This window comes from Brevundimonas sp. AVps7 (assembly GCF_058681545.1).
The window spans coordinates 111675-165324 of sequence record NZ_CM178742.1 but is presented as its reverse complement, the minus strand read 5'-3'; the positions used below and the strand labels follow the sequence as shown (position 1 = coordinate 165324).

The 53650-nt window shown below is 68.6% G+C and carries 59 protein-coding genes (2 of these 59 only partly in view); 28 read left to right on the top strand and 31 right to left on the bottom strand.

Going from position 1 to position 53650, the window contains the following annotated elements; translation table 11 throughout:
- The 7 genes from arfB to ACW17Y_RS00840 all read right to left on the bottom strand — a co-directional run.
- A protein-coding gene (arfB, locus tag ACW17Y_RS00870; protein WP_492036901.1) for an alternative ribosome rescue aminoacyl-tRNA hydrolase ArfB crosses the window boundary here: on the bottom strand, positions 1-287 show its 5' portion. 115 nt of this gene lie to the left of the window's left edge; 287 of the gene's 402 nt are visible here — the first part of the coding sequence; its start codon is at positions 285-287; its stop codon lies off the left edge, out of view.
- Positions 284-775, bottom strand: a complete 492-nt coding sequence (locus ACW17Y_RS00865) for a YaiI/YqxD family protein (protein WP_492036900.1) — start codon at positions 773-775, stop codon at positions 284-286. The genes arfB and ACW17Y_RS00865 overlap by 4 nt, the downstream gene beginning before the upstream one ends.
- Positions 776-788: 13 nt before the next feature.
- Positions 789-2144 carry an amidohydrolase family protein gene (locus tag ACW17Y_RS00860; protein ID WP_492036899.1) on the bottom strand — a complete coding sequence of 452 codons (1356 nt, stop codon included), beginning with the start codon at positions 2142-2144 and terminating at the stop codon, positions 789-791.
- Positions 2144-3631 (bottom strand): amidohydrolase, encoded by a 1488-nt coding sequence (locus tag ACW17Y_RS00855; protein WP_492036898.1) that lies wholly within the window; start codon positions 3629-3631, stop codon positions 2144-2146. Before ACW17Y_RS00855 ends, ACW17Y_RS00860 begins: the two co-directional genes overlap by 1 nt.
- A gap of 85 nt (positions 3632-3716) precedes the next feature.
- Complete coding sequence (locus ACW17Y_RS00850) at positions 3717-3986, bottom strand: DUF167 family protein (protein WP_492036897.1); 270 nt, start codon at positions 3984-3986, stop codon at positions 3717-3719.
- A 16-nt stretch (positions 3987-4002) separates the two neighbouring features.
- Positions 4003-4932 carry an electron transfer flavoprotein subunit alpha/FixB family protein gene (locus ACW17Y_RS00845; RefSeq protein WP_492036896.1) on the bottom strand — a complete coding sequence of 310 codons (930 nt, stop codon included), beginning with the start codon at positions 4930-4932 and terminating at the stop codon, positions 4003-4005.
- A complete protein-coding gene (locus ACW17Y_RS00840; RefSeq protein WP_492036895.1) occupies positions 4933-5697 on the bottom strand; it encodes an electron transfer flavoprotein subunit beta/FixA family protein in 765 nt (254 codons plus the stop codon).
- A 110-nt stretch (positions 5698-5807) separates the two neighbouring features.
- On the opposite strand from ACW17Y_RS00840, the gene ACW17Y_RS00835 reads away from it, so the two are divergent.
- A complete protein-coding gene (locus tag ACW17Y_RS00835) occupies positions 5808-6149 on the top strand; it encodes a hypothetical protein (RefSeq protein WP_492036894.1) in 342 nt (113 codons plus the stop codon).
- A 1-nt stretch (position 6150) separates the two neighbouring features.
- On the opposite strand, the gene ACW17Y_RS00830 is transcribed toward ACW17Y_RS00835, so the two are convergent.
- Both ACW17Y_RS00830 and ACW17Y_RS00825 read right to left on the bottom strand, forming a co-directional pair.
- Positions 6151-7038 carry an alpha/beta fold hydrolase gene (locus ACW17Y_RS00830; protein WP_492036893.1) on the bottom strand — a complete coding sequence of 296 codons (888 nt, stop codon included), beginning with the start codon at positions 7036-7038 and terminating at the stop codon, positions 6151-6153.
- Between the two features lie 71 nt (positions 7039-7109).
- On the bottom strand, positions 7110-7595 hold the full coding sequence (locus tag ACW17Y_RS00825) for a transcriptional repressor (protein ID WP_492036892.1): 486 nt from the start codon (positions 7593-7595) through the stop codon (positions 7110-7112).
- Between the two features lie 103 nt (positions 7596-7698).
- Between ACW17Y_RS00825 and ACW17Y_RS00820 the strand changes: the two genes are divergently transcribed.
- Entirely contained in the window at positions 7699-9723 is a 2025-nt protein-coding gene (locus tag ACW17Y_RS00820; RefSeq protein ID WP_492036891.1) for a TonB-dependent receptor, read from the top strand.
- Positions 9724-9807: 84 nt separating this feature from the next.
- Positions 9808-10623, top strand: coding sequence for a SapC family protein (locus ACW17Y_RS00815; protein WP_492036890.1), 816 nt, complete (start codon positions 9808-9810; stop codon positions 10621-10623).
- 75 nt (positions 10624-10698) lie between these two features.
- On the opposite strand, the gene ACW17Y_RS00810 is transcribed toward ACW17Y_RS00815, so the two are convergent.
- Together ACW17Y_RS00810 and ACW17Y_RS00805 are read right to left on the bottom strand one after the other, a co-directional pair.
- On the bottom strand, positions 10699-11106 hold the full coding sequence (locus ACW17Y_RS00810; protein ID WP_492036889.1) for a MaoC family dehydratase: 408 nt from the start codon (positions 11104-11106) through the stop codon (positions 10699-10701).
- Positions 11106-12125 carry an NADP-dependent oxidoreductase gene (locus tag ACW17Y_RS00805; RefSeq protein WP_492036888.1) on the bottom strand — a complete coding sequence of 340 codons (1020 nt, stop codon included), beginning with the start codon at positions 12123-12125 and terminating at the stop codon, positions 11106-11108. The genes ACW17Y_RS00810 and ACW17Y_RS00805 overlap by 1 nt, the downstream gene beginning before the upstream one ends.
- 321 nt (positions 12126-12446) lie before the next feature.
- Between ACW17Y_RS00805 and ACW17Y_RS00800 the strand changes: the two genes are divergently transcribed.
- Complete coding sequence (locus tag ACW17Y_RS00800; protein ID WP_492036887.1) at positions 12447-12752, top strand: hypothetical protein; 306 nt, start codon at positions 12447-12449, stop codon at positions 12750-12752.
- A 74-nt stretch (positions 12753-12826) separates the two neighbouring features.
- On the opposite strand, the gene phyR is transcribed toward ACW17Y_RS00800, so the two are convergent.
- Positions 12827-13621, bottom strand: a complete 795-nt coding sequence (gene phyR / locus ACW17Y_RS00795; RefSeq protein WP_492036886.1) for an anti-anti sigma factor/receiver protein PhyR — start codon at positions 13619-13621, stop codon at positions 12827-12829.
- 236 nt (positions 13622-13857) lie between these two features.
- On the opposite strand from phyR, the gene nepR reads away from it, so the two are divergent.
- From nepR to ACW17Y_RS00755, 8 genes are all read left to right on the top strand, one after another.
- Positions 13858-14067, top strand: a complete 210-nt coding sequence (gene nepR / locus ACW17Y_RS00790) for an anti-sigma T factor NepR (RefSeq protein WP_492036885.1) — start codon at positions 13858-13860, stop codon at positions 14065-14067.
- Positions 14064-14681, top strand: coding sequence for a sigma-70 family RNA polymerase sigma factor (locus tag ACW17Y_RS00785; protein WP_428151458.1), 618 nt, complete (start codon positions 14064-14066; stop codon positions 14679-14681). The genes nepR and ACW17Y_RS00785 overlap by 4 nt, the downstream gene beginning before the upstream one ends.
- 2 nt (positions 14682-14683) lie before the next feature.
- Complete coding sequence (gene phyK / locus ACW17Y_RS00780) at positions 14684-16525, top strand: sensor histidine kinase PhyK (RefSeq protein ID WP_492036884.1); 1842 nt, start codon at positions 14684-14686, stop codon at positions 16523-16525.
- Positions 16526-16575: 50 nt separating this feature from the next.
- Positions 16576-16713, top strand: coding sequence for an entericidin A/B family lipoprotein (locus tag ACW17Y_RS00775; RefSeq protein ID WP_303696671.1), 138 nt, complete (start codon positions 16576-16578; stop codon positions 16711-16713).
- A 221-nt stretch (positions 16714-16934) separates the two neighbouring features.
- On the top strand, positions 16935-18599 hold the full coding sequence (locus tag ACW17Y_RS00770) for an MFS transporter (RefSeq protein ID WP_492036883.1): 1665 nt from the start codon (positions 16935-16937) through the stop codon (positions 18597-18599).
- 108 nt (positions 18600-18707) lie between these two features.
- Entirely contained in the window at positions 18708-20162 is a 1455-nt protein-coding gene (locus ACW17Y_RS00765; protein WP_492036882.1) for an NAD-dependent succinate-semialdehyde dehydrogenase, read from the top strand.
- An 11-nt stretch (positions 20163-20173) separates the two neighbouring features.
- The gene (locus ACW17Y_RS00760) at positions 20174-20386 is read left to right on the top strand and encodes a hypothetical protein (RefSeq protein ID WP_492036881.1); all 213 of its coding nucleotides are present in this window, start codon (positions 20174-20176) and stop codon (positions 20384-20386) included.
- 85 nt (positions 20387-20471) lie between these two features.
- Entirely contained in the window at positions 20472-21701 is a 1230-nt protein-coding gene (locus ACW17Y_RS00755) for a DUF418 domain-containing protein (RefSeq protein ID WP_492036880.1), read from the top strand.
- Between the two features lie 22 nt (positions 21702-21723).
- Here ACW17Y_RS00755 and ACW17Y_RS00750 read toward each other — a convergent pair whose 3' ends face one another.
- Complete coding sequence (locus ACW17Y_RS00750; protein ID WP_492036879.1) at positions 21724-22200, bottom strand: Lrp/AsnC family transcriptional regulator; 477 nt, start codon at positions 22198-22200, stop codon at positions 21724-21726.
- A gap of 151 nt (positions 22201-22351) precedes the next feature.
- Here ACW17Y_RS00750 and ald point away from each other — a divergent pair, with 151 nt between their 5' ends.
- A complete protein-coding gene (gene ald, locus ACW17Y_RS00745) occupies positions 22352-23470 on the top strand; it encodes an alanine dehydrogenase (RefSeq protein ID WP_492036878.1) in 1119 nt (372 codons plus the stop codon).
- A 213-nt stretch (positions 23471-23683) separates the two neighbouring features.
- On the opposite strand, the gene ACW17Y_RS00740 is transcribed toward ald, so the two are convergent.
- The gene (locus ACW17Y_RS00740) at positions 23684-24466 is read right to left on the bottom strand and encodes a hypothetical protein (protein ID WP_492036877.1); all 783 of its coding nucleotides are present in this window, start codon (positions 24464-24466) and stop codon (positions 23684-23686) included.
- Positions 24467-24638: 172 nt separating this feature from the next.
- Between ACW17Y_RS00740 and obgE the strand changes: the two genes are divergently transcribed.
- Positions 24639-25691, top strand: a complete 1053-nt coding sequence (gene obgE / locus ACW17Y_RS00735) for a GTPase ObgE (RefSeq protein ID WP_492036876.1) — start codon at positions 24639-24641, stop codon at positions 25689-25691.
- Positions 25692-25695: 4 nt separating this feature from the next.
- On the opposite strand, the gene ACW17Y_RS00730 is transcribed toward obgE, so the two are convergent.
- Positions 25696-26247, bottom strand: coding sequence for a hypothetical protein (locus tag ACW17Y_RS00730; RefSeq protein ID WP_492036875.1), 552 nt, complete (start codon positions 26245-26247; stop codon positions 25696-25698).
- 261 nt (positions 26248-26508) lie between these two features.
- On the opposite strand from ACW17Y_RS00730, the gene ACW17Y_RS00725 reads away from it, so the two are divergent.
- The 8 genes from ACW17Y_RS00725 to ACW17Y_RS00690 all read left to right on the top strand — a co-directional run bounded on the left by ACW17Y_RS00725 (position 26509) and on the right by ACW17Y_RS00690 (position 33273).
- Positions 26509-27075, top strand: a complete 567-nt coding sequence (locus ACW17Y_RS00725) for a nicotinate-nucleotide adenylyltransferase (protein ID WP_492038322.1) — start codon at positions 26509-26511, stop codon at positions 27073-27075.
- Between the two features lie 130 nt (positions 27076-27205).
- On the top strand, positions 27206-27694 hold the full coding sequence (gene rsfS, locus ACW17Y_RS00720; RefSeq protein ID WP_492036874.1) for a ribosome silencing factor: 489 nt from the start codon (positions 27206-27208) through the stop codon (positions 27692-27694).
- Between the two features lie 169 nt (positions 27695-27863).
- Positions 27864-28328, top strand: a complete 465-nt coding sequence (gene rlmH, locus ACW17Y_RS00715) for a 23S rRNA (pseudouridine(1915)-N(3))-methyltransferase RlmH (RefSeq protein WP_492036873.1) — start codon at positions 27864-27866, stop codon at positions 28326-28328.
- Positions 28328-29389 (top strand): murein hydrolase activator EnvC family protein, encoded by a 1062-nt coding sequence (locus ACW17Y_RS00710; protein WP_492036872.1) that lies wholly within the window; start codon positions 28328-28330, stop codon positions 29387-29389. Before rlmH ends, ACW17Y_RS00710 begins: the two co-directional genes overlap by 1 nt.
- A gap of 147 nt (positions 29390-29536) precedes the next feature.
- On the top strand, positions 29537-30904 hold the full coding sequence (locus ACW17Y_RS00705; RefSeq protein WP_492036871.1) for a S41 family peptidase: 1368 nt from the start codon (positions 29537-29539) through the stop codon (positions 30902-30904).
- Positions 30905-30980: 76 nt separating this feature from the next.
- Complete coding sequence (locus tag ACW17Y_RS00700; protein WP_492036870.1) at positions 30981-31373, top strand: hypothetical protein; 393 nt, start codon at positions 30981-30983, stop codon at positions 31371-31373.
- Positions 31374-31494: 121 nt separating this feature from the next.
- The gene (locus ACW17Y_RS00695) at positions 31495-32694 is read left to right on the top strand and encodes a divergent polysaccharide deacetylase family protein (RefSeq protein WP_492036869.1); all 1200 of its coding nucleotides are present in this window, start codon (positions 31495-31497) and stop codon (positions 32692-32694) included.
- Between the two features lie 84 nt (positions 32695-32778).
- Positions 32779-33273 (top strand): RNA pyrophosphohydrolase, encoded by a 495-nt coding sequence (locus ACW17Y_RS00690; RefSeq protein ID WP_492036868.1) that lies wholly within the window; start codon positions 32779-32781, stop codon positions 33271-33273.
- 31 nt (positions 33274-33304) lie between these two features.
- Here ACW17Y_RS00690 and ACW17Y_RS00685 read toward each other — a convergent pair whose 3' ends face one another.
- From ACW17Y_RS00685 to ACW17Y_RS00645, 9 genes are all read right to left on the bottom strand, one after another.
- A complete protein-coding gene (locus ACW17Y_RS00685) occupies positions 33305-33865 on the bottom strand; it encodes a hypothetical protein (RefSeq protein ID WP_492036867.1) in 561 nt (186 codons plus the stop codon).
- 93 nt (positions 33866-33958) lie between these two features.
- Positions 33959-34522, bottom strand: a complete 564-nt coding sequence (locus tag ACW17Y_RS00680; RefSeq protein ID WP_492036866.1) for a hypothetical protein — start codon at positions 34520-34522, stop codon at positions 33959-33961.
- 94 nt (positions 34523-34616) lie between these two features.
- Positions 34617-34853 (bottom strand): DUF1272 domain-containing protein, encoded by a 237-nt coding sequence (locus ACW17Y_RS00675; RefSeq protein ID WP_492036865.1) that lies wholly within the window; start codon positions 34851-34853, stop codon positions 34617-34619.
- A gap of 19 nt (positions 34854-34872) precedes the next feature.
- The gene (locus ACW17Y_RS00670) at positions 34873-35202 is read right to left on the bottom strand and encodes a DMT family transporter (RefSeq protein ID WP_492036864.1); all 330 of its coding nucleotides are present in this window, start codon (positions 35200-35202) and stop codon (positions 34873-34875) included.
- A 297-nt stretch (positions 35203-35499) separates the two neighbouring features.
- The gene (locus ACW17Y_RS00665; protein ID WP_492036863.1) at positions 35500-35769 is read right to left on the bottom strand and encodes an ATP synthase F1 subunit epsilon; all 270 of its coding nucleotides are present in this window, start codon (positions 35767-35769) and stop codon (positions 35500-35502) included.
- A 2-nt stretch (positions 35770-35771) separates the two neighbouring features.
- Complete coding sequence (gene atpD, locus ACW17Y_RS00660; RefSeq protein ID WP_492036862.1) at positions 35772-37307, bottom strand: F0F1 ATP synthase subunit beta; 1536 nt, start codon at positions 37305-37307, stop codon at positions 35772-35774.
- 43 nt (positions 37308-37350) lie between these two features.
- Positions 37351-38229, bottom strand: a complete 879-nt coding sequence (locus ACW17Y_RS00655; RefSeq protein ID WP_492036861.1) for a F0F1 ATP synthase subunit gamma — start codon at positions 38227-38229, stop codon at positions 37351-37353.
- 34 nt (positions 38230-38263) lie between these two features.
- Positions 38264-39799, bottom strand: a complete 1536-nt coding sequence (gene atpA, locus ACW17Y_RS00650) for a F0F1 ATP synthase subunit alpha (RefSeq protein WP_492036860.1) — start codon at positions 39797-39799, stop codon at positions 38264-38266.
- 67 nt (positions 39800-39866) lie between these two features.
- Positions 39867-40421, bottom strand: coding sequence for a F0F1 ATP synthase subunit delta (locus tag ACW17Y_RS00645; RefSeq protein ID WP_492036859.1), 555 nt, complete (start codon positions 40419-40421; stop codon positions 39867-39869).
- Between the two features lie 301 nt (positions 40422-40722).
- On the opposite strand from ACW17Y_RS00645, the gene ACW17Y_RS00640 reads away from it, so the two are divergent.
- Positions 40723-41553: a TerC family protein gene (locus ACW17Y_RS00640; protein ID WP_492036858.1), complete on the top strand. Its 831-nt coding sequence runs from the start codon at positions 40723-40725 to the stop codon at positions 41551-41553.
- The gene (locus ACW17Y_RS00635; protein ID WP_492036857.1) at positions 41553-42389 is read left to right on the top strand and encodes a glutaminyl-peptide cyclotransferase; all 837 of its coding nucleotides are present in this window, start codon (positions 41553-41555) and stop codon (positions 42387-42389) included. Before ACW17Y_RS00640 ends, ACW17Y_RS00635 begins: the two co-directional genes overlap by 1 nt.
- A 54-nt stretch (positions 42390-42443) precedes the next feature.
- On the opposite strand, the gene ACW17Y_RS00630 is transcribed toward ACW17Y_RS00635, so the two are convergent.
- Positions 42444-44606, bottom strand: a complete 2163-nt coding sequence (locus ACW17Y_RS00630; RefSeq protein ID WP_492036856.1) for a primosomal protein N' — start codon at positions 44604-44606, stop codon at positions 42444-42446.
- Positions 44607-44636: 30 nt separating this feature from the next.
- Here ACW17Y_RS00630 and fsa point away from each other — a divergent pair, with 30 nt between their 5' ends.
- Genes fsa through ACW17Y_RS00615 form a run of 3 tightly spaced genes read left to right on the top strand, consistent with a single transcriptional unit; the run spans position 44637 to position 46944 of the window.
- Positions 44637-45290, top strand: a complete 654-nt coding sequence (fsa, locus tag ACW17Y_RS00625; RefSeq protein ID WP_492036855.1) for a fructose-6-phosphate aldolase — start codon at positions 44637-44639, stop codon at positions 45288-45290.
- Between the two features lie 32 nt (positions 45291-45322).
- On the top strand, positions 45323-46033 hold the full coding sequence (locus ACW17Y_RS00620; RefSeq protein WP_492036854.1) for a DUF484 family protein: 711 nt from the start codon (positions 45323-45325) through the stop codon (positions 46031-46033).
- Positions 46015-46944 (top strand): tyrosine recombinase XerC, encoded by a 930-nt coding sequence (locus tag ACW17Y_RS00615; protein WP_492036853.1) that lies wholly within the window; start codon positions 46015-46017, stop codon positions 46942-46944. Before ACW17Y_RS00620 ends, ACW17Y_RS00615 begins: the two co-directional genes overlap by 19 nt.
- On the opposite strand, the gene ACW17Y_RS00610 is transcribed toward ACW17Y_RS00615, so the two are convergent.
- Positions 46941-47279, bottom strand: a complete 339-nt coding sequence (locus ACW17Y_RS00610; protein ID WP_492036852.1) for a hypothetical protein — start codon at positions 47277-47279, stop codon at positions 46941-46943. The two genes, ACW17Y_RS00615 and ACW17Y_RS00610, sit on opposite strands and share 4 nt — an antisense overlap.
- 133 nt (positions 47280-47412) lie before the next feature.
- Between ACW17Y_RS00610 and ACW17Y_RS00605 the strand changes: the two genes are divergently transcribed.
- Positions 47413-48435, top strand: coding sequence for a retropepsin-like aspartic protease (locus tag ACW17Y_RS00605; protein WP_492036851.1), 1023 nt, complete (start codon positions 47413-47415; stop codon positions 48433-48435).
- Between the two features lies 1 nt (position 48436).
- Here ACW17Y_RS00605 and ACW17Y_RS00600 read toward each other — a convergent pair whose 3' ends face one another.
- The 5 genes from ACW17Y_RS00600 to ACW17Y_RS00580 form a co-directional block, all read right to left on the bottom strand.
- Positions 48437-49228, bottom strand: coding sequence for an SDR family oxidoreductase (locus ACW17Y_RS00600; protein WP_492036850.1), 792 nt, complete (start codon positions 49226-49228; stop codon positions 48437-48439).
- A gap of 2 nt (positions 49229-49230) precedes the next feature.
- Positions 49231-50661 carry a dihydrolipoyl dehydrogenase gene (lpdA, locus tag ACW17Y_RS00595; RefSeq protein ID WP_492036849.1) on the bottom strand — a complete coding sequence of 477 codons (1431 nt, stop codon included), beginning with the start codon at positions 50659-50661 and terminating at the stop codon, positions 49231-49233.
- 118 nt (positions 50662-50779) lie between these two features.
- The gene (locus ACW17Y_RS00590; RefSeq protein WP_492036848.1) at positions 50780-51289 is read right to left on the bottom strand and encodes a hypothetical protein; all 510 of its coding nucleotides are present in this window, start codon (positions 51287-51289) and stop codon (positions 50780-50782) included.
- 77 nt (positions 51290-51366) lie between these two features.
- Positions 51367-53238 (bottom strand): PAS domain-containing sensor histidine kinase, encoded by a 1872-nt coding sequence (locus ACW17Y_RS00585; RefSeq protein WP_492036847.1) that lies wholly within the window; start codon positions 53236-53238, stop codon positions 51367-51369.
- Between the two features lie 204 nt (positions 53239-53442).
- Positions 53443-53650: the 3' end of a TonB-dependent receptor plug domain-containing protein gene (locus ACW17Y_RS00580; protein WP_492036846.1), read on the bottom strand. 2054 nt of this gene lie beyond the right edge of the window; the window shows 208 of its 2262 coding nt (coding positions 2055-2262); the start codon falls outside the window, past its right edge; it ends in the stop codon at positions 53443-53445.

Genomic DNA, 53650 nt, shown 5'->3' with positions numbered 1-53650 from the left:
GCGACCGAGGCCTTGTCGACCAGCTCCTGAAGTCGCTCGATGGCGTCGGCGCGGTTGCGCTCCTGGGTCCGATAGCGGACGGCGGTGATCAGGATGACGCCGTCGAGCGTCAGCCGGCTGCCCGCCAGCTTCATCAGCCGCTCGCGAACGGGCTCGCGCAGCGAGGGCGAGTTCTTCGCGTCGAACCGCATCTGCACGGCGGTCGAGACCTTGTTGACGTTCTGGCCGCCCGGCCCGCCGGCGCGGTAGAAATGGAACTCCAGCTCGCTCTCGGGGATGGTGGTCATCGCTCCCCCTGTACTGGAAAGGCCCGCTTGGCCCGGACCACGGCCTGATCCAGCGCCTGCAGGAAGGCCGAGCGGTCCCTGGGCCCGAACGGCGGCGGTCCGGAGGTGGCGACGCCCATGGACCGCAGGTGTTCGCCCACCATGCGCCCCGCCAGCGCCGAGCCGATCGAGTCCGCCGTGAAAGGCTGGCCGTTCGACTTCAACGCCTGGGCGCCGGACTTCAGGCAGCGGTCGGCCAGAGGGATGTCCGCGGTGACCACGATGTCGCCCGGTCCCGCGCGTTCGGCGATCCAGTCGTCGGCGATGTCGGGGCCCGCATCGACGACGATCTGTTCAATCCATTTTTCGCGCGGCGTGTTGATCCAGCTGTTGGACACCACGAACACATGCAGGCCGTAGCGGGCCGCCACGCGATAGACCTCGTCCTTCACCGGACAGGCGTCGGCGTCGATGAAGATGCGGGGGGCGGAGGGTGGGGGCGGGATCATGCCCGGCCCCATATCACTGTCCGTAGGCGACCGGCATCCCCCCGGCCTGACGTCCGCCGTTGCGATAGCGATCGCGCAGCAGGATCTGGCGGCTGGTCAGGGACTGTTCCTGGCCGTTGATGAACTCCGCCGTCACCGAGGACATCGGCTCCAGCGGATCGCCGGACCAGACGACCACATCGGCCGCCGCGCCCGCGCGCAGTTCGCCGAACTGGCCTTCCATGCCGAAGATGCGCGCCGGGTTGACGGTCAGGGCCGCGATCGCCGCCTCGAACGGCAGGCCGTGGGAGACGGCGTTGCCGGCGTTGTAGCGGGCCTCACGAGCCCGATGGACCGAACCCTCGTTACCCTTGATAGCGATGACCACACCGGCCGCGTTCAGGGCCGCCGCATTCTCCATCCGCGCCGCCCGGGTCTCGAGATTGCCCGGCAGGTTGGAGATGGGGTTCAGCAGGACCGGCACGTCAGCGGCTGCGATGTCGGCGGCGACCAGCCAGCCCTCCTCGGCGCCGTCGAGGATCAGCCTGACCCCCTCCTCGCGGCCGAGACGCAGGACCTGCTGAATGTCAGCCGCGCGGTGGACGGTGACGATCAGCGGCATGGTCCCGTTGGCGACCGGGATCAGGGCCTCCAGATCGGCGCGCGACAGGGAGAGGTCGCGCAGCCCCGCCCGGTCATAGGCGGCCTTGTTGCGGGCATAGAGGCGGACCTCGGCGAGCGTCTCCCGGAACTGGGTGAACTCGGCGCCGCGCGCGCCCCCGGCGACGCCCGCTCCGGCCTCGCCGAACGGCGCGACCATGGCCACGCGCGGCTGGACCAGAATGTCGGTCCCGGCGGCCAGATGGATGACCGAGGCCGTGCCTGCGAACAGGCCGGGCGACTGGAAGCCGCTGTCGCCGGCGCCGGCGAAGTCCGAGTCGTCCTGATGCTGGTGACCGCCCGAGCCGCCCGGATGGTTGGGTACGACGATGGCGCGGGTGATGCCGCCCAGACGCGCGACCGGAATGGCGATCGACCAGGGGTCGAGGCCGTAGCTGACGTCGAACGAGGCCGAGATGGTGTTGGCCGAGTTGGACTGATCATCGGACCCGTCGACGGACGAGATCTCGGTCAGGCCGAGGCCCGAATCGACCGCCACAAAGCCGGGCGTGACGATCTTGCCGCGCGCGTCGATGACGCGGGCGCCGGCCGGGGCCGCGCCGGTCCCGACCGAGACGATCCGGCCGCCGGAGATGACGACGGTGCCGTTCTCGATCACCGAGGTTCCGGTCAGGACCCGCCCGCCGGTGATCGCGGTCACCTGCTGGGCCAGAGCGGGCATGGCCGACAGGGCGAGTGCGGTCAGGGAGATGAGTGCAAGACGGCGCATCAGCGGGCTCCCGGAGCGATGTTGGCGGCGGCGATGCCGAAGCCGGGCTGGCCCAGCTCGTAGTCGGAGACCGGCTGATAGCGCGGATCCATGCGGTCGAAGGTCAGGGCGCCATCGATGAAGACCTGATCGGCGCGGGCGTAGACCGAGAACGGGTTGGCGCTCCAGATCACCACGTCGCCGCGCTTGCCGGCCTCCAGAGACCCGGTCTCGTCGCCGATGCCGATCGAACGGGCGGCGTTGGAGGTGATCCAGCTGATCGCATGTTCCTCCGAGATATTCAGACCGGCGCGGCGGCCGGCGGCAAGGGCGGCGGCGACCTCCTGGTTCAGGCGCTGGGTCAGCTGGGCGTCGTCGGAGTGGATGACGGCGCAACCGCCCTCGGCGGCGTCGACCAGGGCGGCGTTCTCCTCGACCGCGTCGAGAGCCTCCATCTTGAAGCCCCACCAGCCGGTCCACATGTCGGCGCAGACACCGGCGGCGGCCAGTTGCGGCGCGATCTTGTAGGCCTCGATGGCGTGGTGGAAGGCGGTGACGCGGTAGCCGAACTCATTGGCGATATCGAGCATCACCATCATTTCGTCGGCGCGGTAGCAGTGGTTCTGGACCAGGATCGATCCGTCCAGAACGCCCGCCAGGGTCTCGTTCTGGAGGTTGCGTGTCGGAGGCGAGCCCTCGCCCGTCTCGCGCCACTTGTCCCATTTGTCGCGATAGTCCTGGGCGGCGATGAAGGCGGCGCGATAGCCGGCGACATTGCCCATGCCGGTGGCGGGGCTCTGGTTGCGGCCGCCGTAGACGCGCGAAGGGTTCTCGCCGCAGGCCATCTTCACGCCGTAGGGGGCGCCCGGGAACTTCATCCCCTGCATGGTGATCGACGGGATGTTGCGCACCGTCACCGAACGGCCGCCGAACAGATTGGCCGAGCCGGGCAGGATCTGGAGTGTGGTCACGCCGCCGGCGCGCGCGGTGTTGAAGCCGGGATCCTGTGGCCAGATCGAATGTTCGGCCCAGACCTGGGCGGTGTTCGGGCTGGTCGCCTCGTTGCCGTCGCTCATGCCGCTGACGCCGGGCGAGGGATAGACGCCGAGGTGGGAGTGCACATCGATGACGCCCGGGGTCACGTAGCGGCCGCGCGCGTCAACAACGCGATAGCCGGCGGGCACGGGCGTCGAGGCCGGGCCCACGGCCTCGACCTTGCCGTCCGACATCAGGACGACGCCGTTCTCGATCTTCTGGTCGGTCCCGGTCAGAACCGTGCCGCCGACGATGGCGACATTGTCGCGCGGCAGGGGCTGATAGGTCGAGGGATAGGGGTCGAGGTTGGCCGCATAGTCGAGGCCTCGCGCCATCGTGCGATCGGTGGAGGCGCCGCTGTTCGACCCGTCGGCCGCGGGCGGACTGGCCGTATCCGTGGTGGCGCAGCTGGCCAGCGCGAGCGCGCAGGCGACGACGGCGAGGCTGGGCCCCCGCAAGGCGTAACGGATCATGGATGGACGCTCCCCTGTCGCGCCGACGGCGCGGAACGGGGCGGATTACAAAAGCGTCGCAAGCCGTCCGTCAAAGGCGGAAACATTACATTCCTGTAAGGCGCGCGCGGAGCGCCTCGTCATCGACGCCTTCGATCTCGATCATCTTCAGCCGCGACTGTCCGCCACGCGCCAGGGACACGGACGAGCGCGACACGCCGAGCGATTTCGAGAGCAGCAGGATCAGGGCGGCGTTGGCCTCGCCCTCGACCGGGCGGGCGCGAACGCGGACCTTCAGGACCGGACGCCCCTCGGCGTCCACGTCCCAGCCGTCGATGCGGTCGGCGGCCGAGCCGGGCGTGAGGCGAACGGCCACACGCCCGGACTTTTCCCTAGCCAAGCGCGGCCATGAGTTCCGGCACGACGGTCTTGTAGTCGCCGACGATGCCGTAGTCCGCGACCTGGAAGATCGGGGCGTCGGCGTCCTTGTTGATGGCGACGATGATCTTGGAGTCCTTCATCCCGGCCAGGTGCTGGATGGCGCCCGAGATGCCGATGGCGATGTAGAGTCCCGGAGCCACGACCTTGCCGGTCTGTCCGACCTGGTAGTCGTTGGGGGCGTAGCCGGCGTCCACGGCGGCGCGCGAGGCGCCGACAGCGGCGCCCAGCTTGTCGGCAAGGGGCTCGATCACGGCGTGGAACTCCTCGGCCGACCCCAGGGCGCGACCGCCGGAGACGACGATCTTGGCGGCGCCGAGTTCGGGGCGGTCCGACTTGACCATCTCCTCGCCGACGAACGAGGCCTTGCCGGCATCGGTCCCGGTCACGGTCTCGACCGGGGCCGAGCCGCCTTCAGCGGCGGGGGCGAAGGCCGTCGGGCGAACCGTGATGACCTTCTTGGCGTCCGACGACTGGACGGTCTCCAGCGCGTTGCCGGCGTAGATCGGACGCACGAAGGTGTCGGCCGAGACGACCTCCACGATGTCGGAGATCGGGGCGACGTCCAGCTTGGCGGCGATGCGCGGCATGAAGTTCTTGCCGTCCATCGAGGCCGGCGACAGGACGGCGTCGTAGCCGCCCGCCAGACCCACGACGGTCGCGGTGACGGCCTCGGCCAGCTGGTGACCCAGCTCGCCGCTCTCGGCCAGCAGGACCTTGCGCACGCCGGCGATCTTCGCGGCCGCATCGGCGGCGGCCTTGGCGCCGGAGCCCACGACCAGGACGTCGACGTCGGAGGACAGGGCGAGGGCCGCGGTCACGGTCTTGTTCGTTGAGTCGCGGACGGCCGAACCGTCGTGGTCGGCGATGACGAGGACGGCCATCTACAGGGCTCCCGCAGTCTTGAGTTTGGACACCAGTTCGGCCGCGTCGGCGACCTTGATTCCGGCCGAGCGGGTCGGCGGAGCCGTCACCTTGACCACCGTCAGGCGGTTGGCCGTATCGACGCCGTAGTCGGCGACCGCCTTCATGGCGATCTCCTTCTTCTTGGCCTTCATGATGTTGGGCAGGGAGGCGTAGCGCGGCGTGTTGAGGCGCAGGTCCACGGTGACCACGGCCGGCAGCGTCGCCGACAGGGTCTGGTTGCCGCCATCCACTTCGCGCGTGACCTTGGCGGCGCCGCCGGCGATCTCGATCTTCGCGGCGAAGGTGGCCTGGGGCCAGTCGAGAAGGGCGGCCAGCATCTGGCCCACCGCATTGTTGTCGCCGTCGATGGACTGTTTGCCCATCAGGACCAGGTCCGGCTTCTCTTCGGCGACGACAGCCGCCAGCAGCTTGGCGACGGCCAGGGGCTCAAGGTCGGCGTCGGACTGGATCAGGATGCCGCGGTCGGCGCCCATGGCCAGGGCCGTGCGAATGGTTTCCTGGGCCTGGGTCACGCCGATGGAGACGACCACGATCTCGGTCGCGGTGCCGGCGGCGTGATGCTCCTTGCCCTCTTTCAGACGAACGGCCTCTTCGACGGCGATTTCGTCGAACGGATTCATGCTCATCTTGACGTTGGCCAGATCGACGCCGGTCTGGTCCGCCTTGACGCGGGCCTTGACGTTATAGTCGATCACCCGTTTGACGGGGACGAGAACCTTCATTTTATGCAGTCCTGGGATCGCCGGAATGTTGCGGCAGGGAATGGAACGGGCGAAGGAGCCTGTCAACGTAACGCGACGTGAACTTCGGGCGTCGCCGGGATGAGATTTCGATGAACCGCTTCCTGACCATGCGCCGCCTGTCGATCCTGTTCTTCGGCCTGTTCGCCGTCCTGGTCGCCGGAGCCTTCGCGTTCCAGCGCTTCTATGTCGCGCCGGCCGAGGCCTGCGAACGGACGGGGCGCTGGTGGTACGAGGAGGGACGGGAGTGCGTTCAGCCGATCTATCTTCCGAACATCACCGGCCGCCCGGCGGGCGTGACGCGGGCCGAGGCCTCGGACGAGCAGAACCGCGAACTTCTGGCCATCGAGGACCGTCTGGCCGCCGAGAAGGCGGCCCGGACCGCCGCCACCGAGCGCGACCGCGCCGACTACGCGGCCAAAACCGGCAAATGATCTAGACGGCGGCGTCGAACAGGGCGTCGCGGGCGATATCGGGACGCAGCATCGGGAAGAAATGCGTCCCGCCGGCCACGGTCTCGACCGAGACCCGCGGCAGGCCGCGTGGCGAGGCCTCGACCGCGCAGGTCGAGTGGGTCTCCGCCTTCAGGATACGGACCGGCCGGCCGCAATCTCGCATCGCCTTCCACGGGTCGTGCCCCTGGGCTGAATAGTTGGAGGCCTCCCACTCAGGGGGACAGGTCAGTCCGAACCCGTCGCCGTGCTCGGTCAGGCCCGCCCCGAGATAGTCGATCAGCATGATGTCGGACCAACCCTTGAAGGCGCCTCGCCCGCGATAGGCCGCCAGCGCCTGTTCCCGGCTGTCGAACCGCGCCCGACGCCTGAGCGCGCCTTTCACCAGCGGGATATGGCCGGGAAGCCGGTTCAGAAGCGGCAGATGCAGCGCCGCCACCATCCAGCGCTTCCAGACGACCGGATCGAGGGCGACCACTTGCGAGACCTTCTGCGGTCGTTCGGCCGTCGCGAGGATGGCGCTGGTGGCACCCATCGAATGGCCGGCCATGACCACCGGCGGTCCGTCCAGGCTGTCGAGCAGTGAGACGAGGTCGTCGCGATGATCCTGCCAGCCCTTTCGGCCGGTCGTGATCGGCAGGGTGGTCGCCCCGTGCCCCCGCAGGTCCGGGGCGAGGATGCGCAACGAGGAGGCCAGAGGCGCCAGGATCGACCGATAGGTGGCCGCGTTGAACCCGTTCGCGTGGCAGAAGATCAGATCGACAGGCCGCTTCGGGTCGCCGAAGTCCAGCACCGACATGTCTCCGCCGCCCCATCGGTTGTCGATGGGCACGGTCATGCGGCGGGGCGGGGAGAGCCGGGCAGCGTCCATATCCGGAACCTAGGGAGCCGAAGGCCCCGACGCCAGCGCGGATGAGCCTGTGCGGCGATGCGACTTGCGGCCTATGCCGCGACTCGACATGCCGGGCATCGGCCGTGACCTTCGATCGTGGTGCGTTCCAGTGCATAGCCGGCGGCGATGGCGGCCTGTTGCAGGGCCTCGCCCTCGGGCGGGGTGACCTCCTCGGTCGCGCCGCAGCAGTCGCAGATCAGGAAGGCGGCGGCGTGAGCGCGGTCCCCGACCGAACAGGCGACATAGGCGCTGATCGAGGCGATGCGGTGGGCCATCCCGGTCTTCTCGAGAAATTCCAGGGCGCGATAGACGGTCGGCGGCTTGGCGGCGACGCCGTCCACGCCGTAGCGGGCGATCAGGTCATAGGCCTTTACCGCCTCGCCCGCCTGCAGCAGCAGTTCCAGCACCCGTCGGCGCGGCGCGGTCATCCGCTCGCCCTGTTGCACGCAACGCGCCTCCGCCGAAGCCAGGGCGCGTCCGATCTGTCCGGCGTCGAGGCCGGTCTCGCTGTGCGCGTGGTCGCAGTGGGAGGCCATGTCCTTCAGCTAAGCCGCCTCGACGCCCATCGCAACCGTGGCCGCTTGACTATGCGTGATGTTATCTCATAACACTTCGCCTCCTCCTCCCTGAGAGTTCGCCATGCGTCCTGTTTGCCTGTCCCGTTCCGCCGTCCTCGTCGCCGTCGCCTGGGGCGCCCTCGCCGGCGTCGCCTCGGCCCAAAGCGCACCGGGACAGGACGCCGACGCGGTTGAGGACGTCATCGTCACCGGCCGCCCCTTCGGCGTGACCGGCAACGCCAGCCTGATCGCTGTGGATGTGATGGACGAGGAAGCCCTGGCCGTCGCTCCGGTCCAGACCCTGGGCGACCTGGTCGCCGGCCTGCCGGGCGTACGCTCGTCCAGCTTTGCGCCGGGCGCCAGCCGTCCGGTGATCCGGGGCCTGTCCGGTCCGCGCGTCCAGGTCCTGACCAACGGCCTCGGCATGATCGACGCCTCGGCCGTCTCGCCGGACCACCAGGTCGCAGTGGACCCCGCCGAGGCCAACCGCATTGAGGTCGTGCGCGGCCCATCCACCCTGACCTTCGGCGGCTCGGCCATCGGCGGGGTGGTCAACATCCTGGACGAACGCATCCCGACCCATGCGGTCGAGGGCGGCGTCGACGGCCATGTCTCGACCCAGTACTCCAGCGTCGACGACGGCTATGGCCTCGGCGCGCGTCTGGCGGCCAATGCGGGTCCCTTCGTCTTTACCGTCGACGGCTTCCGGCGCGACAGCGGCGACTACGACATCCCCGGCTCGGCCATCTCGCAGCGTCTGGCGACCGCCGAGAGCGTGGCCCGCGACAACGCCGGGACCGTGGTCAACTCCTTCGCCGAGATCGAACAGGTCGGGGCCGGCGTGTCCTATGTGGACGATCGCGGCTTCGTCGGGGTCTCGATCAAGAACACCCGATCCAACTACGGCACCGTGGCCGAGCCCGAGGTCTCCATCGATCTGGAACAGACCCGCTACGACTTCCGCGCCAGACGCGACCTCGACACCGCCTGGTTCCAGTCGTTCAGCCTCTCGGCAGGTTACGCCGACTATGAGCACACCGAATTCGAAGGCCCCGAGGTCGGCACCATCTTCCAGTCCTCGGGCTATGAAGGCCGGGCCGAACTGATCCAGCGCCAGCGTGACGGCTGGCAGGGCGTGGTCGGGATCCAGGTGCTGGATCGCGACTTCGACGCCATCGGCGAGGAGGCCTTCGTCCCCGCCACCTCCATCAAGGAAACGGGCCTCTACACCGTCCAGCGGCTGGACCTCGGCAGCTACGGCTTCGAGGGCGGCCTGCGGTACGACCGCCGAGAACTGTCGGCCACCCCCATCGACGGGGCGTCGCAGATCACCCGCGAGTTCGACAACTGGTCCGCCTCGGGCTCCGTCTTCGTCAAGCCGGCGCAGGGCCTGTTCCTGGGCTTGAGCCTGTCGTCGAGCGAGCGCGCGCCCAGCGAGGTCGAGTTGTTCGCCGACGGCGTCCACGTGGCCACCGCCGCCTATGAGCTGGGCGACCCGACGCTGGATTCCGAGAAGGTCCTGACGCTGGAAGGCACGGTCCACCTGTCGCGCGGCGCCCTCGACGGCGACCTGCACGTCTATCGGGCGAAGTACGACGGCTTCATCGACCAGCGCCCGACCGGCGCCGATTTCGACTTCGACGGCGAGCCGTTCCCGATCTTCGCCTATGTCCAGACCGACGCGACCTTCACCGGCTTCGAACTGGAGGGCGACTACGCGCTGTGGGAATCCGGGGAGCGCAGCCTCAAGCTCGGCGCCGCCGCCGACTATGTGAAAGCCGACACCGACCTGGGCCCGGCCGCGCGTATCCCGCCGTATTCGATCACTGGCCGCCTGACCTGGACCGACGCCAACTGGGACACGCAGCTGGAGGTCCGCCACGTCGGCGAACAGGACGAGACCGCCGCCTTCGAACTGCCGACCGACGGCTACACGATGATCAATCTGTCGGGCTCGGTCCGGCCGTTCTCGGACCGGAACGTCACCGTCTTCGCCGAGGCCCACAACCTGACGGACGAGGAGGCGCGGGAACACGCCTCCTTCCTGAAGGACATCGCGCCCCAGGCCGGACGGAACCTGCGGGTCGGCGTCACCTACCGGTTTTAAGCCAGACAGGTGCGCCGGTTTGCGGCGGCGGGCCGGTTCCGCTAGAAGGCCCGCCTTTCCGTCATTCCCAGAGCTCTCGCGTTCATGACCGACACCACTGCACCCCAAGACGCCGGCCTCGACGGCAATGTCCTGTTCTACGGCAAGCCCGAGCCGCTCTCGAGCGACCTGCACGGCAAGCTGGGCGTCAACCCGGTCGACAAGCCCTACGCCTTCGTCGCCCAGTCGCACGTCGTGCCGCTGACCGTGACCGAGTTCGCTCCGGCCGCTCTCAGCTACCCGGTCGTCTTCCTCGGCGACTCGAAGCAGCCGGTCGCCGTCATGGGCCTGCGCCAGTCCGAGAACCTGTATGTGACCGCTACGGGCGACTTCCGCCCCGAGGCCTACATTCCGGCCTATGTCCGTCGCTATCCGTTCGTCTTCGCCAACGACCCGCAGAACCAGCGCCTGATCCTGTGCATCGACCGCGACGCGCCCTTCATCGTCGAAGGCGGCCAGGCTCCCCTGTTCAACGACGGCAAGCCCTCGGACTACGTCAACCAGGCCATGGAGTTCTGCAACAACTTCGAGCAGGAGCGTCAGCGCACCGACAGCTTCGTCAAACTGCTGACGGACCTGGACCTGTTCGACGTCCGTGAAGCCGTCTTCACCCCCCGCAACGAGCGCGGCGAGCCGGGTCAGCCCCAGAAGCTGGCCGACTATTTCGCCGTCTCGGAAGAGAAGCTGAAGGCCCTGCCGGCCGAGAAGCTGGTCGAACTGCGTGACAACGGCGCCCTGGGCCAGATCTACGCCCACCTGGTGTCGCTGCTCGGCTGGGACCGCCTGATCGCCCTGGCCTTCCAGCGCGCGAACGAAAACGGCGAGATCGTCAACGGCGAAGTCGTCGCCGGCAACGCCTGATCCAGGGCTTGGTGAGTAGGGCTTAGGTCTTGGAAGCGCTTCGCTTGCCAAGCCCTAAGCCCCAGGCCCTAATTCCTACCTGCGAACGAACACGCCCCGCGTCAGGCAGGAAAACACCAGCCGACCGCCCTCGTCGAGCAGGTCGTGCTGGGCGATGACGATGCCCTTCTCGTCGCCCACGGGGTCCTTGCCCATCACCGTCATCCGCCCACGCAGCAACTCGCCCGAAGGCGGATTGCGCATGAACCGCAGGCCGTCGACGGCCAGCAGTTTCGACTGGGCCCAGCCGGCGGCCTTGTCGGACGCCAACCGGCTCCACAACGCATAGACCAGGGCGTCAGGCGCGCCGTAGGCCGGGTCCCAGCCGGGCGCGAAATGCGCCACGAACAGCTCGATCGCCGCCTCGTCCACGGCGCAGGCGCCGAGCTGAAGCACCTGACCGACCTCGAGATCCTCGAAATGGGTGTGGAGCGGATCGCTCATCAGGCCGGTTCTTCCGAGACGCGGACGAGCAGCTTGCCATCGTGGTCGCCCGTGAACAGCCGGTTCAGCGACGTGACGGCGCCTTCCAGGCCATTGTCGACGTGGACCTTCCACTGAACCTTGCCTGACGCCAGCCAAGGGCCGACCTCGGCGATGAACTCTTTGGCGCGCGGCGAGTAATCCATGACCAGGAAGCCCTGCATGGTCATCCGGTGGGTGATCAGGCGGCTGAGGTCCGGAGACGGCGGGCGTTTGGTGGCGTTGTAGGCCGAGACCATGCCGCAGACGGCCATCCGCGCGTGGATGTTCAGCCGGTTCCACACCGCGACCATGATGTCGCCGCCGACGTTCTCGAAATTCAGGTCGACGCCATTCGGAGCCAGCCGGTCCAGCGCCTGGCCGACGTCCTCGTTCTTGTAGTCGATGGCCGCATCGAACCCGAGGTCCTCGGTCAACCAGCGGCATTTCTCGGGCCCTCCGGCGATGCCGATGACATGGGCGCCCTTCTGCTTGGCGATCTGGCCCGCGATCGAGCCGACCGCGCCGGCCGCTGCCGAGATGACCATGACCTGGCCAGGCTCGGGCTTGAGCACCTGGGTCACGCCCGCCCAGGCCGTCAGTCCGGTCATGCCGAGCACCGACATGTTCGCCGTCAGCGGTATGCCCGGCGCGCGATGCACGCGGCTGACGCCCGTATCCGGCACCACGCCATAGTCGCTCCAGCCGCCCATGGCCGTGGTGACGAGGTCGCCTTCCCTGAACTTTTCGGACTTCGACTGCTCGATGACGCCCAGCGTCAGGCCCCGCATGACGTCGCCGAGGCCGACGGGCGGCAGATAACCGACCGCGTCGTTCATCCAGGTTCGGTTGGTCGGATCCAGCGACAGATAGACGGTGCGGACCAGAACCTCGCCGTCCTTGAGGTCCGGCACGACGTTGGAGACCAACTCGAGATCGTCGTCCTTGATCAGGCCTTGGGGCCGCTGGCGCAGCACCCACTGGCGGTTCGTCAGGGTCATGGCGTCGTCTCCGGTTGGTTTCTTTTGCAGACCCGCATCATGGCCCAGCCTGCGGACAAGGCAAAGAAAAAGCCGATCCCATCGGGACCGGCTTGAAGTGGCATCATCGAGAATGAGGCGTGGAGACGGCAGGACCAGCTGTGGCCGGTCCAAGTCGGGGGGGCGTCGCCGTCTCCACGAATTGAGAACGGCGGCATCCGGGAACCGTTCCCCGGTTCGGCGACTTTTTTCGCCCTTCGCGTGACGGGCGGCCCGCACGGAACGGCCACGCTGGCCGAAGCGTTGTCCAAACCTGAGTTTTCATCGTCGAAAGGCAGCGCCATGACCCACCACGATCCCCATTCCGAAGCGGCCGACGCGGTTCATGAGGGCCGCCCGGTGGATGCCCAGTATGTTCGAGGCGCCCGGCCGGGCAAACGCATCCTGGTGCTGCTGGTCGTCTCGGCGGGCGCTGCGGCGATCCTGCTGCTGGGCATGTGGTTCGTCTCCAACGGCGGCTTCGCGACCACCAACGCCAACACGGGAGATCAGGCCGTCGATACGGCCGCGTTCGATAACTCCGGTCCCCCGACGCCCACCCCGCCCACCAACTCCACCGGCCAGCCACCCGCTCAACCGGCCAACTGATCACCAGACAGGAAGAAGCCCCGCCGGATCGCTCCGGCGGGGCTTTTCACTGGCTGTCAGATAGACGCCTGAACTCAGGCGGCTTCCTTCTGGCGCGTCGGGTGGAAGAACAGGGCCTGGCTGATCGCCGCCTTCACCGTTTCCGGCTGGAAGGGCTTGGTGATGAGGAAGGTCGGTTCCGGACGCTCGCCGGTCAGCAGGCGCTCCGGGAAGGCGGTGATGAAGATCACCGGCACGTCGAACTTCTTGAGGATGTCCTTGACCGCATCGATGCCCGACGAGCCGTCGGCCAGCTGGATATCGGCCAGGACCAGACCCGGACGGTGACGGGCGACGGCGTCGACGGCCTCGTCATGGGTCGTGGCGGTGGCGGTGACATTGTGCCCCAGCTCGCGGACCAGGCTCTCGATGTCGGCGGAGATGATGGCCTCGTCCTCGATAATCAGAACGTCGGTGGCCAGTTCGGCGTCGATCTCGGCCTGGGCGTCGCCGATCAGTCGTTCGACGGAATGGGCGTCCGCCGACAGGATCTGGGCGGCCTCGGACGGGGTGAACCCTTCCAGGGCGGTCAGAAGGAAGGCCTGGCGCGAGCGCGGGGCGATCCGCATCAGGCGGCTTGAGGCGTCGTTCTGCCCCTCGAGGCCGCTGGCGTCTTCCAGCTGGGCGCCGGTCGTGGACCAGATGGTGTGAAACACATGGTACAGCGCCACGCGCGGCGTCATGTCCGGTGACAACTGGCGTTCGCCGGCGGCCAGGGCCTCGAGCGCGACGCGCACATAATTGTCGCCCGTCGCCTGATCCCCGGTGAGGGCCCGCGCGTAGCGGCGGACGTAGGGCAGGTGCGGCGCGAGTCTGGCCAGTAGGCTCATCTAGGTATTCCCCGACAAATTTCGACATTGCGCGCCGTTCATGGCGGCTCGCTTGGCGGATCGAACGTATCACTACCGCCACGGTTCCCGACGCATCTGATTTAGCTTCACCATAAAATCAGCTAGCCACGGAACTGGCGTTCGTCAGCGACGTTGACCGGCTGAACAATGAGCCCGGTTGCATAGAGCCGGCCCAGACGCGTGAATGAGATCAACGATTGGCGGCGCAGACATACATGATCGACTCTTCGGACTCCGGGCGTAAGTCCAACCCCGCCCGGCCGGGCGCCGAGCCGCCGCTTGAAGAAGCGCGCCTGCGTCAGCAGGCCATCGGCGTGAAGCTGCGTCACATGTTCGACGAGGTCGTCAACGAGCCGGTCCCGGACGAGTTTCTGGAAATCCTGCGCCGCGCCGACCAGCGCAAGACCGATGAGAACAAGGCGTGAGCGTCTCAGGTCGTTCGACTGCGCCCAAGCCTCCCTCCGCCGACGACGAAGGGTTCAAGCGCGAACTCGTCCAGCTGATTCCGCACCTGCGCGCCTTCGCCCGCACACTGACCGGAGATCCGACCGCCGCCGACGACCTGGCGCAGGACGCCATGATGAAGGCCTGGGATGCCCGCGCCTCCTATCAGATGGGCACCAACATGAAGGCCTGGACCTTCATGATCCTGCGCAACCAGTTCTACTCGGAGAAGCGCCGGTCGTGGCGGTCGTCCCAGCTGGACCAGGAGGCCGCCGAACGGACCCTGGTCGCCGTCGACGACCCGGAGGCGCCCGTCGCCCTGGACGAACTGCGTCAGGCCCTGAACACCCTGCCCGAAGAACAGCGCGAAGCCCTGATCCTCGTCGGCGCGGGCGGCTTCGCCTACGAAGAGGCGGCCGAGATCTGCCAGTGCGCCGTCGGCACGGTGAAAAGCCGCGTCAGCCGCGCGCGCAAGGCGCTTCAGGCCACGCTGGAGCGCGGCGGCTACGGCCGTGACGGCCGTGCGGCCGGCGACGCCATGCGCTCCATCCTCGCCGACGCCGACCGGTTGAGCGGCGCGCGACAACAAGGCTGATCATGGTTCCGAACGGGCCCGCGCGGGGCCGCATCGCCCGGCGCGCCGCCTCATCCTTCGGACGGCTCTGGGCCCGCGGGGTCGGCAAACCACGAGTGCAGGGCATCCGCTTCCGACTGGGCCTGGCGATGGCCATTGCCCTCTTGCCGATCCTGCTGCTCGGCGCCGTCCAGGCCCAGGTCGAGTTCCGCCGTCAGGCCGAGGATCGCCGCGCCGACCTGCAGTTCGCGGCCGAGCGCACCACCGAGGCGGCCCAGTTCCGACTCGACGCCGCCGCCGCCTTGCTGTCGGCAATGGCGCCCGAAGCCTCCGCGCCTGTCTGCGGCCCTCGCCTGGCCGGCCTCGTGCAGCGTCTCGACGACTACGGGGCCCTCTACCGGGTCGGTACGGGCGGTCAGATCGTCTGCGATTCCCGGCCTACGCCGCTGGTCGCCGCCGGCCCGGTCTTCGCCAATGAGACCTGGTTCCAGCGGTTGAGGGGGGGCGAGGAGGTCGCCCTGGCGCGCGCGTCGTCAAACCTCAGCGACACTCCGGCCCTGGTGATCGGCGTCCGTTGGGAACGCCCCCGCGGCGTGTTCGCCGGAGCCATGGCGGCGATCCTGCCCCTGGCCGAACTGCAGCCCGACATCACCGACCCCGCCCTGCCCGAGGACGCCGAGGCAGCCCTGACGGACGCCAGGGGACGCGTCCTGGTCTCCACCGACATCCGCGCCTTCACCTTCGATGAAGGCCCCGGCCTGCTGGGCTGGGTCGAGCGGGCCCGGGAAGGCCGGTACTCGGTGTTCGAAGCGGACACCTCCGATGGAGAGCACCGTGATTACGCCGGCGCAGCCCTGGCCGGGCGCGACGTCTATGTCGTGATCTCCGCGCCCTCGCCTGGCCTTCTCTCATGGGCGCGGCTGAATCCGATCGGCGTCCTCCTCCTGCCGTTGGCCGCCTGGCTCACCGCGTTTGCGGCGGTCATGCTGGTGTCCGAGCGGATCGTGGTGCGCTGGCTCGACTATCTGGAACGGATCGCCGCCCTCTACGCCCGCGGCCGCTATTCCGTCCGTCCGGTCCAGGCCGCCCAGGCGCCCGCCGAGATCCGTCGCCTCGCCCAGACGCTCGACGAACTGGCCGAGGCCATCGCCGCCCGCGACCGGTCGTTGAACGAGAGCCTGTCGGAGAAGGACGCGCTGATGCGCGAAATCCATCACCGGGTGAAGAACAACCTGCAGATCATCTCGTCGCTGCTGTCGATGCAACAGCGCGCCCTGAAGGACGAACCGGCCAAGGCGGCGCTGGGCGACACGCGCCAGCGCATCTCGGCCCTCGCCCTGATCTACCGCACCCTCTACCAGTCCGACGACATCCGCCACGCCGATGCGCGCGAGTTCATGACCGAGCTCGTAGGCCAGATGGTGGCCTCGGAATCCGGGCGCGGTTTCACCGTCACCTCCTCGATCGACGCCGACAGTCTGGTTGTCGATCCCGACAAGCTGGCCCCTCTGGCCCTTTGGCTCGTCGAGGCCATCAGCAATGCCCAGAAACATGCATTCGCCGGTCGCGGCGGGGCGCTTCAGGTTCGCTTCCGTGTCCACGGCGACACCTCGACCCTGGAGGTCCAGGACGATGGCCCGGGCTCGTCCGACGAGGCGGTCCGCAGCGGGGTAGGCCGCACCCTGATGGGCGCCTTCGCCAAACAGCTGCGCGGCGAGGCTGAACTTCTGCCCGCCCCCGGCGGCGGCACGATCGCGCGCATGGTCTTCACCACGCCCGAAGCCGTCGTGCCGACCAACCCCGACGATCTGAAACCCAGCGACGCCAGGGTGACCCCCGGAACTCTCAGCCGCACATCGCGTTGATCTCCCACAGGGCGGGCCTCCTCTCCGCCCGCGAGTTTCAGGAGTTTCCCATGCGCAAGATTTTCGTACTGATCGCCGCCGCCGCCGCCCTGACCACCGCCGCCTGCAACACCATCTCGGGTGTTGGTCGTGACACCTCGGCCGCAGGTCAGGCCGTCACCGGCGCCGCGGAAGAAGCCAAGAACTAACCCCGTTCCGGACCGCAGCTCTTCGGAGATGCGGAAGGGTGAAGAAGGCCCGCTGGTCCCCCCGTCCAGCGGGCCTTCGCTTGTCCGGGTGTGATGAGCGGGAGGCGGTCAAGCTTCGCAGGCCGGCGCGCTCTTGTCCGCTTGCCCTCGCGCGAACCGCCGCTAGGCTGGTGTGAAAGGCGTCCGGCAGACGACGCCCGGGCTCAGAGGCGGGGAAGACGATGACCGAAACGACCACCGAACACGAGGTCGAAGGCCCCGGCCTGAACACCGTCGTCGCGGCCTCCGCCGCCGGCACGGCGTTCGAGTGGTACGACTTCTTCATCTTCGGCTCGCTGACGACCATCATCGCGCGGCATTTCTACGCCGATGTCGGCGAGGCCACCGCCTACATCCTGGCCCTGCTGACCTTCGGCGTCGGCTTCGTCGTGCGGCCGCTGGGCGCCCTGGTGTTCGGCTGGTTCGGGGACAAGACCGGCCGCAAGACGACCTTCCTCGTCACCATCTCCCTGATGGGGGTCGCCACCGTCGCGATCGGCCTGCTGCCTGACTATGGCCAGATCGGCATCCTCGCACCGATCCTGCTGTTGACCATGCGGGTCCTGCAGGGTTTCGCCCTCGGCGGTGAATACGGCGGGGCCGCGATCTATGTCGCCGAGCACGCCCCGGCCCGCAAGCGCGGCTTCCTCACGGGCTGGATCCAGACCACGGCCGCTATCGGTCTGATCATGGCGCTGTCCGTCATCCTGATCACCCGCTGGATCCTGGGGACCGAGGCCTTCGACGCCTGGGGCTGGCGCATCCCCTTCCTGCTGTCCTCCTTCCTGCTCGGGATCAGCCTGTGGATCCGGCTGAAGCTGCACGAGAGCCCGGCCTTCAAGCGGATGGTGGAGGAGAGCACCGAACGTCAGGCGCCCTTCCGCGAAAGCTTCGGGACCTGGAAGGTCGGCAAGTTCGTGCTGATCGCCCTCGTCGGCATCATGTTCGCCCAGGGCGCCGTCTGGTACGCGGGCTATTTCTACACCCGCTTCTTCATGGAACGGGTGCTGAAGGTCGAGGTGGCGACGGTCGATCAGTTGATCCTGGCCATCACCGTGGCCTCGGCCTTCCTCTATGTCTTCTTCGGCTGGCTGTCGGACCGGGTGGGGCGAAAGCCGGTCATGATCGGCGGCATGGTCCTGTTCCTGCTGGCCATTTTCCCCGGCTTCCACGCCCTGACCAATGCCGCCAACCCGGCGCTGGCCCAGGCCCAGGCCTCATCGCCTGTCACTGTCATCGCCGATCCCGCCACCTGCGCGGTTCAGTTCGATCCCGTCGGCAAGACCGCCTTCGCCTCCTCCTGCGACCTGGCCAAGAACGTCCTGTCCAACGCGGGCGTCAGCTACGACAACCTCGCCGCCGAGCCCGGATCGGTCGCCGCCGTCCGTATCGGCACGGTCGAGGTCGCCTCGCTCGAGGGGACCGGTCTCGACGCCGTCGCCCTGAAGGCCGCCCGCACCGACGTCGACACCCGCATCAAGGCGGCTCTGACCGAGGCCGGCTATCCGGCGAAGGCCGATCCTGATCAGATCAACCTGCTGGCCGTCTTCGCCATCCTGATGGTCTTCATGGTCGCGGCCACCGCCGTCTACGGCCCCCAGGCTGCCGCCCTGGTCGAGCTGTTCCCGACGCGGGTGCGCTACACGGCGATGAGCCTGCCCTACAATGTCGGCACCGGCTGGGTCGGGGGCCTGCTCCCCGCCGCCAGCTTCGCCCTCGTGGCCTGGTCGGGGAACATCTATTTCGGCCTCTGGTATTCGGTCGGCTTCACCGCCGTCGCGGCGGTGGTCGCCTTGCTGTTCCTGCCGGAGACGAAGGGCCGCGACCTGCATACGATCGGCGACTGACGCGCAGACTGGACTGCCGTCACGGAACGCAGCCAAATCCGGCGACGGGGCTTTCATCACGGGTCCCGCCTCGCCATCTGATGGCGGTCGAAATCCGGAGCGTTTCCCATGAACACCGCCGCCCGTACCGCCGGCCTCAAGCTCCTGCGCGAGCAGGCCTTCATCGCCGGAGAGGCGATCCCGGCGGGCGCTGACGGCATCGCCGTCGATGACCCGGCGACCGGCGAGATCATCGGCCATATCCCGGACCTCGGCGCCCGTGAGACCGAGCGCGCCATCCAGGCCGCGCATGACGCCTTCCCCGACTGGTCGCGCTCCGACCCGCACAGGCGCGCGAAGTTCCTGCGCGACTGGGCCGCCCTGATCGACGAGAACACCGAGGGCCTCGGCGCCCTGATGGCCATCGAAAACGGCAAGCCGTTCGAGGAGGCCAAGGGCGAGGTGACCTACGCCAACGGCTTCATCAAATGGTTCGCGGGAGAGGCCGAACGCATCCTCGGCGAGACCCAGGACAGCCCGCTGGGCCACGTCATCCTGACCTTCCGCGAGGCCGTCGGCCCCTGCGCCCTGATCACCCCGTGGAACTTCCCGGCGGCCATGCTGACCCGGAAGCTCGGTCCCGCCTTCGCCGCCGGCTGCACCGCCGTGGTCAAGCCGGCCTCCCAGACACCCTTCACCGCCATTGCGCTCGCCGAGCTCGCCTACAAGGCAGGTCTGCCTAGGGGCGCGCTCAGCGTCATCACCGGCGACGCGGCGACCATCGGCGGCGTCCTGACCGCCTCCCCCCTGATCCGCAAACTGTCCTTCACCGGCTCGACGCCCGTGGGCAGGAAGCTGGCCGAGCAATGCGCCCCGACCCTGAAGCGGGTGTCGATGGAGCTGGGCGGCGCCGCCCCCCTGATGGTGTTCGAGGACGCCGATCTCGACCTCGCCGTGTCCGAGACCATCAAGGGCAAGTTCCGCAACTCCGGCCAGACCTGCGTCTGTCCCAACCGCGTCTATGTCCAGGCCTCGGTCGCCGAGGCCTATGCGGCCAAACTGGCGGCGGAAGTCGCGAAGATCCCCGTCGGCTCCGCCTTCGAGGACGGCGTGAAGGTCGGCCCCCTGATCGAGGACAAGGCCATCGCCAAGGTCGAGGATCACCTGAAACGCGTCCAGGCCTCGGGCGGCAAGGTCCTGACCGGCGGCGCGCGTCACGCGCTGGGCGGCCGCTTCTTCCAGCCGACCGTGACCCTGGGCGGCGACGACGAACTGTTCCGGCACGAGGAGACCTTCGGCCCCCTGATCCCCGTCTTCCCCTTCGACACCGAGGAAGAGGCGCTGACCAAGGCCAATGACTCGGAGTTCGGCCTCGCCTCCTACCTGTTCACCCGGGACCTCGACCGCGCCATGCGCATCGGCCGCCGGATCGAGGCGGGCATGATCGGAATCAACACCGGCCTGATCTCCACCGCCGTCGCCCCCTTCGGCGGGGTCAAACAGTCCGGCTACGGCCGCGAAGGCTCGACCCACGGCATTGAGGAATATGTCGACATCAAACAGGTCACGCTTGCGTTGAAATAGGGGGCCCGGACATGACCCGACGGCTGAAACCTCTGGTCTGGCCGGCCGCACTCCTGATCGCGGCCGGCCTGACGGCCTTGCTGGCCGATACGACGACACGATCGGTCGAAACGGTGACCCTCTACGGCATGATCAAGCTGGTCAGTGATCTGGTGCTGATGATCGCGATGAGCTGGCTGGTCGTCGCTGTCGTCACAGTCCTCCGCAGCCGCCATCGGTCCTGATCGCTCCGGATCTGAAAACCGCCGGTCATTGACCGACGGAATCCGAGCCGCATGATAGCCGACTTGCGTCAGAGGGCCTTGCGACATGACCGACAGCACGACAGCGGCGATCCCGACGCGCCAGGCGGATCGGATCGGCGAGATCGACATCATTCGCGGCCTCGCGCTGTTCGGCGTGCTGTGGATGAACCTGAACAGCAACGCGGAGTTCGCCGTCCCCCCGCAGGTGCTGGCCGCCTTGCCGACGGCCGGGCTCGATCGCTGGATCGGTCTGGTGGGAGACTGGCTGGCCCAGGGCAAGGCGCAGTGTCTGTTCTCGATCCTGTTCGGCTTTGGATTCGCCATTCTGAGCCACAGGGCCGAGGCGAGGGGCATCGATAGCCGCGCCCTCTATCTGCGTCGGGTCCTGATCCTGCTGGTCATAGGACTGGCCCATCTGTTCCTGCTCTGGATGGGCGATATCCTGCATGCCTATGCGCTGATGGGTCTGGCGCTGATGCTGACACGGCGCTGGCCGTCCCGCCTGCTGCTGATCCTCGGACTCGTCCTCGCCCTGGGCGCTTTGACGACCGCCATCGCCTGGTATGTGGTCGTGACGCCGCGCGGCAGTCCGCCCGACTTCGTCGCACTGCAGGCCGCCGGGACCGCCCGTCGGTGGCCGGTCTTCATGGGCCACGACTACAGCGCCGTGGTCCGGGAGTTGTGGCTCGCCAACGGCCGGGAGTTCTACCTCACCGCCATCGGGCCGGCCTTCCTGGCCACCGTCCTGGGGCGTTTCATGCTGGGCAGCTGGCTGTTCCGGCAAGGCTGGATGCAGGACACCGCCCGGTATGCCGCCGCCTTTCGCCGGGTCGCGCCGTGGCTGCTGGTCATCGGCCTGGGTCTGGCGGCCGTGGCGCCCGGCATCGACCTGGCCGGTCTTCGCCTTCCCCGCTGGGCCCAGATTCCCAGGACGCTGGTGGATGAGGCGAGCCAACTGGTCCTGGCGCTCGGGTATGCCGCGGGGATCGTCGTCCTGTGCCAGACGACAGTCTGGCGCCGGCTGCTGTCAGGCCTGGGCGCCGCCGGTCAGATGGCGCTGACCAACTATCTGACCCAGAGCCTCGTCTTTGTGTTCGTGCTCTACGGCCTCGGTCTGGGCTGGCTGAAATATGCCGGACCGACCTTCTGCCTGGCGCTCGCCCTCGTCGTTTACGCCGTCCAGATCGTGATCAGTCGGTGGTGGCTGGCGCGGTTCCGTTTCGGTCCGGCGGAATGGCTCTGGCGCTCGGCCACCTATGGACGATGGCAGCCTCTTCTCCGGGCGGAAGCCTGAATCGCCCCCCAAACAGCGCGCGTCAAACCGGCAGCGCCCCCCGCTTGACCACTGTCCGCATCGCGACACTGGACGACACCCGCGTCACCCCCGGAATGGTCGTCAGCGCTCTGGCGTGAACCCGCTCCAGATCGTCGACGTCGCGCACCACCAGCCGCAGCAGATAGTCCGACCCGCCGGTCATCAGATAGCATTCCACCACCTCCGGCACGCCTGTGATCGCCGTCTCGAACGCCGTCAGGGCGCTCTCGGCCTGGGACGACAGGGTGACGGTGACGAAGACGCTGATCGGCAGGCCCACGGCCCGCTCGTTGATGATCGCGGCATAGCGGCTGATCACCCCCGCCCCCTCCAGCGCCCGCAGCCGACGCAGGCAGGCGCTCTCGGACAGGGCGACCGTCCTGGCCAGCTCGGTATTGGTCATCCGCCCGTCCGCCTGCAGCGCACGGAGCATCTTTCTGTCGGTCGCATCGAGAGCGACGGCGGAAACGGTCTTCATGGGGCCATCCAGCGCAAGTTTCTGCGACTTTATGCCGATCACTTGCTGAAAAGAACAGGAACCTGCACTGCGCGGGTCGCTAGAAGATGCAGCCATCGCCCGCGCCGCCCGTTGGTCTCGCGGGGTCCATCGTCTGAACCGGAGAGATCTGATGCACGTCGGCGTTCCCAAGGAAATCAAGAAGAACGAACACCGGGTCGGCCTGACCCCCACGGCGGTGCGCGAGTACGTCGCCCACGGCCACACCGTCTCGGTCCAGACGGGCGCGGGTCTCGGCGCCGGCTTCACCGACGACGCCTTCGTCAAGGCGGGCGCCTCGATCGTCGCCGACGCCCCGACCATCTTCGCCAACGCCGACATGATCGTGAAGGTGAAGGAGCCCCAGAAGGTCGAGTGGGAGATGCTGCGCGAGGACCAGATCCTCTACACCTACCTGCACCTGGCGCCTGACCCCGAGCAGACCAAGGGCCTGCTGGCCTCCAAATGCGCCGCCATCGCCTATGAGACCGTCACCGACGCGCGTGGTGGCCTGCCGCTGCTGGCGCCGATGTCCGAGGTCGCCGGCCGGATCGCCGTCTTCTCGGCCGCCGAGACCCTGCTCAAGCACAACGGCGGCATGGGGCTGCTGTTCTGCGGCGTGCCCGGCGTGGCGCCGGCCCGCGTGCTGGTGCTGGGCGGCGGCGTCGTCGGCCTCAACGCCGCGCGCATGGCCATGGGCCTGGGCGCCGAGGTCGTGGTGCTCGAACGCTCGATCCCGCGCATGGCCTATATCGATGAGGTCACCAACGGCCGCGTCATCACCCGCTACTCGTCGATCGGCGCGATCGACGAGGAAGTGGTCAAGGCCGACGTCGTCATCGGCGCGGTCCTGGTCCCCGGCGCCGAGGCGCCCAAGCTGATCAAGAAGTCGCACCTCAAGTCGATGAAGCCGGGCTCGGTCCTCGTCGATGTCGCCATCGACCAGGGCGGCTGTTTCGAGACCAGCCACGCCACGACCCACGAGGATCCGACCTACACCGTCGACGGCGTTGTCCACTACTGCGTCGCCAACATGCCGGGCGCCGCGCCGCGCACCTCGTCGGAGGCCCTGAACAACGCCACCCTGCCGTTCGGCCTGGCCCTCGCCAACCACGGTCTCGAGGCGCTCAGGAAGGACCCGCACCTTGCGCGCGGCCTCAACGTCCTCAAGGGCGAGATCACCTACCCGGCCGTCGCCGAGGCCATGGGCCTGAGCTGGAGCGATCCGTTCGGCGTCTGGGCCAAGGGATAGGACTTCTGTCTCCCTCTCCCCTTGCGGGAGAGGGAGATCGCGCACGGCGGCGTCGCCGTCGTTCTGGCGCGGTCGGGTGAGGGGTGACTCCCGATCTCACCGGTCAGAACAGACAGGCTCAGTCCAGCCGCCGGGTTTCACCCCTCACCCGCCGGCGCAAGAACGATCGCTGCGCTCTCGCGCGCCGCCTCCCTCTCCCGCAAGGGGAGAGGGCTACGCCGTCACCGACGCCCCGCTCGATGCCGGCTCCGGCGCCCCCGTCGGCGCCATGTCGATGGCCTTCTCGAGCTCGGCCATTTCCTTGTCGGCGGCCTTCCAGTCGTCCTTGTCCGGCGACCTCGGATGGGTCCAATTGGCCTTGATCTTGTCGCGCGCCTCCTTGAGCTCGGCGACCGCCATCTTCACCTGCTCAAAGAAGCCCCGGTCGACCATAGCCGCGCCGAGCACGGCCTCGGCCCGGTCGGCCGTCTCGTCGCGCCCGTCGGCGATCTCGAAGGCGGCGGCATAGGCGGCCTGGGCCCGCTTCATCTCGGCATCGACGGTCGCGGTTTCCGCCTCGGCGTCCACCTCGACGGCTTCGCCGTCGGCGGCCTTCGGTTCCGCCGGCAGGCCTTTCAGCGCCGCATCGGCGGCCTCGCGGGCGTCCTTCGCGTCGCGGCGCATCATCGCCATCTCGCCGTCGGTGACGTTCTTGCCGCCGGCCTCGACATAGTCCTTCACCGCCGACCTGAGCTCTTTCGCCAGCTCGGCGGTCATCTTCAGCCCCGCCTTCGGGTCGACTTTCACCATCAGCTTGAGCGCATCCATGCGTTCGCGAACGGCCTGGACCTTTTTGGCCGCCATCTCCTTCTTCATCGACTTCTGCGCGTCACGCATGTCGGAGAGGGACGGCAGGCCGAAGCCCGGCGACGCCTCGCCGGCGGACGCGGACTTCCCCTGCAGAGGGGTGCGCCAGAATGGCAGCGGCTGGGTCGAGGCGGGCGTCAGCGAGATCATTCTGATCTCTCCATCAGTGTTCGCCGACACCGTGCATCGGACACGCTTTCGATCCGCTTAAGCCCGACCGTCCGCCTTCGCCTGTAATTCGCCGCTCTCTTCGGGTATGGCCCGCGCTCAAGCAGCGCGCGATCGCGTCGCGCGCGTTAGCGCCCTTACTTAGAAATACCCGATGAAGTTCCTCGACCAGGCCAAGATCTACATCCGTTCCGGCAACGGCGGCGCAGGCTCCGTCTCGTTCCGGCGCGAGAAATTCATTCCGAACGGCGGGCCCGACGGCGGCGACGGCGGCAACGGCGGCAACGTCTGGGTCGAGGCCGTCGAGGGGCTCAACACCCTGATCGACTACCGCTACCAGCAGCATTTCAAGGCCCCGACCGGCACCCACGGCATGGGTCGCCAGATGCACGGCGCCAAGGGCGAGGACGTGGTGCTCAAGGTCCCCGTCGGCACCCAGGTGCTGGCCGAGGACAAGGAAACGGTCGTGCTCGACATGGTCGAGGTCGGCCAGAAGGAGCTGCTGCTTTCCGGCGGCAACGGCGGCTGGGGCAATGTCCGCTTCAAGGGTCCCCAGAACCAGGCCCCGCGCCACGCCAACCCCGGTCAGGAAGGCCAGGAGCGCTGGATCTGGCTGCGGCTGAAACTGATCGCCGACATCGGCCTGGCGGGCCTGCCCAACGCCGGCAAATCCACATTCCTTGCGGCGGCATCTGCGGCCCGGCCCAAGATCGCCGACTATCCGTTCACGACGCTCGCGCCCAACCTCGGCATGGTGGACCTCAGCCCCGGGGAACGGTTCGTCATCGCCGACATCCCCGGCCTGATCGAGGGCGCGTCGGAAGGCGCCGGTCTCGGCACCCGCTTCCTCGGCCACGTCGAGCGGTCCGCCTCCCTGATCCACCTGATCGACGGCACCCAGGACGATGTGGCGGAGGCCTATCGCATCATCCGGGGCGAACTCGATGCCTATGGCGAAGGTCTGGGCGACAAGCAGGAGATCCTGGCCCTCAACAAGATCGACGCCCTGACCCCCGAGGCGCGCGAGGAAAAGGCCGCCGAACTGGAAGCCGTCGCCGGTCGCCGTCCCATGCTGGTCTCCGGCGTGTCGGGCGAGGGCGTGCCCGAACTGCTTCGCGCCGCCTGGGCCGAGGTCAGGAAGACCCGCGGCGAGATCGACGAAGAGGGCGACGAGATCGAGACCTTCGCCGACGGCTGGAAACCCTAGGCCCTCACGCCTTCGTCCAGTCCATGATCCAGTTCCAGTCCCAGGTCGTCCCGCCGTCGCGCGAGACGCCCTGACGCCAGCGGTGCGACTGGCCGGTGATCTGGTCCCACAGGCCGCGCACGATCATCGGACCCTGATCGTCGCTGTCCCCGGAATCGAACACGCCCTCGCCGGCGATGAACCGGCCGGGCACGCCGTCGCCGCCGATCAGCCCGACCTTGCCGTTCATCCAGTAGTCGAGCCAGACGCCCGCCGCCGGGTCGAGCGACCTCAGCCCCATGCCGGCGAAGTCCCGCGCCGGGATTCGCAGTTCCTCCACATGGGCCCGGCCGTCGAGGATCGACCAGCAGGTCGCCTCGCCCTCGAACACGTCCCAGTCGCCGGGCGCCTTCAGCCGCCGATGGGCGATGCGCCATTCCCCGCTCAGCCAGTCGAACTGCCCGGCGGCGACGGGCGTCGGTTCGACGGGCGCGGCCCCCTCGGCGTTCTGTCCGGCAGGCAGGATGGGCAGGGCCGCCATGGCGGTCAGCAGGTCGCGTCGGTCAGTCATGATCATGGCGGGCTCCGTTGAGGTCCGCCGACGCTAGACGCCCATAGCTGACACCGGCCGTCAGGTTTTCCCGCGGGGCCCCGAAGATCGCTCTCAATGGCGACAAGCCCGCCGTCGTCGTGTTAGCTGCGCTTTCGTTTGCTCATCCGTGAGCATAAGTCCGCCGCGAGCCCGCCCGTCTTGTCCTTCTTCCACGCCGGTCCCGCGCCCCAGGCGAGCGGCCCCCGATCAGGGGCGCTGAGGGATGGCCTGGGTCTGACCGCCGGGATGAAGGTCGGCCTCTTTGGCGGCTCCTTCAATCCGGCTCACGACGGCCACGCCCATGTGGCGGAAACGGCGCTTCAGCGCCTCGATCTCGATCGCGTGATCTGGCTGGTTTCTCCTCAGAACCCGCTGAAGGACACGCGCCAGACCGCCCCGCTCGCCGAGCGCATGGCGTCGGCGGAGACCTTCGCGCGCGGACCGCACATGGTGGTCTCCGATTTCGAGACCCGCGTCGGCACCGCCTGGACCATCGACACCCTGCGCGCCCTGAAGCGGCGGCATCCGGGCGTGCATTTCGTCTGGCTCATGGGATCGGACAATCTGGAGAATTTCCACCGCTGGCGCGGCTGGACCGACATCATGCGGATGATGCCCGTGGCCGTGATCGCCCGGCCGGGAAGCCTGCTGGAAAGCCGCGCCGCCCCCGCCGCCAGGCGGTTCGCCGGTCATAGGGTCTCGTCCAACGAGGCGCGCCTTTTGCCGACCATGACGGCCCCGGCCTGGACCTATCTGACGGCCCCGCTGAACCCCAGCTCATCAACAGCTTTGCGTGCCCAGAAATCGCCTTGAGGCCGTAAGTCGACGTTTCGGGCCATCCGTGATAGAGGACGTCTTTAGTGAACCCTCCCGGAGCCCTCCGCTGACCCCCTCGCCCGCGCACGACGCGCAAGATGAAGCCGTTTCGAACACGGCCCATGAGATGGAGCCGATCGCGCCCATCCATTCCGAAGACGGTCAAGACGAAGACCTTTCCGACGACTCCGCCGAAGACTTCCCGCTGTTCAGCGCGGATGACGGCAGCGACGACGCGTCCAATTTCGACCGTCAGGGCATCGTCCCGACCGGTTCGACCCCGCTTGAAATCGCCCTGCTGTCCAAGCTGGACGACGACAAGGCCCAAGACATCGTCCTGATCGACCTCAGGGGCAAATCGCCCATGGCCGACAGCATGATCGTGGCCTCGGGCCGCTCGCACCGCCACGTCGGCGCGCTCGCCGACCACCTGCTGCGCACGCTGAAAGAAAACGGCCTCGGCCGCGCCAAGGTCGAAGGCCTGCCGCACTGCGACTGGGTCCTGATCGATGCGGGCGACGTCATCGTCCACCTGTTCCGCCCCGAAGTGCGGATGTTCTACAACATCGAAAAGATCTGGGCCGTCGACAGCGCCCATAGAACGGCGAACGCCTAGGTTTCCTTCTCCCCTTGCGGGAGAAGGTGGCAGCCGAAGGCTGACGGATGAGGGGTCACGCTGAACATTGGGATGGGGGGCTGAAGCCCGGTTGGCCCCGACGGTGCGACCCCCCATCCGACCTCGCTGCGCTCGGCCACCTTCTCCCGCAAGGGGAGAAGGATAGGCCGTGAAACTCGCCATCGCCGCCATCGGCAAGCCGGGCCGCGGACCCGAAGCCGCGCTTGCGAGCGACTACGCGGCCCGCGCCACGGCTGCCGGGCGGGCCCTGGGTCTCGGCCCGCTCGACCTGATCGACCTCGAACCCCGCAAGACCGGCAAGGCGCCCGAGGCTGAACTGCTGCTGGCGGCCGCCGAGGGCGCGCATCTGATCGCCTGCGATGAGCGCGGCAAGACGTATTCCAGCCGCGCCTTCGCCGACCATGTCGCGACCCTGCGCGACCGGGGCGAGCGGCGACTGGTCTTCGTCATCGGCGGGGCGGACGGGCTGGATGCCAGTGTCCTCGCCGCCGCCGGATCGACCCTGGCCTTCGGACCCCAGACCTGGCCGCACGCCCTTGCCCGCGCCATGCTGGCAGAACAGCTCTATCGCGCGGTGACGATCCTCGCCGGATCACCCTATCATCGGGACTGATGAACCGCGCCGCCGTCCTCAGCCTGCTGATCGCCCTCGCCGGCCTGCCCGCCGCAGCCCCAGCCTCGTCGGTGTTTCAGGACGACCTCGAACAGCTCCAGACCCAGTACCGCGACGAACAGGTCCGCGCCCGGCGTCTGCGCGCCGACGCCCGGGACGCCCAGATCGAGATCACCGCACTGGACCGCGAGCTGGCGACCCTGCGCACCGACCAGACCGCCGACGACATGCAGCTTTCGGCCCAGCGCCAGCGACTGCGCGACCTGAGCCGGCGCGAGGCCGCCATCGTCGCCGAACTGGCCCGCGCCCGCGACGGCCAGGGCCGCCTCCTGTCAGCGCTGCAGATGATGAGCCGCAAGCCTCCGCCGCCCCTGCTGGTCCCCGCCGACAGAGCCGTAGACACCGTCCGCGCCGCCATCCTGATGCAGGCCATGGCCCCGGAGATGCAGCGTCGCGCCGCCGCCTTCGCCGCCCGTCAGGCCGAGGTCGTCCGCATCCGCCGCCTCGCCGTCCTGTCCTCGGAACGCCTGCTGACCACCGAGAGCGCCCAGGGCGACCGGCGCGCGGAGATCGAGGACCTGTCCGACCGTCGCACCGCGTTGCTGGCCGTGCTGCGCGCAGACGCCGCCCGCGCCGAGCGCGCGGCGTCGGCTCTTGAGACCCGCATCCGCAACCTCGGCGGCCGCCCTGCGACCGCCACCGACGCACCCACGCCCTCGACCCGCCTGCCAGGCGGCCGCGCCCGACTGACCGCCCCCGTCACAGGGGCCTCGGCGAAATCGGGACAGGGCGTCCGCTGGGCCGCGCCCTCCGGCCCGGTCGCCTCGCCCGCCGGGGCGCGAGTCGATCACGCAGGCCCGCTCAGCGGCTGGGGCGAGGTGGTGATCCTCGATCTCGGCGGCGGCTGGCGGGCCGTCATCGCCGGTCTGGATACGGTCAGCGTCGAGAGTGGCGAGCGTGTCGCCGACGGCCAGGGCCTGGGCTCTGCGGCGCGTGGCGGAGAAGTCTATTTCGAGCTGCGCCGCGACGATCGCGCCGTCGATCCGGCGCCCTATCTTTGAAGCGAGGCTTCCCTTCAGCCGAAACCGCTTCCCATGGCGTCATGACGCTGATTTTATCCAGAGGACGCGGGGGCGCCACGATTTCATCGTGAGGTCCCGCGACCCTCCCGCCTCGCCGCCTTTCCGGGCGGCCCCGAAAGAGACCGAATGCGTAAACTGCTCATCGCCGGCGCCGCCCTCGCGGCCCTTGGTCTCAGCGGCATGACGGTGGCGTCCCAGACGCCACGCAACGAAACCTTCCGCATGCTGCAGCTGTTCGGCGACGTTCTGGCGGTCGTGGAACAGGCCTATGTCGTCCCCGTCGACAACAAGAAACTGATCGAGGCGGCGCTCGCGGGCATGATGACCGCGCTCGACCCCCACTCCAACTATCTGCCGCCGCAAGGGTTCGAGGACCTGCAGGAACGGACGAGCGGCGAATATTCGGGCGTCGGCCTGACCATCACGGCCGAGGGCGGTCTGGTGAAGGTCATCTCGCCGATGGACGACAGTCCTGCGGCCAAGGCAGGTGTCCAGGCGGGTGATGTCATCTCCGCCATCGAGGGTCAGAACGCCGCGGGCATGACCGTGACACAGGTCTCGGAAAAGCTGCGCGGCGCGATGGGCACCTCGGTCACCGTCACCTTCCTGCGCGACGGCGAGGAGCCGCGCGAGGTGACCCTGGTCCGCGAGGTCATCAAGGTCGACAGCGTCACAAGCCGCATGGAAGGCGACTTCGGCTACCTTCGCATCTCGACCTTCAATGAGAACACCGGCCGCGAGCTGACCGCCGCGATCGAGAAGATCAAGCGCGACCATCCCGACGTGAAGGGCTTCGTCCTTGATCTGCGCAACAACGGCGGCGGCCTGCTGACGGCGGCCATCGACGTGTCCGACGCCTTCCTTGAGCGCGGCGAGATCGTCAGCCAGCGTGGCAGGAAGCCTGACCAGATCGAGCGCTACGCCGCCCGTCCGGGCGACCTGACCGGCGGCCTGCCGCTGGTGGTCCTGATCAACTACGGATCGGCCTCTGCGTCCGAGATCGTCGCCGGCGCCCTGAAGGATCAGGAGCGGGCCACGCTCGTCGGCCTGACATCCTTCGGCAAGGGCTCGGTCCAGACCGTCATCCCTCTGGGCGGCGGTCGCGACGGCGCCCTGTCGATCACGACGGCGCGCTACTACACCCCGTCCGGCGCCTCGATCCAGAAGATCGGCATCGAACCGGACCTCGAGGTCGCCCGCACCGAGGCCGAGGCGCGGATCGTGTCCCGCTCAAGCTTCATCTATTCCGAGGCCGCCTATGCGACCGCGCTGGACGCCTCCATCGGCGCCGAGCGCAAGGGCGCCCACACCCCGCGCGAGGCGCCGGGCGAAGACTATGACGAGGACGCCGACTACCAGCTGCAGCGCGCCCTCGACGTCCTGCGCGCCGGCGGCGACCTGACCCGTCTGGCGGCCGCGCCCGAAGGCATCGTTATCAGCGACGGGACTGTCGAGGTCGCCGCCCTCGAATCGACGGAAGAGCCCGAGGAATAGTCCTCGGGCGGCCCGCCCTTGCCAAGCCTGGTCCTATTTGAGATTTCTGCGTTCTCCGACGTCAGGATCCCGAACCATGATCATGCTCGCACTCGCCGCCGCCCTGTTCGGCCCGCAGCAAAACGGCCTGTCCGCCTATGAGGGCGTCGCTCGTGACGACTTCGCCGCCTGGTCCTTCACCTCGGGCCGAACCACGGCCTCGGGCGATACCCGCACCACCTCGGTGTTGGCGCGCTATGTCACGCCCCTTCCCGTGACCGGCAGCACGGCGACCGTCGCCTGGTCGATCCACGAAATCACATTCCACTGCGCCGAGCACAACGCGGACTGGGCCAGCGGCATGAATTACGCCGCTGACGGCTCCGCCCTGGGCGCCGGTCGGGCCTCCACCGCCGAAGCCTGGAGCGCCAGCACCCCGGGGTTCGTCCAGTTGGCCCAGACCGTCTGCGCGATGAACGGATCGCTCTGATCCGACCCGAACATGGATAACGGCGCGTTAGGCTTTCTTAACCGCCGCCCGTTCATAGTCGCAGGCGATGATCGTCGTCCGGAATCCGTCCGGTCGCCAGCTTCCAGAGCGTTCGCCGTCCATGTTCGCCAAGCGTCAGTCCGCCCTCGCCGCCACGGCCGGCGCCGCGCCTACGGGTCGGCTGCCGAAGCTCGACCTGAAGTCGGCGCTGGCGGTGTTCAAAAAGCCCCCGGTCGCCGTCGGCGCGGCGGGCCTGCTGCTGCTCGGCACGGTGGCCCTGTTCCTGACCGTCCTCGGCGACCCCCGCGCCGGGACCCCGACCGCCCGCGTCTCCCTGCACCGGGAGGCGCCCGTCGAGGCGCCCGCGCCCACCGGTCTTGAAGCCTTTTCCATGGGCGGATTCGCCGCCTGGCAGGGTCTGGGAGCAGACCCCGCGCTCGACCCCAACGGCGCAGCCGGCGGCGACGCACTGATCACCCTGCCCGACGGCGCGACCGTCGCCGGCGGCTCGGCCATCGCCGCGCCCGCCCTGGCCGCCTCGCCCCTGCCCGAAGCCCCCATCGCCGGCCTCAGCCAGCCGGGCCCGCAAGGCGCCCTGCCCGTCATCGCCACCGACGGCCGCGTCCCGGCCCAGGCCTATGCCCGTCCCTTCCAGTCCAACGGCAAGCCGCGCGTCGCCCTGATCGTCGGCGGCCTCGGCCTGAACGCCGTGACCACCCGCGCCGCCATCGAACGCCTGCCCGCCGACGTGACCCTGTCGTTCGTGCCCTACGCCCAAGGGCTGCAGGGCTGGATCGACCTCGCCCGCGCCCAGGGCCACGAGGTCATGATCGAGATTCCGATGGAGCCGACCGGCTATCCCAACAACGATCCCGGCCCCTACACCCTGCTGGCCAACGCCACGCCCGACGACGTCGCGGCGAAGATGAACTGGCTCCTGGGCCGCGCCACCGGCTACTTCGGCGTCACCAACTATCTCGGCGACCGGTTCGTGACCTCGGATACGGGCATGGCGTCCTTTCTCGGCATCCTGCGCCAGCGCGGCGTAGCCTTCCTTGACGACGGCATGGCGCGTCGCCGCCCGGGCGCCTGGGCCCGCGCCAGCGCCGACACGGTCATCGACGAGATCCAGACCCCCGCCGCCATCATCGGCCGCCTGAACGCCCTTGAGGCCGCCGCCAAGACGCGCGGCGCGGCTCTGGGGACCGGCTTCGCCTATCCCGTGACGGTTGAGGCCGCCGCCCGCTGGACCGCCGGTCTGGACGCGCGCGGGCTGCAGCTGGCGCCGGCCTCGGCGATGACGCAGCGGCCGGGGCGCTGACGCGAGGGCTTGGGCGCCAGGGCTTGGGGCTAGGGCCGCCCGCCCTCGTTTACTCGCCAAGCCCCAAGCCCTAAGCCCTCCTCCATGCCCGACTTCCCCCGCCACCGCCCCAACGTCGGCGTCGTCCTGTTCAACCAGGACGGCCAGGTCTGGTTCGGCCACCGCGCCGGACAGGACGGGGCCCACGTGTGGCAGTTCCCCCAAGGCGGCGTCGACAAGGGCGAGGACATCGAGGCCGCCGCCCGGCGCGAGCTCGAGGAGGAGACGGGCGTCGTCTCCGTCGACCTCATCGGCCGCACCGAAGGCTGGATCGTCTACGACTTCCCCGAGGTCCTGAAGGCCCGGCACCGCGCCGAAGGCCGCAAGCCGTGGGACGGCCAGAAACAGGTCTGGTTCGCCTTCCGCTTCACGGGCGACGAGGACGAAATCCGCCTCGACCGGCACGACGACATCGAGTTCGACGCCTGGCGCTGGGGCGACCTGACAGAAGCCTGCGACCTCATCGTGCCGTTCAAGCGCCAGGCCTATGAGCAGGTCGTGGCGGCGTTCGCGAAGTTCGCCGGGCCCGCCCTCAAGTAGCGAGCGACCACGCCGCGGGCGTTCGCGGCTCCTAAGACCCCGCGGCCGGGTTCATCACCGTGGCCATGATCCCCGCCTTGCCCCAGTGGGAGCCGGCCGGCGGGGTGACGATCTCGATCATCGCCGATTCCGCGCCGATCGTGCCGCTGAAGGTCGCCGAACCCGCCGCGGCGTCGGCCGAGATCTGGTTCCAGTCGCCCCCTGCGTCGCGCAGGGCGGCGGTGATGGCCGTGACGTCGGCGGCGGTCACATTGATCGCCGCGACGCGACAGCTGCCCGCTTCGTCGGCGCCGATGGTGATCTGGCCGCTGGCCGAGGCGACCGCGCCGTAGTTGATGGTCACCGGCATGTCGTGGAAGGCGCCCCGGGTGTCCGGATCGCTGCCGCCGTCGACCAGTTCGACATGCGCGGCCGTCAGCGCGGCCGAGGGCGGGTTCAATGGAAGTTCGCCCATGGCGTTCTTCGCGCACACGTGTTGAACGGCATACAGGAAGGCCCCGGCGGGCGTCGCGGTCGCCGTCTGGGCTTGCGCGTGGGAAGCGCCCAGAAGGCCGAGGGTCGTCGCGAGAGCGAGGCGTCGGAGGGTCGTCATGTCGTGTTTCCTGTCCTGACGCAGCAGACTAGACCCGGCCCGGGCCGTCCTGCGAGTCGAAAATCGGTGTTAGTCGAAAGAAGGCCGTGGGCCTCACTCCTCCTGGGCCGCCGGGTTCATCACGGTGACGATCAGGCCCGCCGATGGGCCGAAGCCGGGGGCGACGGCCGGATCGGCGACGCGGACGAAGACGATGTCTCCGTCGAGGGTGGCTAGATACTGGGTCACGCCCGGTGCGACCTGGCCGGTCTCGGACCAGTCGTCGAGGGTCCGGAGCCCGACCTTCATGGCCTCGACGTCCGCCGGGGTGACATCCAGCGCCGCCACGCGGCACCAGGACAGGGTCTCGTCGACGCCGATATTGATCCGCCCGGTGTCCGAGACGACGAAGCCGAACGCCACCCGATCCGTCTCCATGTCGTGGAAGGCGGTGAGCGTGGCGGGATCGCCGGAGACGTCAGCCAGGGTGACACGAGGTCCGTTCAGGTCGGCGTTCATGATGTCGAACGGCAGTCGTCCGGCGACATTGGCGCCACAGACCTTGCGCACCGCATGCAGCATGGCTTCAGCAGGCTGTGCGTCATTGGTCTGGGCGACGACAGGCGGAGCCGCCGCGCCGGCCAGGGTCAGGATGAAGGCGATCAGGCGAGGGCGCATCAGGTCGGGTCCCTTGAAGACCGGGAAAGCCTAGCCATTGAGGCGAGATGGAGCCAGAGGATGCGGCGACAGTCGGCTCTTCCGTCGGAAACCGTCAGGGACAGATCGCTCGCGTGATCCGGCGAGTGCTCGCGGGAAAGCGCGCCAGCTTTCCCGCAGGCCGGATCGGACGCGGTGCGAAGTTGCCGCCGCAGTTGGGACAGACGCCCTTCAGCGGACCGTCGACGCAGTCCGTGCAGAAGGTGCATTCGAAGGTGCAGATCCGGGCGTCCGCGCTCTCGGGTGGCAGGTCCCGGTCGCAGCATTCGCAGTTGGGTCGAAGCTCCAGCATCCGCACCTCCTGATGGGCGTCAGTGCGAAGAGCCGCCCGGCGCCAGACGGAAGATGACCAGCCCGCTCACGACGAGCAAGGCCGCAACGACGCGCATCACCGTCAGGCTCTCGCCCAGCAGCACCACGCCGACAATAAAGGCGCCGACGGCGCCGATGCCGGTCCAGATCACATAGGCCGTGCCCATCGGCAGCGACTTCATCGCCAGCGACAGCAGGGCGAAACTGGCGGCCATGAAGCCGAGCGTGAGCAGGCTGGGCCACAGCCGGGTGAACCCCTCGGACTGTTTCATGAAATAGGCCCAGACGATCTCGAGCAGGCCGGCGATGAGAAGATAGACCCAGGCCATTGTCGACGGCCCTCCTTGCGAAAGGCCGGGCCGTCCCGGGCTTGGCCCGGCGCCGGCGGCGTCGGGGCGAGGGCGTGGCCTCGTCTTGCAGCGGATATCTAGTCCGGTTTCGGCACCGATCAAGCCGATTGGTCAGGTTGGCGCGATTGACGTCGGGACCTGGTCGATTTGACGATGAAATTTGGCGACCGTCACGCCCCTCGCTGCGGCCCGGCCCGGAATGCAGAACAGCCGGCGATTTGCGCGCCGGCTGCCAGCAGATAGGTGAGGGCGGTCATATCGCGCCCGGGCCGATCGTCAGGCCGCCGCGACCTCGGTCGCCGCCTCGGCCAGGATGGTCAGGCCGGCCGGGGTCACGTCGGCGAAGCCGCCCTTGACCTCGAAGGTGCGCTTCGAGGAGCCGTCGAACACGACGACGGGGCCTTCGCGCAGGGCGGTCATGAAGGGCGCGTGGTCGGCGAGGACGCCAAAGTCGCCCTCAACGCCCGGCGCGTCGACCTGATCGACGAGGCCGTTGAAGACCTCGCGCTCAGGCGACACCAGCGAGAAAGAAAGCTTCCCGGCCATGCTTATGCAGCGTCCGCGGCGAGCTTGGCGGCCTTTTCGACGGCCTCCTCGATGGCGCCGACCATGTAGAAGGCGGCTTCCGGCAGGTGGTCGTATTCACCGGCCACGATGCCCTTGAACGAGCGGATCGTGTCTTCCAGCGAGACGAACTTGCCGGGCGAGTTGGTGAACTGTTCGGCCACGAAGAAGGGCTGGGACAGGAAGCGCGAGATCTTGCGGGCGCGCGAGACGACCAGCTTGTCCTCTTCCGACAGCTCGTCCATGCCCAGGATGGCAATGATGTCCTTCAGGGCCTTGTACTGCTGCAGGACTTCCTGGACCGAACGGGCGACGCGGTAGTGTTCCTCGCCGATGACCAGCGGGTCCATGATGCGCGAGGTCGAGTCGAGCGGGTCCACGGCCGGGAAGATGGCCTGGGCGGCGATGTCGCGGTTCAGCACGGTCGTTGCGTCAAGGTGGGCGAACGAGGCGGCGGGCGCGGGGTCGGTCAGGTCGTCGGCGGGAACGTAGATGGCCTGGATCGAGGTGATCGAGCCCTTCTTGGTCGAGGTGATGCGTTCCTGAAGGTTGCCCATCTCGGTGGCCAGCGTCGGCTGATAGCCCACGGCCGACGGGATACGACCCAGCAGGGCGGACATTTCCGAACCGGCCTGCGTGAAGCGGAAGATGTTGTCGATGAAGAGCAGCACGTCCTTGCCCTCTTCGTCGCGGAAGTATTCGGCCTGGGCCAGGCCGGTCAGGGCCACGCGGGCGCGGGCGCCGGGAGGCTCGTTCATCTGGCCGTAGACGAGGGCGCACTTGGAGCCTTCGCCGCCGCCGGCGACGTTCACGTTGGACTCGATCATCTCGTGATACAGGTCGTTGCCTTCGCGGGTGCGCTCACCCACGCCGGCCAGCACCGAATAGCCGCCGTAGGCCTTTGCGATGTTGTTGATCAGTTCCTGCATGGTCACGGTCTTGCCCACGCCGGCGCCGCCGAACAGGCCGGTCTTGCCGCCCTTGGTGTAGGGGCAGATCAGGTCGATGACCTTGATGCCCGTGACCAAGATTTCCGACGAGGTCGACTGCTCTTCGAAGGTCGGCGCCTCGCGGTGGATCGGGCGGAACATCGTCGTCTGGATCGGGCCGGCTTCGTCGATCGGCGCGCCGACGACGTTCATGATGCGGCCGAGCGTGCCCGGGCCGACCGGCGCCAGGATCGAGGTGCCCGTGTCCGTGACCGGCTGCCCGCGCGTCAGGCCTTCGGTGGTGTCCATGGCGATGGTGCGGACCATGTTCTCACCCAGGTGCTGGGCGACTTCCAGGACCAGGGTGAAGGGCTCGCCCGTCTTCTGGTCGACGTTCTGGGTCTGCAGGGCGTTCAGGATCGCCGGCAGTTCGCCGGAGAACTCGACGTCCACGACGGCGCCGATGACCTGGGCGATCTTGCCCACGCCGGTGCCGGCCGAATAGGCGGCGTTGCCGGTGGCGGCCGCCGGAGCGGTCTTCTTGGCCGGAGCCTTCTTGGCGGCGGGTTTCTTGGCGACGGTGTCGGTCATCGGGAGGGGTCCGTTTCGGTCTGTATCTGTCAGGATCGGAGGATCAGAGCGCTTCCGCGCCGGCGATGATCTCGATCAGTTCGGTGGTGATCTGGGCCTGGCGCTTGCGGTTGTACTGCAGCGTCAGAGAGTTGATGAGGTCGCCCGCGTTGCGGGTGGCGTTGTCCATGGCGCCCATCTGGGCCCCGAAGAAGCTGGCCTGGTTCTCGTACAGCGCAGCCAGCACCTGGGTGGTGATGTTCCGCGGCAGGACGACGTCGAGGATTTCCTCTTCCGAGGGCTCGTACTCGTAGACGGCGCCGTTCAGGTCGATTGGCGGGGCGTCGCCGTCGACGACCGCCGGGATCAGCTGTTTCGGCGTCGGCACCTGCGAGATGACCGACTGGAAGCGGCTGTAGAACAGGGTCACGACGTCGGCGTTACCGGCCTCGAACTCCGAGGCGATCAGTTCGGCGATCGGCTCGGCGGCGTTCATGCCGATGACCTTGTGCTCGGAGAGCTCGAAGGTGCGCACGATACGGCTGCCGAACTGGCGGGTCAGGCCGTCGCGGACCTTGCGGCCCACGGCGATGATGCTGACGTCCTTACCGGCGGCGAGCAGGGTGTTGATCCGTTCCTTGGCGGCGCGGATGACGTTGGTGTTGAAACCGCCCGCCAGACCCTTGTCGCCGGTCGCGACGACCAGCAGGTGCTTCTGGTCCTTGCCGGTGCCGGCCAGGAGCTTCGGCGCGCCGTCGCCCGAGACGCCGGCCGCCAGGTTGGCGATCACGGCGGCCATCTTGCGGGCATAGGGACGGGCGCTCTCGGCCTGATCCTGGGCGCGCTTCAGCTTGGCCGCGGCGACCATGTTCAGGGCTTTCGTGATCTTCTGCGTCGACTTGACGCTTCCGATCCGATTCCGCATTTCCTTGAGGCTGGCCATCGGGCGCTACTCTTTCAGCTGTCCGGGGTCAGACTTAGGCGAAGGTCTTGGCGAAGGCTTCGATCGCGGCCTTCAGCTCGGCTTCCAGCTCCTTGGACAGGGCCTTGGTCGACTTGATGGCGGCCAGCGTCGAGGCGTGCGCCGAGTGCATGCGGGCCAGCAGTTCCGATTCGAAGCGGGCGATGTCGGCCACGGCGATCTTGTCGAGGTAGCCGCGCGTGCCGGCGTAGATCGACACGACCTGCTCTTCGACGGTCAGCGGCGAGTACTGGGGCTGTTTCAGCAGTTCCGTCAGGCGCGCGCCGCGGGCCAGCAGGTTCTGGGTCGAAACGTCCAGGTCCGAGCCGAACTTGGCGAAGGCGGCCATCTCACGATACTGGGCCAGCTCACCCTTGATCGAACCGGCGACCTGTTTCATCGCCTTGATCTGGGCCGAGGAGCCCACGCGCGACACCGAGATGCCGACGTTCACGGCCGGGCGGATGCCCTGGTAGAACAGGTCGGATTCCAGGAAGATCTGGCCGTCGGTGATCGAGATCACGTTCGTCGGGATGTAGGCCGAGACGTCGTTGGCCTGGGTTTCGATCAGCGGCAGGGCGGTCATCGAGCCCGAACCGTTGTCCTCGTTCAGCTTGGCCGAACGCTCCAGCAGGCGGCTGTGCAGGTAGAAGACGTCGCCCGGATAGGCTTCACGGCCCGGCGGACGGCGCAGCAGCAGGGACATCTGGCGATAGGCCACGGCCTGCTTGGAAAGGTCATCGTACACGATCAGGGCGTGCATGCCGTTGTCGCGGAAATACTCGCCCATGGCCGTGCCCGAGAACGGGGCCAGGAACTGCAGCGGGGCCGGCTCCGAAGCCGTGGCGGCCACGACGATGGTGTACTCCAGGGCGCCGCGCTCCTCGAGCGTCTTGACGATCTGGGCCACGGTCGAGCGCTTCTGGCCGATGGCGACGTAGATGCAGTAGAGCTTCTCGCTCTCCGAGGCGCCTTCGACGTTGATCGACTTCTGGTTCAGGATGGTGTCGATCGCCACGGCGGTCTTGCCGACCTGACGGTCGCCGATGATCAGCTCGCGCTGGCCGCGGCCGACGGGGATCAGGGTGTCGATGGCCTTCAGGCCGGTCTGCATCGGCTCATGCACCGACTTGCGGGGGATGATGCCAGGAGCCTTCACGTCCACGCGGCGACGCTCGGTGAACTGGATCGGGCCCTTGCCGTCGATCGGCTCACCCAGCGGGTTGACGACGCGGCCCAGCAGGCCCTTGCCGACCGGAACGTCCACGATCTCGCCCAGGCGGCGGACTTCGTCGCCCTCGGCGATCTGGGCGTCGGCGCCGAAGATCACGGCGCCCACGTTGTCGCGTTCCAGGTTCAGGGCCATGCCCTTAACGCCGGCCTTGGGGAACTCGATCATCTCGCCGGCCTGGACGTTGTCCAGACCGTGGATGCGGGCGATGCCGTCGCCGACCGACAGGACCTGACCGACGTCAGAGACGTCGGCTTCCACGCCGAAGTTGGCGATCTGGGACTTGAGGATGGCCGAAATCTCGGCGGCGCGGATGTCCATTTGGATCTCTCTGTCTTGGTCTTCAGGGCGGGCGATCAAACCCGCAGCATCGTGTTGGGGCGGAGCGCTATGCGCGCTTGAGGGCGAACTTCATCTGGTCGAGCTTGGTCTTCAGTGAGGCGTCGAACAGCTTCGAGCCGACCTTGACCTTCAGCCCGCCCAGGATCGACGGATCGACGCGGGCGGTCATCTCGGGAGCCTTGCCCAGCGCCTTCATCAGGGCCGAGCGGATATGGGTGGTCTGGGCGGTCGTCAGAGCCACGGCCGAGACCACCTCTGCGGCGACGGCTCCGGTGTGGGCCGAATACAGGGCCTCGAAGCCGGTGATCACCGAGCCCAGGTCACGCGCGCGGCCATTCTGGGCCAGGAGGCCGAGGAAATTCTTTGTGGTGCCGTCGAACTTCGCCTTGGTCGCGATGGCGACGAGGCCCTTCTGCTGGTCTTCGGCGGCGATGACGGGCGAGTTGGCGAGGCGGCGCAGGTCGGCGCTCTCGATCCAGGCGGCCTTCAACGACTTCAGGTCAGCCCGAACGGCCTCCAGTCGGCCGGTCTCGAGGGCCAGGTCGAACAGCGCCTGAGCGTAGCGCGCGCCGACTTCCGTCGTTCTGAAATCGTCAGCCAAGGCCTGTCCGTCCGCTGTGCGTATCTGTTCAAACGACCGGCCGCGAAGCTCGCGCCGGTCAAAGGCTTGTAATGCTTAAGGAAAGCACGCCAAGGGCCGTCTCGTTAGAAACGCCCCCTGGAAGCCGGGCGCCTGATAGCATGGGCTTTTCGCTGTCGCAACCGAAGCCGGGGAACGATACGGTCGCACCCTGCGGGCGCGGGGCAGGCGCGAGCCTCGTCCCCTGTGCGCTAACGTCCGCTTGAACTCTGTCGCGCCCCGTGCGCTACAGAGGAAAATTACACTCGTCCGAAAGACCCCAATGTTCGACAGCATCATCCCGCTTCTCTCCGATCCAGCCGCCTGGGCGGCCCTCGTCACCCTGGTGGTGATGGAGGTCGTGCTCGGCATCGACAATCTGATCTTCATCTCGATCCTGTCGAACAAGCTCCCGCCAGAGCATCGCCAGCGGGTGCGTCGCATCGGCATCGGCCTGGCCCTGGTGATGCGCCTCGCCCTTCTGTCGATCATCGCCTGGCTGGTCGGCCTGATCCAGCCGGTCTTCACTGTCATGGGCAACGAGTTCTCGTGGAAGGACCTGATCCTGATCGCAGGCGGCCTGTTCCTGATCTGGAAGGCGACCAAGGAAATCCACCACACGGTCGATCCGACCCCCTCGCACGACGTCCTCGACAAGAAGGACGTGATGATCTCGAACGCCGGCTCGGCGATCGTCCAGATCATCATCCTGGATCTGGTCTTCTCGATCGACTCCATCCTGACGGCCGTCGGCATGACCGAGCACCTGCCGATCATGGTCGTGGCCGTTCTCGCCGCCGTAACGGTCATGCTGCTGGCCGCCGACCCGCTGGCCAACTTCATCGCCAAGAACCCGACCGTGGTCATGCTGGCCCTGGGCTTCCTCTTGATGATCGGCCTGGTGCTGATCGCCGACGGCTTCGGCTTCCATGTGCCCAAGGGCTATATCTACGCCGCCATGGCCTTCTCGGCCGGGGTCGAGGCGCTGAACATGATGGGACGAGCGGCCACCTCCAAACAGGAGAAGGCCAAGCTTGCCCGTCAGGTCGCCGATCAGGCGGAAGTGCGCGCCAAGGTGGCGGAGGCGGAAGCCGCCGCCGATCCGACACACTGATGCGTGGGCGGGCGTCCCGTCCGGTCGCGGCGTTCGCGGGGCTGATCGGCCTCGCCTTCGCCCCGGCCGTGCTCGCACAGACGGCGGCGCCCGCAGCCCCCGTCGCTCAGGCCGTCGCGCCCGCGACCCAGCCTGCCCGGCCGCCCCGCTACGGCTACGAGATCGTCGCCACCTACCCCCACGACCCCGCCGCCTTCACCCAGGGGCTGGAGTTCCACGACGGCATCCTGCTGGAGAGCACCGGCCGCCATCCGTCCAGCGTGCGCCGCGTGCGGCTGGAGGACGGCGTGGTCCTGCAGAAGCGCGATCTGGACATGCAGTTCTTCGGCGAGGGCCTGACGGCCATCGGCGACCGCATCCTCACCCTGACCTGGCAGGGCGGCCACGGCTTCGTCTGGGACATCGACGACCTGGAGCCGGCCGGGACCTTCTCCTATTCCGGCGAAGGCTGGGGCCTGACCCACGACGAGACGCGGGTCATCCTGTCAGACGGGTCGCCGTCGCTGCGTTTCCTCGATCCCAACACCCTGCAACAGACCGGCTCGGTGCCCGTCACCTACATGGGCCGTCCGCTTGAGCGGCTGAACGAGCTCGAGTTCATCGAGGGCGAGGTCTGGGCCAACGTCTGGCAGACCAACTACATCGTCCGCATCGACCCCGCGACGGGTGCGGTCACCGGCGTCATCGACCTGACCGGCATCCTTCCTGACCCCGTCGACAATCCGGCCGACGACGTCCTGAACGGCATCGCCTGGGACTCGGAGAACCGGCGACTGTTCGTCACCGGCAAGAACTGGCCGAAACTGTTCGAGATCCGGCTGACCGGCCCGCGCTGATCGAAGCGGGCGCGCGCTCAAGCAGCGAGACGCCGCGCGTCGAGCGGTAGCGCCCTACAAGAAGCTGTACGGGTCCACATCCACCGTCAGTCGCACCGATCCGGGCACCTTCACCCGGCTCAGCCACGACCGCAGAAACCCCTGCAGGTCCACATCCCGGTCCGCCCGCACCAAGAGCCGCTTCCGCCGCCGTCCCCGGATCAGACCCAGCGGCGCATCGGCCGGCCCATAGACCTCCAGCCGTTCCGCGTTCGGGATCGCCGCCGCCAGATCGTTAGCCACCTTCTCCACCGCCATCGCATCGATCCCCGACAGGATGATCGCCGCCAGCCGCCCGTGCGGCGGCAGGGAGGCCGCCTCCCGCTCGGCCATCTCGGCCTCGACGAAGGCGTCCCGGTCACCGGCCGCCAGCGCCATCAGCACCGGATGCTCGGGCGTCCAGGTCTGCAGGATCGCCCGCCCCGGCTTGTCCGCCCGCCCCGCCCGGCCCGTCGCCTGGGTCAGCAACTGGAAGGTGCGCTCGGCCGCCCTGAGGTCGCCGCCGCGCAGACCCAGGTCGGCATCCACCACCCCGACCAGGGTCAGATGCGGGAAATTGTGCCCCTTGGCGGCCGCCTGGGTCGCCACCAGGATGTCGATCTCCCCGTCGGTCATCCGCTGGATCAGCGCGCGCATCGCCTTCGGATCAGGAATGGTGTCGGAACTGAACACCGCCGTCCGCGCCTCCGGGAACAGCTGACGCACCTCCTCCTCGACCCGCTCCACGCCGGGTCCGACCGAAACCAGACTGTCCTCGGCCCCGCAGGATGGGCACAGCTTGGGCCGCACCATCGAGAAGCCCGTCAGGTGGCAGACCAGCCGCCCGGTGTAGCGGTGCTCGACCAGCCAGCTGTCGGTGTCCGGCGAGGTCATCCGATGCCCGCAGGCCCGGCACAGCACCACCGGCGCATAGCCGCGCCGGTTCAGGAACAGCAGGGTCTGTTCCCCGACCAGCAGGGTCTCTCCGATCGCCTCGCGCAGCGGCTGGGACAGCCAGGTCTGGGGGTCGGGCGGGTTCTGCCTGAGGTCCAGCAGGCTGATCTGCGGCAGCACCGCCGCCCCGTGCCGGCTCGACAGCTTCAGCCAGCCATAGCGGCCATGATGGGCGTTCCACAGCGTCTCCAGCGACGGCGTCGCCGAGGCTAGGACCACAACCGCCCCCTCGATCCGCGCCCGCGCCACGGCCAGGTCCCGGCCGTGATAGACCAGCCCGTCCTCCTGCTTGAACGACCCGTCGTGCTCCTCGTCGACGACGATCAGCTTCAGGTTCGGGAAGGGAAGGAAAAGCGCCGACCGCGCCCCGACCACGATGTTGCAGCGGCCCGCCACCACCGCCTCCCACACCATTCGCCGACGCGGCGGGGCCACTCCCGAATGCCACTCCGCCGGCGCCGCCCCGAACCGCTTCGTGATCCGTTCGATCAGGGCCTGGGTCAGGGCGATCTCGGGCAGCAGGATCAGGATCTGGGCCGCCGGATCCCGCTTCAGCGTCCGCGCCACCGCCTCCAGATAGGCCTCGGTCTTGCCCGACCCGGTGACCCCGTCGAGCAGGAAGGGCTTGAACCCGCCGCCTTGCGTCGCCGCCGACAGGGCGTCCGCAGCCGCCCCCTGATCCGCGTTCAGCCTCGCCGGGGCATGGTCGGGATCGGGCCGGTCGAACGCCGCCTCCACCTCGATCTCGATGACCTCCAGCACCCCCTCATCGACCAGCCCCTTCACCACAGCCGAGGACACGGCGGCCGCCCGGGCCAGATCCGGCCCCCGCATCGCGTTCTCGCCCAGCGCCTCCAGCACCGCCGTCCGCGCCGCCGTCGGTCTCGCCGGCGCTCGATCCCCGACCCGCCGCACCTTCCGCTCCGGCCGGGGCCGAGGCGCCCGCAAGCCCTTCAGCGCCGTCGCCGCCATCTCGCCAGGCGGGCTCAGGGTCCAGCGCGCGGCCCACTCCACGAAGTCGACCGTCCCCGGTGGCAGGCGCGGATCTTCAAGCTTCGTCTCGACCGCCTTCAGCCGCCGGTTCGATCCCGTCGTCTCCCGCACCTCGGCGACGATGCCCCGCATCAGGCGCGGCCCGAGGGGCACGGCGACCTGATCCCCACGCGCCAGATCCATGCCTTCGGCCACCTCGTAGTCGAAGGCCTCGTGCACTGGCAGGGGAATGAGAACCGAGGCGACTTTCACCGGCAGGCCCGCTCAGCTAGAACCCGCCTCATGAAACTGTTCCTCGACACCGCCGACGTCGCCGTCATCAAGGACATGCTGCCCACCGGGATGGTGGACGGCGTGACCACCAATCCCACGCTGATCGCAAAGTCCGGGCGCAACATCGCCGAGGTCATCGCCGAAATCTGCGCCCTGGTCGAGGGCCCGATCTCCGCCGAAGCCGTGGCCGTCGATTTCGAGACCATGGTCAAGGAAGGCGACAAGCTCGCCGCCATCGCCCCCAATGTGGTCGTGAAACTGCCCCTGACCTGGGACGGCCTGCGCGCGGCCCGCAACTTCGCCGACAAGGGCATCCAGACGAACGTCACCCTGTGCTTCTCCGCCGCCCAGGCCCTGCTGGCCGCCAAGGCCGGCGCCACCTACGTTTCGCCCTTCGTCGGCCGCCTCGACGACCACGGCGCGGTCGGGACGGACCTGCTGGAAGAGATCCGGACCCTCTACGACATCCACGGGTTCGAGACCCGGATTCTGGCCGCCTCCCTGCGGCATCCGGCCCATGTGACGGCCGCCGCCCTCGCCGGATCGGACGCCGCGACCCTGCCGGCCGACACTTTCAAGGCCCTGATCAAGCACCCGTTAACCGACAAGGGGCTTGATGCCTTCCTGGCGGACTGGGGCAAGACCGGCCAGTCGATTCTCTAGCCACGACCCGGCGTTCCGGGAGGAGCGCCGACGTGACGTCCAGGGACCAGACCGCAGACCTGTTCGCCGACCGCGAACTGCACTGGCCGGACGTCCGCGCCTGGTTGCAGGCGCATCCCCAGACCCTGCTCGACGACCGCTCCCTGCTGGAAGAGGTCGGGCTGAAACCCCACGGCCGCAACGTCGTCGAGTTCGGCCGCGCCGCCCTGACCCGACTGGAAGAGGCCGCCGAGCGCGAGGCCGATGCCAGGAAGCGCATCGAATCGGTCGCCCGCGCCAATTTCGCGGCCCAGACCCAGACCCATGTCGCGGCGCTGGATTTGATGGAATCGCGCAACCACTCCGACCTTGCCCGCCGCCTCGACGCGGTGGCGCAAGGCAGGTTCGGTCTCGCGGGCGCCGCCATCGCCGTCGAGAAACCCGGCGGCGTGCCCTTCGGCTGGCGCGGGCTGGAGGCCGGCGGCGTCGATGCCCTGCTCGGCGACCACGGCCTGACCTGGCTGGGCCCCATGTTCGACGGTCTCGACCTGTTCGGCCCGTCGACGGATCAGGCCAGATCCATCGCCCTGATCCGCATGGCCCCGCACCTCGGCGGCGAGCGCGCAGAAGAGGCCCGTCCCGCCCTCTGCGCCTTCGCCTCGCCCGAGGAAGAGGGTTTCACCCCCGGCATGGGCTGCGAACTGGTCGCCTTCATCGCCCGGGTCGTCGAACGCACGGCCGAACGATGGCCCATCCTGAACTGACAGCGTCCGAAGCCCTCTCCGCCTGGCTCGAGCATCTGGCGCACGAGCGCCGGCTCTCGCCCCGGACGCTGGAGGCCTACGGCCACATCGGCCGGCTCTACCTCGCCTTCCTCGAACGCCACCGCGGCGAGCCTCAAGCCCTCACCGACCTCGGAACCGTCACCGCCGCCGAACTGCGCGCCCACCTCGCCGAGCGTCGCAGTGGCGACCACCCTCTGAACGCCCGCTCGCTCAGCCAGACCCTGTCGGCCATCCGCACCTTCCACGTCTTCCTCGACCGGCGCTGCGACACGCCCGCGCCCCAGCTGGCCCTCGTGCGCGGCCCGCGCATGAAGCCGTCCCTGCCCCGTCCGGTCAGCGCCGATCAGGCGCGCGGCATGCTGGCCGAGCCCGCCCTAGATCCCGACGCCGAGCCGTGGGAGGCCCTGCGCGACGCCGCCGTCCTGTCGCTGCTCTACGGCTGCGGCCTTCGGATCTCGGAAGCGCTCGGACTGACCCGCGCCGACGCCCCCCTGCCCGAAAGCCTGCGTATCACCGGCAAGGGCGGCAAGACCCGGATCGTCCCGGTCCTGCCCGCCGTCCGTTCAGCGGTCGACGCGGCCCTGGCCGCCCAGCCCTTCCCGCTGCAGCCGTCCGACGCCCTGTTCCGCGCCCGACGCGGCGGTCCCTTGAGCGCCCGCCATGTGCAGGCGACGGTCCAGAAACTGCGCGGTCGCCTCGGCCTGCCCGCCAGCGCAACGCCCCACGCGCTCAGGCACAGTTTCGCGACCCATTTGCTGGGCGCGGGCGCGGACCTGCGCAGCATTCAGGAACTGTTGGGTCACGCCAGCCTGTCGACGACCCAGAAATACACCGCCGTCGACGCCGCCCACCTGCTGGGCGCCTACGCGGCGGCGCATCCGAGGGCCTAGGGGCGGACGACTGCCGACGAAGGAACGGGAGCGCGGCCGACCTCGCGCCCGAGGGCGTTGGATCCGGGGACGCGATAGTCGACGACGATCGGGACCGAACAGCCGTTCACGCGACGCTCCAGCAACAGGTAGTGACCAACCGGGTCCTGGCCCTCACGCCAGAGCAGGGTGTTGCCCGCGTTCGGATCATTCGCGGGCATGGCCAACGAGGCGCAGCCAACCGGCGACTGGCCGAAAACACGCATCGTTCCCCGCCCTCCGGGCACCGGTGCGGGCGGCATAGGCGGGATCGCCGACTGGGGCGCGGCGGCGAGAAGGAGCAGCATCGACAGCATCGGAACCTCCATCCTGAGCGACCAGTCTACACCCTCCGGCTGCATCACGACATGACTAAACGGTAACGCGGTTACGGCTAGGCGCGCCCCTGCCCCCGTCCTAGGCTCGGGCAAATGCCGCGGGGAGGCGGCCATGATCGAGCGGACAACGCAGACCAGGGACGAACCCGGGCGCGGGGGCCTCGACCGCCGGCTGGTGCTGGGGGGCGGCGCCTTTCTGCTGGCGGGTCCGGGCTGTCCGGCCTCCGCACGACAGGCCGCTCCTCCGCCCGCCGCCGGCCCCGACGCCCCACCGCCGGATGCGCTGTCCCTGTCGGCGAATTTGCTGACCCGGATGGCGGCCGCCGTGCGGCTGAACGGAAGCAGGCCGCGCCTTTTCGTGCTCGACACCGGCGCCGAGCGGACCTCGATCGCCCGCGACCTCGCCGAGGCGCTCGGGCTGGCGCCCGGACCGACCGTGGTCGTCCACGGCATCACATCGGCCGCGACCACCCCCACGGTTCTGGTCGATCGGCTGAACTTCGGCCGGCGTCGCTTCAATCACATGGTCATGCCCGTGTTCGAGCGGTCGCTGCTGGCTGCGGACGGCCTGCTGGGCCTGGACATACTTTCGCAGTTCCGGCTGTCGATGGATCTGGCGGATCGAACCGTCGCCCTGACGCCTTCGGGGCCAGCCTTCTTCGCGCGCGGCATCGCCTCCGTCATTCCAACGCGACTGCCGGGCGGAACAAGGGCGCGCGCCGACGCCTCCGGACAACTCATCCTGACCAACGCCGTGGCGGACGGCGTACCGGTTCAATCGTTCGTCGACAGCGGCGGCCAGTATTCGATCGGCAACACCGCCCTCCTTCGCGCCATCGGCGGTCAGGTCGGCTCCCGCCCCATTCCACTCTACGGCGTCACCGGCCAGACCATGGATGCCTATGCCGGACGCCTGAACACCCTGCAGATCGGCCGACACCAGCTCGGACCCACGCCGCTTCTGTTCGCGGATCTGCACGCCTTCCGGGCGCTGGGGCTCAGCGACCGGCCCGCGCTCCTGATCGGCGCCGACGTTCTCTATCGCTTCCGCCGGGTGGATCTGGACTATGGTTCGCGCCGCATGGGCTTCGGCGGGCTGCAGCCGCGAACCACGCCGTCGGCCGTCGAACGGTAGCTCAAATTCCCCGGATCGCGCCGCCGTCGATGCGGATCAGGGAGCCGGTGACATAGGCCGCTTTTGGACTGGCCAGAAAGGCGGCCACGGCCCCGAATTCGGCCGGCCGGCCCAGCCGTCCGACCGGAATGCTCTCGACCGACTTCGCCTGCGCCTGTTCGGGCGTCACGCCGGTGCGTTCGGCGTTCGACCGATCCAGTTGCTGGATGCGCGGCGTGTCGATACGGCCGGGCAGGAGGGTGTTGACTGTCACCCCGTCGGCCGCGACCTCGGTCGCCAGGCTCTTGGCCCAGCCGGTGATCCCCGCCCGCAAAGTGTTGGACACGCCCAGCACGGGACTCGGCTCAACCGCCGAGGACGAGGCGACGTTCAGGATCCGCCCCCAGCCCGCCGCCCGCATGGCCGGCAGGACCCGGTCGGTCAGGCGGAACACCGACAGCACCATCGACTCGAATTGGGCGCGCCACAGGTCAGGATCGAGCCCCGCCACGCCAGACGGCGGCGGCCCGCCCGTGTTGTTCAGCAGGATTTCGATCGGCCCGCCCAGCAGGCTCTCGGCCCAATCTACGGCGGCCAGCAGACCCGCGTGATCGGCCAGATCGGCCGTCACGACCACGGCCCGGCCGGTCCCCGTCGCATTGATCCCGTCGGCCACGACCTGCAGCTTCGCCGCATCCCGCGACAGCAGGGCGACATACGCGCCCTCCGCCGCCAGAGCCTCGGCCACCGCGCGGCCGAGGCCGCTGGATCCGCCGCAGACGAGAGCGCGCTTGCCCGTGAGCTGAAGGTCCACCCTTAAGCCTGCATGGTCCAGCCCTCGACGCCCATGGCCGCCTGTTTGACGGCTTCGGAGCGGGTCGGGTGGGCGTGGCAGGTGCGGGCGATATCCTCGGACGATCCGCCGAAGGCCATGGTGATGCAGGCCTCGGCGATCAGTTCGCCCGCCGAGGGGCCGAAGATATGCACGCCGAGCACCTTGTCGGTCGTCGCGTCGGCCAGAACCTTCACGAAGCCCTCGGTCTCATGGTTGATCTTGGCGCGCGAGTTGGCGGTGAAGGGGAACTTGCCCTTCTTGAACGCGACGCCCGCGGCCTTGAGCTGTTCCTCGGTCTTGCCGACCCAGGCCACTTCCGGGCCGGTGTAGATGACGCTGGGGACCAGGTCGTAGTCGACGTGGCCCGCCTTGCCAGCGATGTATTCGATGACGGCGACGGCTTCTTCTTCGGCCTTGTGGGCCAGCATCGGGCCGTGGGTCACGTCGCCGATGACCCAGATGCCGTCCTTGCCGGTCTTGAGATGGTCGTTGACGAGGAAGCCGCGCTTGTCGGTCTCGATGCCGACGCTCTCCAGGCCCAGACCCGCCGTGTAGGGGCGACGGCCGATGGCGACCAGTACCACGTCGGCCGTCAGGGTCTCGGCCGCGCCGCCTGCGGCAGGCTCGATCGTCAGGACGACGCCGTCCTTGGCCGCCTTCGCCGAGGTGACCTTGGTGCCCATCTTGAAGGTCATGCCCTGCTTCGTCAGGCCGCGCTGGAAGGCGGTGGCGACCTCGGCGTCCATGCCGGCGCCGACCTTGTCGAGGAACTCGACCACGACGACTTCGGCGCCCAGACGGCGCCAGACCGAGCCGAGTTCGAGCCCGATCACGCCCGCGCCGATGACGATCAGCTTTTTCGGGATGGCCGACAGCGACAGGGCGCCGGTGGAATCGATGATCTTGCCCTCGACGAAGTCCACGCCCGGCAAGGGGGTGGGCTCCGAGCCCGTGGCGATGACGATGTCCTTGGCGGTCAGGCTCGTGACGGTTCCGTCGGCCGCTGTGACTTCCACCTTTCCGGTCCCGACGATCTTGCCCGTGCCCTTGATCCAGTCGGCCTTGTTCTTCTTGAACAGGAATTCGATGCCCTTGGTCAGGGCGCCGACGCTGTCGGCCTTCTGCTTCATCATCTGCGGCAGGTTGACCTTCGGCGTGCCGACATCGATGCCGAGCGTGCCGAACTCCTTGTTGGCGATCTCGAACAGTTCCGAAGCGTGCAGCAGGGCCTTGGATGGCATGCAGCCGACGTTCAGACAGGTGCCGCCCAGGGTCGGGCCCTTCTCGATGCAGGCGACCTTCAGCCCCAGCTGCCCCGCGCGGATCGCGGCGTTGTAGCCTCCGGGGCCGCCGCCGATGATGACGACGTCATAGGAAGCGATTGCAGCGGGGGCGGGGGCGGCGTCTGCCATGAAAACCTCTGGATCGGGCGCGGACGGGGAGTCGGCCGCTGTCCTAGCGTCTGACCCGTGTTGGTCAACCACTGTGGCGGATATGGGAAGCCGGGCCGTGTCCGGCGAGGGGGCTTCTTCAGGCGGTGAGATGACCGGGCGTGCGCCGTCGCGCCCTCCGGCGGGTCAGGACGACGATGGCGATGCCGACCACCAGCAGAACGCCGAGGATCAGCCAGGTCGGATCGACCGGCAGGCCTGCCGGCGCCACAGCTTCGGCCGACCGCTGGGCGATCTCGCCGCCGCCGGCATAGGTGTCGGTCTGAATGGAAGCGCTGGCCGGTCCACCGCCGCTCGACCGGTCGATGGCCAGACGCAGGGCGGCGTCGGCGAGAAAGCCGAGGAAATAGGCCACCGCCGCTCTCGGGTTGCCCGAGCCCAGCATGAAGGCCGCGATCAGGTAGAGGACAACCGCGCCGATCCAGAAGACCGCCTGCGGAATGCCGCCTCCGGCCTCGACCATGGCGGAGGCGCGCTCGGTCGCTACCGAGGGCGCGGCGCCTTCGAAGAAAGGAGAGATGAAAGGCCAGGCCAGCCAGCCCGCATAGCCGATCACGACCAGGACCAGAACGAACCGCAGGATCTTCATGGCCGGGCTCCCAACGACGTGAAACGACGTTCGTTAACCTAGCATGGCCATGCGCATAGCCAAGGCGGAGAGGTCGCTCAGGCGGCGCTTTCGATCCGCGCCTCGGCGGCCGGCAGGGTCAGGGTCGCCTCGGCGCCCTCGCCCTCGGCCCCCGTCAGGGTCAGGCCGCCGCCCGACTGGCGCGCGAAGGCGTGAGCCTGGGCCAGACCCAGACCCGCCGCGCCGTCGCGGGTGGTGAAGAAGGGCTCCAGGGCGCGCATCGCCGTGGCCGCATCCAGCCCCGGACCGGTGTCGCGCACCGTCAGCCGCGCCCCGCCGTCGGCCAGAGCCTCAAGACGCACGGCGACCGAACCCGCGCCGCCAAGCGCCTCGACCGCATTGCGGACCAGGGCCTGGACCGCGCCTTCGAACCCGACCGGATCGACGCGCACCGGCGCCTCGGTCGACGGGCCTTCGATCATCAGATCGACGCCCGGACCGGCCAACGCACGCAGCCGCGTCTCCATGGCCCGCAGAAGGACGGCCGAGTCCAGCACCTGGGCATGGGCGTCCTCACCCTGCGAGAAGGCCGACAGGCGACGCGTCAGGGCTTCTCCCCGCTGGCCCGCAGCGAGCGCCGCCTGACCCAGACGTCGCACGCGGGCGGGGTCGTCGGCGGTCTTCAGCATCATGTCGAGCGCGCTGGTCATGACCGCGAGCAGCGCATTGAAGTCCTGGGCCACGCCGCCGGTCAGGCGACCGACGCTCTCCAGCCGACGCGAAGCCTCGTTGCCCGTCTCGACCTGGGACAGGACTTCGGCACGGGCGTCTTCGGCCAGACGCGTCGCCTGGGCCCGCTCGGCTTCGACCTGGGCGCGCGCGGCCTCCAGCTCGGCCTGCAGCTGCGCCTCGCGCGCCGCGGCGGCTTCGAGTTGCGGAGCGAGGTCGACGACAGGCTCGGCGGGCGCGGTCGCCTCTGCCTCCGGTTCAGAAACGGGCTCCGGGAGCGCTTCGATCGCAACGACGGATTCCGCTTCGGCTTCCATCATCGCCGCCACCGGATCGCCGGCCAGCAGCAGGGCGTCGACGGCCTCTCCGGGCGCGCTAAGCGGAAGGATACGCCAGGCCACGCCGTGGTCTCCGCCCATTGTCGAGACGATCGGATCGGCCTCGCCAGGCTGGGCGTTGAGGGCGGCGCGCAGGGTCTGGCGCCCCTCGACCCGCTCGGTCTCGCCCAGGAACTGGTCCGCGAAATCGGCGCCGATGACGTCCTGAGTCCGTCCGAACAGGGCCAGGGCCTGCGGATTGACCTCGCGGACCACGCCGTGGGCGGAGACAACCACCAGGGCGCTCGACGCCGCCTCGAATACACGGCGCGTCAGATCGTCCCGGGTCGCCACAGGCACGGTTTCGGGCTGGAAGGCCTCGGGCGTCGTCAGGCCTTCGGTTTCAACGATGGCGGCTGTCGAACCGATGATCTGGCCGTGAGAATCCTCGATCGGCATGGCCGTCACCGAGACCAGCATCTTCCGGCGCGTCGAGGGGTTGGCGATGATGTGCTGGAATCCCTTGACCGTCTGGCCGCGCAGGGCGCGGGCGCTGGGCAGAAGGTCCGGCGGCACCGGTCGGCCGTCCGGATAGGTGATGCCCCAGGTCGCCGAGTGGAAGCGCAGTCCGATCAGCTCGGCGTCGCGGCGGCCCATCAGCTGGTGCGCGGCGCGGTTGGCGAAGACGAACTTGCCGCCGCGATCGGTCTGCACCAGGGCGACAGGAATGGCGTTCAGGGTCTCGTAGAGGCGGGTCTCGGCCGCCTCACGGGCCTTGGACACGGCGCCAAGCTCGTCCGATGTCGAGACATGGCGGGTCCGGTTGGTCACCGCGAAGATCAACGACAGGATGGCGACGACCGAGGTCACTGCGGCGACGACGCCCAGTACCAGGACCCAGTCGATATCGCCTTCCATGAACATGTTCGGTCTTCCTGTCTTGGCACGCGTCGGCGTGTTCGGACCGACGCTTGCAAGCCCGGCGCCGCCCGGCGTCCCAAGGCGGTTAGGGCCAGACCCGGCGCGGGTCCAGTCGCTTTCGCGCGAACCCTGTGAACGTTCGTTGAACAACGCAAAAGGGCCGGGCGTCGCCGCCCGGCCCTTCCCGTTTTGAGACGTTTTGAGGCCCTAGAAGGCGACGCGCAGCACGGCCTGATAGACCGGACCGGCGGTTTCCCGCTCCAGCTCGTATTCGTCGAAGCTGCGGCTCATCTGGTCGCCCAGATCGGCGAACTTGTTGAAGTCCTCTTCCTTGGCCGAGTTCAGCAGGTTGGAGCCCGTCAGGCGCAGGACCGTGTTGGACCACAGCTGCTTCTCGACGAAGATTTCCAGGTCG

Excerpts from the sequence above, each read along its gene's own strand:
- ACW17Y_RS00820 (WP_492036891.1), top strand. The coding sequence starts at position 7,699 with ATGCGTCCTGTTTGCCTGTCCCGTTCCGCCGTCCTCGTCGCCGTCGCC.
- ACW17Y_RS00855 (WP_492036898.1), bottom strand. The coding sequence starts at position 3,631 with ATGATCCGTTACGCCTTGCGGGGGCCCAGCCTCGCCGTCGTCGCCTGC.
- obgE (WP_492036876.1), top strand. The coding sequence starts at position 24,639 with ATGAAGTTCCTCGACCAGGCCAAGATCTACATCCGTTCCGGCAACGGC.
- ACW17Y_RS00610 (WP_492036852.1), bottom strand. The coding sequence starts at position 47,279 with ATGCTGTCGATGCTGCTCCTTCTCGCCGCCGCGCCCCAGTCGGCGATC.
- ACW17Y_RS00640 (WP_492036858.1), top strand. The coding sequence starts at position 40,723 with ATGTTCGACAGCATCATCCCGCTTCTCTCCGATCCAGCCGCCTGGGCG.
- ACW17Y_RS00655 (WP_492036861.1), bottom strand. The coding sequence starts at position 38,229 with ATGGCCAGCCTCAAGGAAATGCGGAATCGGATCGGAAGCGTCAAGTCG.
- ACW17Y_RS00685 (WP_492036867.1), bottom strand. The coding sequence starts at position 33,865 with ATGACGACCCTCCGACGCCTCGCTCTCGCGACGACCCTCGGCCTTCTG.
- ACW17Y_RS00700 (WP_492036870.1), top strand. The coding sequence starts at position 30,981 with ATGATCATGCTCGCACTCGCCGCCGCCCTGTTCGGCCCGCAGCAAAAC.
- ACW17Y_RS00750 (WP_492036879.1), bottom strand. The coding sequence starts at position 22,200 with ATGAAGACCGTTTCCGCCGTCGCTCTCGATGCGACCGACAGAAAGATG.
- nepR (WP_492036885.1), top strand. The coding sequence starts at position 13,858 with ATGATCGACTCTTCGGACTCCGGGCGTAAGTCCAACCCCGCCCGGCCG.
- ACW17Y_RS00730 (WP_492036875.1), bottom strand. The coding sequence starts at position 26,247 with ATGATCATGACTGACCGACGCGACCTGCTGACCGCCATGGCGGCCCTG.
- ACW17Y_RS00675 (WP_492036865.1), bottom strand. The coding sequence starts at position 34,853 with ATGCTGGAGCTTCGACCCAACTGCGAATGCTGCGACCGGGACCTGCCA.
- phyK (WP_492036884.1), top strand. The coding sequence starts at position 14,684 with ATGGTTCCGAACGGGCCCGCGCGGGGCCGCATCGCCCGGCGCGCCGCC.
- ACW17Y_RS00615 (WP_492036853.1), top strand. The coding sequence starts at position 46,015 with ATGGCCCATCCTGAACTGACAGCGTCCGAAGCCCTCTCCGCCTGGCTC.
- ACW17Y_RS00760 (WP_492036881.1), top strand. The coding sequence starts at position 20,174 with ATGACCCGACGGCTGAAACCTCTGGTCTGGCCGGCCGCACTCCTGATC.
- ACW17Y_RS00810 (WP_492036889.1), bottom strand. The coding sequence starts at position 11,106 with ATGAGCGATCCGCTCCACACCCATTTCGAGGATCTCGAGGTCGGTCAG.
- ACW17Y_RS00830 (WP_492036893.1), bottom strand. The coding sequence starts at position 7,038 with ATGGACGCTGCCCGGCTCTCCCCGCCCCGCCGCATGACCGTGCCCATC.
- ACW17Y_RS00825 (WP_492036892.1), bottom strand. The coding sequence starts at position 7,595 with ATGGCCTCCCACTGCGACCACGCGCACAGCGAGACCGGCCTCGACGCC.
- ACW17Y_RS00695 (WP_492036869.1), top strand. The coding sequence starts at position 31,495 with ATGTTCGCCAAGCGTCAGTCCGCCCTCGCCGCCACGGCCGGCGCCGCG.
- ACW17Y_RS00635 (WP_492036857.1), top strand. The coding sequence starts at position 41,553 with ATGCGTGGGCGGGCGTCCCGTCCGGTCGCGGCGTTCGCGGGGCTGATC.
- ACW17Y_RS00765 (WP_492036882.1), top strand. The coding sequence starts at position 18,708 with ATGAACACCGCCGCCCGTACCGCCGGCCTCAAGCTCCTGCGCGAGCAG.
- ald (WP_492036878.1), top strand. The coding sequence starts at position 22,352 with ATGCACGTCGGCGTTCCCAAGGAAATCAAGAAGAACGAACACCGGGTC.
- ACW17Y_RS00725 (WP_492038322.1), top strand. The coding sequence starts at position 26,509 with ATGAAGGTCGGCCTCTTTGGCGGCTCCTTCAATCCGGCTCACGACGGC.
- ACW17Y_RS00775 (WP_303696671.1), top strand. The coding sequence starts at position 16,576 with ATGCGCAAGATTTTCGTACTGATCGCCGCCGCCGCCGCCCTGACCACC.
- atpD (WP_492036862.1), bottom strand. The coding sequence starts at position 37,307 with ATGACCGACACCGTCGCCAAGAAACCCGCCGCCAAGAAGGCTCCGGCC.
- ACW17Y_RS00865 (WP_492036900.1), bottom strand. The coding sequence starts at position 775 with ATGATCCCGCCCCCACCCTCCGCCCCCCGCATCTTCATCGACGCCGAC.
- atpA (WP_492036860.1), bottom strand. The coding sequence starts at position 39,799 with ATGGACATCCGCGCCGCCGAGATTTCGGCCATCCTCAAGTCCCAGATC.
- ACW17Y_RS00860 (WP_492036899.1), bottom strand. The coding sequence starts at position 2,144 with ATGCGCCGTCTTGCACTCATCTCCCTGACCGCACTCGCCCTGTCGGCC.
- ACW17Y_RS00815 (WP_492036890.1), top strand. The coding sequence starts at position 9,808 with ATGACCGACACCACTGCACCCCAAGACGCCGGCCTCGACGGCAATGTC.
- ACW17Y_RS00840 (WP_492036895.1), bottom strand. The coding sequence starts at position 5,697 with ATGAAGGTTCTCGTCCCCGTCAAACGGGTGATCGACTATAACGTCAAG.
- ACW17Y_RS00680 (WP_492036866.1), bottom strand. The coding sequence starts at position 34,522 with ATGCGCCCTCGCCTGATCGCCTTCATCCTGACCCTGGCCGGCGCGGCG.
- ACW17Y_RS00755 (WP_492036880.1), top strand. The coding sequence starts at position 20,472 with ATGACCGACAGCACGACAGCGGCGATCCCGACGCGCCAGGCGGATCGG.
- ACW17Y_RS00670 (WP_492036864.1), bottom strand. The coding sequence starts at position 35,202 with ATGGCCTGGGTCTATCTTCTCATCGCCGGCCTGCTCGAGATCGTCTGG.
- ACW17Y_RS00845 (WP_492036896.1), bottom strand. The coding sequence starts at position 4,932 with ATGGCCGTCCTCGTCATCGCCGACCACGACGGTTCGGCCGTCCGCGAC.
- ACW17Y_RS00665 (WP_492036863.1), bottom strand. The coding sequence starts at position 35,769 with ATGGCCGGGAAGCTTTCTTTCTCGCTGGTGTCGCCTGAGCGCGAGGTC.
- ACW17Y_RS00690 (WP_492036868.1), top strand. The coding sequence starts at position 32,779 with ATGCCCGACTTCCCCCGCCACCGCCCCAACGTCGGCGTCGTCCTGTTC.
- ACW17Y_RS00835 (WP_492036894.1), top strand. The coding sequence starts at position 5,808 with ATGAACCGCTTCCTGACCATGCGCCGCCTGTCGATCCTGTTCTTCGGC.
- ACW17Y_RS00770 (WP_492036883.1), top strand. The coding sequence starts at position 16,935 with ATGACCGAAACGACCACCGAACACGAGGTCGAAGGCCCCGGCCTGAAC.
- ACW17Y_RS00705 (WP_492036871.1), top strand. The coding sequence starts at position 29,537 with ATGCGTAAACTGCTCATCGCCGGCGCCGCCCTCGCGGCCCTTGGTCTC.
- rsfS (WP_492036874.1), top strand. The coding sequence starts at position 27,206 with ATGGAGCCGATCGCGCCCATCCATTCCGAAGACGGTCAAGACGAAGAC.
- fsa (WP_492036855.1), top strand. The coding sequence starts at position 44,637 with ATGAAACTGTTCCTCGACACCGCCGACGTCGCCGTCATCAAGGACATG.
- ACW17Y_RS00585 (WP_492036847.1), bottom strand. The coding sequence starts at position 53,238 with ATGTTCATGGAAGGCGATATCGACTGGGTCCTGGTACTGGGCGTCGTC.
- phyR (WP_492036886.1), bottom strand. The coding sequence starts at position 13,621 with ATGAGCCTACTGGCCAGACTCGCGCCGCACCTGCCCTACGTCCGCCGC.
- lpdA (WP_492036849.1), bottom strand. The coding sequence starts at position 50,661 with ATGGCAGACGCCGCCCCCGCCCCCGCTGCAATCGCTTCCTATGACGTC.
- ACW17Y_RS00710 (WP_492036872.1), top strand. The coding sequence starts at position 28,328 with ATGAACCGCGCCGCCGTCCTCAGCCTGCTGATCGCCCTCGCCGGCCTG.
- ACW17Y_RS00805 (WP_492036888.1), bottom strand. The coding sequence starts at position 12,125 with ATGACCCTGACGAACCGCCAGTGGGTGCTGCGCCAGCGGCCCCAAGGC.
- ACW17Y_RS00740 (WP_492036877.1), bottom strand. The coding sequence starts at position 24,466 with ATGATCTCGCTGACGCCCGCCTCGACCCAGCCGCTGCCATTCTGGCGC.
- ACW17Y_RS00605 (WP_492036851.1), top strand. The coding sequence starts at position 47,413 with ATGATCGAGCGGACAACGCAGACCAGGGACGAACCCGGGCGCGGGGGC.
- ACW17Y_RS00590 (WP_492036848.1), bottom strand. The coding sequence starts at position 51,289 with ATGAAGATCCTGCGGTTCGTTCTGGTCCTGGTCGTGATCGGCTATGCG.
- ACW17Y_RS00800 (WP_492036887.1), top strand. The coding sequence starts at position 12,447 with ATGACCCACCACGATCCCCATTCCGAAGCGGCCGACGCGGTTCATGAG.